Below are 57,671 nucleotides of genomic sequence, written 5' to 3' on the forward strand. Positions count from 1 at the left end.
CATAAAATAGAAGCTGTTTTTGATGAAATTCAGCAAAGTAATATGAGTAAGTTAGGTGCAGATGGAAAACCTATTTACCGAGAAGATGGCAAAGTTATGAAAGGTCCTAATTATTTTAAACCAAATTTCACTGCTATTCTTAAATAGTAATAAAAGGATTGTTTTTTATTGATGCAAGTCTTTAGTATAAATTAGTAGGGCGGTTTTCAATTCGAAAACCGCCCTACTAAAAGGTGTCAAAAACTAATTATATCTTAACAGTCCATCCAAAAGTATCTTCTTCCAGTTTATTTTGAATATTAGTCAATTTTTCTTTTAATTGATTAGCCACAGAATTTTCAATTTTTGGTAAATCGTAGTAAACATCTTGGTATGAAAACCCTGATATTGCACTTATTACTGCAGCAGTACCTGCACCAAATATTTCTTTTAAAGTTCCATTTTTAGCAGCTTCAACAAGTTCTGAAACCAAAACTGGACGAATCTCTATGTCTATATTTTCACTTTTTGCTAAGTCGATCAGTGTTTTTCTTGTCACACCATCTAAAATACGCTCACTTACAGGAGCAGTAAATAAAGTGTCATTTATTCTAAAGAAAACATTCATTGTACCCGCTTCTTCTAGCTTTGTATGCGTTGCATCATCGGTCCAAATCACTTGTTGGAAACCTGAATTATTAGCTAATTGCGTTGGGTAAAACTGCGCCGCATAATTTCCTGCCGCTTTTGCAGCACCAATTCCACCATTAGCAGCTCTACTATAATGCTCTGCGATAAGTACTTTTACTTCTCCAGCATAGTACGAAGTAACAGGAGATAAAATAATCATGAATTTATACTCGTCAGAAGGATTTGCAATTACTCCATGTCCTGTAGCGATCATAAACGGACGGATATACATTGCATTTCCTTTTCCTTTTTTGATCCATTCTTGGTCTAATTTCAATAATTGGTTCAAACCATTCATGAATATATCTTCAGGAACTTCAGGCATAGCCATTCTAACCGCTGATTTATTGAAACGGTTGTAATTTTCATCAGGTCTAAAAAGCCATACATCATCATTAGTATCTTTATAAGCTTTCATTCCTTCAAAAATAGCTTGTCCGTAATGAAAAACTCTACTAGAAGGATCGCATAAAAAAGGTGCGTAAGGTTTTATAACTGGGTTTTGCCATTCTCCATTTTTAAAATCGCATTCAAATAAATGATCCGTAAAAACCGAACCAAAGCTTAAGTTTGCAAAATCTACTTCATTTATTTTTGAAGCCGCAGATTTTATAATTTCAATTTTGTTAGTTTGAGTTGCACTCATAGTAATGTATTATTTTTTAATGTTTTAAAATTTTAAGCGTAAACTTAAGCGAATAGCATTTCCATACACTGGAGTATAATGTTTGCAAAATTAAATAAAAATCAGCAAAATCCTTATCGAAATAACATTAATTACAGGGTTTAGCTAACATTTATATAAGATTTAGAAAATGTAATAAAAAGTGGCTCTATTCTACTGAATTTATAATAAATAGTCATTTTAAAGCGGTAAAAGATGTAGTTTTGATTATTTTTGACAAGCTAAAAAAAATAAATTAGCATAACTTTAGAACATAATTTTGAAAAGAGAAATAATTCAAACACTTGATGGCTCGACAACCATCCAATTAACGGAATGGAATGAGTGCTATCATTCGAAACATGGCGCAATTCAAGAGGCACAACATGTCTTTATGAAAAATGGTCTTTCTTTATTTCAAAATCAAGAAATTGCCATTTTAGAAATAGGATTTGGGACAGGATTGAATGCGTTTATTACCTTGTTGGAATCTATAAAAATGAATCAAACTATTGACTATGTTGGAGTAGAGGCTTATCCAATATCTGCTGCAGAAGTTTTAAAAATGAACTATGTTGAGGAACTAGAGGCAAAATTAGAAAGTTCGACTTTTGAGAAGATTCATGAATGCTCGTGGGAAGAAAAAGTAATGCTAAATGATAGTTTTTCTATAACAAAGAGAAAGCAATTTTTTCAAGATATTGAGGATGAAAATAGATTTGATTTGATTTATTTTGATGCTTTTGGATACAGAGTCCAGCCTGAATTATGGAGTACAGAAGTTTTTAGAAAAATGTACAATGCGCTCAAAACAAATGGGATATTGGTTACTTACGCTGCAAGAGGTGTGGTCAAAAGAAGTATGATAGAAGTAGGATTTACTGTTGAAAAATTGGCCGGCCCTCCTGGAAAAAGAGAAATGTTTCGTGCTCGAAAACTGTAAATTATCCTACTGATCTATTTTTTTAAATCATTTAAAATCAGTAATTTATATTAAATTTAATAAAAAACTAAAAACTTCGTTAAAAGATTATAAAGTAGCTGGAAAAGAATGTATTTTTACAATGATTTAGAATTTGAATATAACCAAAATCTGCCTTAAATTATGTCAAAAATTATGTACGATTATACAAAATCAGTTTTAGAAAGAGTTAGTTTTGATGCGAAACTTTTTTGCAAAGAATTAGAAAAAGCTGTCAAGTTGTTGTTGCCTTACGAAATGGAACAGTTGCGTGAATGGTTAGAAAACTTTACAATAGGAAGACCAGAATTAAAGCAATGTTTACTGATAGTAAATTCATAATAAAAAAAGGAACCGCAAAAACGGTTCCTTTTTTTATTTCTTGTAAACTGAACTTATAATTTGGACATTTTGGAAAACAATTGCTCCTTTTATAACTCCAGCAATTGTACTTCGTAGCGCTTCTATAATCTGAATTTTTAATTCGTTCTTAGGAAAAATTAAACTTACTTCTCTAGCTGGCTTTGGTTCTTTAAAGTGACGCAGTTTTACTTTATCATTCTCTTTTAAATCGAGTGTATGTAAGTAGGGAAGTAATGTTGTTCCTAATCCTTCATCCGCTAATTTTATCAACGTTTCAAAGCTTCCACTTTCGAGCTGGAAATGACCTTTCTCACTTCTTGTCGCGTTTTTGCACAAATTTAAAATCCCATCACGGAAACAATGTCCATCTTGTAATAATAAGATTTCATCTAAATTTAAATCAGAAATTTCTATTTCTTCTTTTTGAAAATGATGATGACTTTCTGGAATGTATGCTACAAAGGGCTCAAAGTACAGAACAATTTCTTTTATTTTTTCTTCCATCAATGGAGTAGCAGCAATAGCTGCGTCCAGATGTCCGTTGTTTAATTTTGTTATGATTTCGTCTGTATTCAACTCTTCGATGATGAGCTTAACTTTTGGATATTTTTTAATAAAATTATTCAAAAACATTGGCAATAATGTCGGCATTATAGTAGGAATTATTCCTAATCTAAATTCGCCTCCTATAAAACCTTTTTGTTGCTCTACAATGTCTTGAATGCGGTCTGCTTCGTTGACAATGTTTTTAGCTTGGTTTACTATTTTATGACCAATATCAGTGAGTTGAATTGGCTTTTTTGTTCGGTCAAAAATTTGAATACTTAATTCTTCTTCAATTTTTTGAATTTGCATGCTCAAAGTAGGTTGAGTTACAAAACATTTTTCGGCAGCTAACGTAAAATTTTTGTGTTCGGCTACTGCAAGGACATATTTTAATTGAGTAATTGTCATGGTATAATTATATCTAATGCAAATTTAGTAAAACTATAACTTTTTATTATGGTGTTTTCAGTAATCTTTTGCTAAATTTATGGTAGAAATTATCAGGAAAAAACAATAAAAATGAAAACAAATATTTTAGGATTGCCGGTGAAAGAATCAGAAGTGATAGCAAATGAATTGAATGTTTTACTATCAAATTTTCAAGTTTATTATCAAAATTTAAGAGGGATACATTGGAACATACGTGGCAAACGTTTTTTTGATTTGCATGTAAAGTTCGAGGAATTATATACTGATGCTCAAATTAAAATTGATTTAATAGCTGAACGAGTATTAACAATAGGAGCGACACCACTTCATACTTTTGAAGATTATATCAAATACAATACGGTAACGGCGGGCAAAAACATATCAGTTGATGAAGAAGCAGTTCAATTAATTGTAAATTCATTATCTCATTTATTAAAAATTGAAAGAGGAATTCTAAATAAATCTGCTGAGATAAATGATGAAGGTACTAATTCGATGATGAGTGATTTTATCGCTGAACAAGAAAAAACAATTTGGATGATGCAGGCTTGGTTAGAAGAGAGTTTGTAGCTTATAAGTTTGAAAGAAAAAGCAAAATATTTATTACTGAATATTTTGCTTTTTTTTATGGATGTTAAATTTATTAAAAATTTCTAGTATTTTTATAAATTTTTATTGCTTTTACTTATTTTTGCCGCAATGAAATTATTAGCAAGCCTTTTATTATTCTTATTTATTGCCTTTTTATCCACACCTGCAATTGTAACTGTGATAGAAAAGTCTTGTGATACATCCATGTTTTTTAATATGACAGAAGAGGAAATCCATTCTCATAAAGAAATTAAAAACATTCTGTATACTAATAATTCTTCTTACATCGGTTTTAGCGATGAAAAAATAAACAGTTCTAGTTTAATACTTTCTGAAAACTTATCTAAACATGATAATGTTTCAGCATCTATTTTTTCCCCTCCGCCTAACATGGCTTAATATTTCAATAAAGATTAAATTACTGCGATCATTTGTGATATGCAGCATATTAACATGTAATTTTTTGTAATATTATGTCAAAAAAAGTCAATCTTTTGGCCAATCTTAAATCTGATTTTGCATCAGGATTGGTCGTTTTTTTAGTTGCTTTACCTCTCTGTTTAGGAATTGCAATGGCCTCAGGTGCGCCATTATTCTCCGGAATTATCGCGGGGATTGTAGGAGGTATCGTCGTAGGATATTTAAGTACGTCTAACATAAGTGTTTCTGGTCCTGCCGCGGGTCTGACCGCAATTGTGCTTACAGCAGTAACGGATTTAGGGGCTTTCGATGTTTTCTTAACCGCTGTTTTTATAGCAGGTTTAATACAATTACTATTGGGATTTGCGAAAGCGGGTAGCATTTCTAATTATTTTCCAACGAATGTTATTGAAGGAATGTTGGCTGGGATTGGAATTATTATTATTCTAAAGCAATTGCCGCATGCATTTGGTTACGACAATGATTTTGAAGGAGATCAGTCTTTTTTGGAATCAGATGGTGGAAATGCATTCTCTTCGCTATTTAGTATTTTTGATTTTCTTCAAATAGGCTCTATAGTTATCACAGTGGTTTCGATGGTAATTTTGATTTCTTGGGATAAAGTTCCCTTTTTGAAAAAATTAAAATTAGTGCCTGGAGCTTTAATTGCTGTAGCCTTAGGAGTAATCATGAATGAGATTTTTATTAGTTCAGGAAGTGCTTTAGCTGTTGGAAAAGAACACTTAGTTTCTTTACCTGTTCCTTCTTCTTTCGAAGAATTTAAAGCAATTATTATAACACCCAATTTATCTGGAGTTATGAATCCACAGGTTTGGATTGTCGCTTTTACAATAGCAATTGTAGCATCTATTGAGACTCTTTTAAGTATTGAAGCAGCTGATAGAATGGATGTTCAAAAGCGATTTACAGACACTAATAAAGAATTAAAAGCGCAAGGAATTGGTAATATGGTGAGTTCGCTTTTTGGGGGATTACCATTAACGTCAGTAATTGTGCGTTCCTCCGCAAATAGTGCTGCTGGAGCCAAATCTAAAATGTCTACCATTATTCACGGATTTTTATTATTGATTACTGTACTTGTAATTCCAATGATTATTAATAAAATTCCATTGGCTACTTTAGCAGCTGTTTTAATATTAGTTGGTTATAAACTAGCTAAACCAGCAACCTTCAAACATTTTTGGGAAAAAGGAAAATACCAATTTATTCCTTTTATTGCTACATTATTAGCTGTTGTGTTTTTGGATTTATTGAAAGGAGTTGCTTTAGGAATTATCATCAGTGTAATTTTTGTTTTAAAAGGAAACCTCAAGAGAGCATATAGTTTCAAAAAACAGGAATATGTTGATGGTGATATTATTCATATCGATTTAGCTCAAGAAGTATCTTTCTTGAATAAAGCGGCGATTAAGTTAACTTTAAATGAAATACCTGAAAACTCTAAGGTGATTATCAATGCTCAGGACACAGTGTATATTTCTCATGATATTCTAGATTTAATAAGGGAGTTTAAAGTAACTAGAGCTGTAAATGAGAATATTAAGGTGAAATTAAAAGGTTTTAAAAAAGCATACGAGCTAGAAAACACACCTGAATTAAAGAATCACGTTACGTTTGAAAGTTATTATGATGTTGCCAAAAGAGTAATGGTTAAAAAGGAAAAATTTAAAGAAGTTTATCAAAATTAATAATTAAACAAATAAGAAGGCGATGTAATTCAAGCTTTAAAAAAAATACATTATCAATTTCTTTGAAGTTGTGCGCCAAATTTAAATTAAAAAAGTAAATACAAAGATGAGTGATTTTTATAAGAAGATTTTAGACAATAATAAAAAATGGGTAGAGGATAGTTTGTCTAAAGATGCAAACTATTTTGAAGATTTAGCCAAAGGTCAAACACCGCCATTATTATGGATTGGGTGTTCTGATAGTCGTGTTCCTGCTAATGAAATTATTGGTGCTAAACCGGGCGAAGTTTTTGTTCATAGGAATATTGCCAATATGGTGGTTCATTCTGATATGAATATGCTTAGTGTGCTAGATTATGCAGTAAATGTATTGAAAGTAAAACACGTCATTGTTTGCGGACATTATGGATGTGGGGGCGTAAAAGCTGCAATGGGTAATGATTCAGTAGGTATTATTGATAATTGGCTTCGTCATATCAAAGATGAGTATCGTTTGCATGACAGATATTTAAATTCAATTGAAGACGAAACGGAACGTTTTAATGCTTTTGTTGAAGTCAATATTAAAGAACAAGTTTACAATTTAGCTAAGACTTCAATTGTACAAGGAGCTTGGAAAGTTGGACAGGATTTAACCTTGCATGGCTGGGTCTATGGATTGAATTCCGGTTTTGTAACTGATTTGAAAGTGAATATAAGTTCAAATAATGAATTAGATGAAGTATATCAGTTAAATTTATAAGTAAAAAATCGCCTAAGGGCGATTTTTTTTATTCATTTTCTTCCAGATTTTCGTTAAAAGCAGAAGGTAATAATTGAGGAATAAATTTGATTAGAATAGGTAATAATAAACTTCCTCCGGGTAATAAAAATATAGCTAATGAAGGAACTGTTTTGCAAATTTCTAGCAGTTGCTTTTTTACTTTTTTCTTTTCTTTTTCGTCAAGATCTCTACGAGTCGAATAGGTAAGTAGTATCATTAGCTCCTTGCTTTGCACGATTTCCTTTATTAATCGGTTTTTATTTCTACTTATTAAGGTAACTACACTTTGAGTAGTTTGGTCATAAAAATGCTTTACCGGATTAGAATAATTGAAATAAGGTATTTCTTTTTTATGTTTACTAATGAATAAATGAGTGCTTTGGATACTTTCATCAACGAAAGAATCTTGAATTGATAAAATTTCAGCGAGAGAATGTAAAAAATAGATTTCATCATTTTCTATTTTTTCATCACTCCATAAAGCCATTCCAGCAATATCTATTAAATAATATTTCTCTAAATCGTTAGTAAAGTAACTGAATTGTATGGTTTCTAGGCTTTGAACAGAAACTTTATTGAATTTACTATATCGAATAGAAGCTTCGAATAGTTTGATTAAAAGATCATCATATTGCGATTTTTTTGACTTTACTCTTAAAGCGATTGTCACAATATTGATAATGGTTTCTTCTATTTTCTGTAAGTATTTTTCTGGAATTTGCCCATGAATTAAATATTGACGAAAAGCAAGAACATCAATAAATAATAATGCATTAGTAACAAGGTGTGAAAAATTTTTGTTAATAATGCTATCATTGGTTTGAACACGTTCATCAATGATCTTTTCTAAAGTTAAAGAAGGAGAGTTTTTGGGAAGTATTTTTTTAAACAAATTGAATCCTTGCGGATGCATTTGATTGTAAAAAGCAACTGCTTGTTTAATGAAATTTTCAGCCCTTATATCATGATTGTCCAGACAAAAAGAAGCGTACAATGTGTTCAGAAGAGCCACTTTTGAAATTTCTTCTTTGAACCAACCTTTGGTTTCTATGGGTTTTGAGGTATCAAATGAAATAATATGACCGTAGATAAAACCTGTATTTCTTACTTTTTGATAAAAAACAGCTATATCTGTAGAAACAGCTTCTTTTGAAAATTTTTGTTCTGCAAAGAACTTATCTATCCAACCTGATGTCGAAGGGTTAATCATTACTTTAATTTGATGATGCAAAGCTATACTTTTTTATGATAGTTTTGACTTGTGATTTTTAGTTTAACACAGTAGTTACTATTAATTAATATAGTTTTTAAAACGCTTTTTCACCTTTATTTAGATAGTGTTAAATTGGGAAAGTTAGTAAGTAAATTCTAATTTATAGAAAAGCCCTAAATTGCAAAATGCGCTTCAGGGCTTAGATATATATATTAGGAGTTGAATAATTTTTCAGCTGCATCCCAATTGACAACATTCCAAAAAGAGGCTACATAATCCGCTCTTCTATTCTGGTTTTTGAGATAATAAGCATGTTCCCAAACATCTAATGCTAAAACCGGTTTCCCTTTTAATCCTTTGCCTCGTAATCGCATCAATGGATTATCTTGGTTTGCCGTTGAACCTATGACTAATTTACCATCTTGTACTACCAACCAAGCCCAACCTGAGCCAAATCGTTTCATTGAAGCATCGCTAAATTGTTTTTTGAATTCTTCAAAAGAACCGAAAGTATTTGTTATTGCATCAGCTAATTTACCTTTTGGATTTCCACCACCGTTAGGTTTCATTAATGTCCAAAACAAACTGTGATTGTAGTGTCCGCCACCATTATTTCTAATTGATTCTGGAAATTTAGACATTTTTGCGAAAATGTTTTCTAAGGTTTTAGAATCGGAAATTAAACTAGTATCTATCGTTTCAAGCGCTTTGTTTAAGTTAGTGACGTAGGCTTGATGGTGCTTTTTATGATGAATCTCCATAGTTTGCTTGTCAATATGCGGCTCTAATGCTTCATAAGAATACGGTAATTGAGGCAGACTATAAACGTCATCTACGCTCATAGTTTCCAAATCAATATTTGAGCTATAAACATTCAAAGCACTTTCATTTGCCAAGGCAGTGTTAAATAGGCTACTTCCAATAATTGTTCCTGTTGAAAGGATGGCTGTTTGCTTTAAAAAATTTCTTCGTGTATTATTTTCCATGAGTATGATTTTTTTTTTAATCTTAAATATTTTATATAAAAATAGGTATTATAAATCTTTCACAGGGTTAAAAAACACTTAAAATAAATTTATTTCTTATATTTTGATGGGCTTGTAGTGCTAATTAATAAAGGAATTATGTAAAATTCATTTCGAATAAGCGTGTAGTATTTTCGTAATTTTGAAAATGTAAAAAGTAATTGCATAAAAATGAAAAGGAGAAAAGTGATAGTATCTGGTTGGAAATTATTAAAACGAACCTTTAATGAGTTTAATGACGACAATGCCATAAAATTAAGTGCATCATTGTCCTATTATACCATATTTTCGCTACCGCCATTATTAATTATTATTTTGTCTATTTTTAGTTTTTTCTTTGGTCGGGATGCTGTTACGGGTCGGTTTTTTGGACAAATAAATGGAATGGTTGGCAACGCAGCAGCGATTCAAATTCAAGAAACTATCAAAAATATTGAGTTGTCAGACAGTAATACTTTTGCAGCCATATTTGGTGGAATAATGCTATTAATAGGTGCTTCGGGTGTTTTTGCGGAAATTCAAAGTTCCATTAATCAAATATGGGGACTTAAGGCTAAGCCCAATAAAGGTATTATGAAATTTGTAAAAAACAGATTGATGTCCTTTTCAATGATTGCTTCTGTTGGTTTTTTATTAATGGTTAGTTTAATGGTCAACACTGTTATGGATGTTATTAATGCTAGACTACTAATTTATTTTCCAGATACCGCCGTGTATTTCTTTTATATTTTTAATATTATAATTTTATTTGCGACGACAACAATGTTGTTTGCTATAATTTTTAAAACACTTCCTGACGGAGAAATTGGTTGGAAAGATGCACTGATAGGGTCTAGTTTTACTTCTTTTTTCTTTATGATTGGTAAATTTGCTATTGGTTTCTATTTAGGAAGCTCAACTGTTGCTACTGTTTATGGGGCAGCAGGATCAGTTATTATAATCTTAGTATGGGTTTATTATTCTGCTATAATATTATATTTTGGCGCTGAATTTACCAAAGTATATTCAAATGAAAAAGGAACTAAGATAATTCCAAATTCCTACGCAGTTGAAATAAAAGTTGAAGTAGTGGAAATCAAAGAGTAATATCATTTTTAGTTTGTTTTTAAAAATAAACTAATTTTAAAAAGATTATTGGCAGTGTTATTGCATTGCTGATGATATTAACATAAATAAATAAAATCTAATGAAAAAATTAATTTTAATGCTAGCAGTTTCTTGTTTAGCTTTCGTTTCTTGTAATTCAGTAAAAAACAATAAATCTCAAATGACATCACTTCAAGGTTCTTGGGAACTAAATTATATAACAGGTCCACGAATTGCTTTCCAAGGTTTATATCCAAATGAAAAACCAACTATTATTTTCGACTTGAAAGAAGATTTAGTTTCAGGTGGTACTGGCTGTAACCGTTATTCAGGGAAACCAAATGTTGATGGGAATAAGATTGATTTCAAAAATGATATGGCATTGACTAGAATGTATTGTCCTGGTGACGGAGAAAGTGTTTATCTAGCGACGCTTCAAAAAATTGATTCATATGCCGTTTCAAAAGATGGTAAGACTTTAAGCTTTATGATGGGTGACGTCGCTATGATGCGTTTTACTAAAAAATAAATTATTTAATGATGCCCTTTCTTGGGCATCATTTTTTTATAAAAGTATATATCAAGCAAAAAATAATAAGTATGAATGCTAAAAGAATTATTGGATTAATACTTTGCTTATTTGTGTTCACGGTTGGATTTAGCCAAGAAAAGCCAAAAAAACAATTAAGGGCAGAACGCAAAATTGAAAAAGCGAAACAAATTGCAATTTTAGTGGATTCTAAAGAGTTTGTTTTTGTTGGCAAAAGAGCTTTCCCGCAAGGATTAAGAACGGTAGATTTAACTACGAATACTAATTTTATCGAATTTAAACCTGATTTTATCAAAAGTGAAATGCCTTTTTTTGGAAGAGGTTATAGCGGTATTGGTTATGGAGGTGATTCCGGATTGAAATTCGAAGGGAAGCCACTCGAATTCTCAATAGTTAAGGCAAAGAAAACCTATGAATTAAATGCAAGGGTTAAAGGAGAAAGTGATGTCTTTAGAATCACGCTCTCTATTCTAGAAGAAGGAGGTGCAACACTTACTATTAATTCTAATAATCGAAGTCCAATTTCATATTATGGCGAAATATCCAAAATTGAAAAAAAAGTGGACAAGTAGTGTTCTAGAAATATAAATTTAAATCAAATGTAATTATGAAATATAGAATGGTTTTAATTTTTTGTTCCTCGTTATTTTTATTCAGCTGTAAAAATGGAACAGATAAAAAAGAGTTAGAAATTGTAAATTCTACCAGCAAGGATACTAATGTTGTTGATGCGCATAATTCTCAAAATTCTCTAGATTGGGAAGGAGTTTACAAAGGAATACTTCCTTGTGCTGATTGCGAAGGAATAGAAATAGAGATTATATTAAACAGTGATTTGACTTTTGTTAAAAAGACAAAATATTTAGGTAAAGAGAACTTTAACGGAATTGACGAAAAAGGTAGTTTTACCTGGAATAAAGAGGGTTCGACTATCATTTTGCAGCAAATTAATGAAGGTTCTAATCAATATAAAGTTGGTGAAAACACTTTGACGCACCTAGATATGGAAGGTAAAATTATAAAAGGAGATTTAGCTGAAAAGTATATTTTGAAAAAGTAACGAATAATTTTTTACAATAAAAAAAACCGTCATGTTATTTTATAACTTGACGGTTTTTTCACTCTTTTGAGTTAGTAGCGTTCTTTAACTTCTAGAAGCAATAGTGATTTTCAGCTACAATTTTTGCAGTTATTGTTTCTCTTAAAGCAACAATATTAGGCATGTTAGTATATTTTGTAAAGCGTCTTAATCCCATTAACATCATGCGTTGTTCATCACCTTCAGCAAATGAGATCACACTTTCTTTTCCTTTTTGAGTTACAATATCTACTGCTTTGTATAAGTACAGTTTAGCCATTGCAATTTGCTCTTGTACTTTGGCTTCTCCTTCTTTTTTGGCTAATTTTTCAGTTCTAAGAACGGTACTTTCTGCCATATAGATTTCGATTAAAATATCTGAAGCCGCCATTAATAATTGTTGGTGCGCTTCTAGATCTGGGCCGTATTTTTGTACCGCTCCACCAGCTACCATAAGGAATGCTTGTTTCAATTTACCAATCATTTCTTTTTCTTCAGCAAATAACGTGGAGTAGTCTGGAGTTTCAAATGATGGAATTCCCATTAATTCTTCTTGAACTTTTGAAGCAGGTCCTAACAAATCGATATGGCCTTTCATCGCTTTTTTGATTAACATACCTACTGAAAGCATTCTGTTAATCTCATTTGTACCTTCGTAAATACGAGCGATACGAGCATCTCTCCAAGCACTTTCCATTGGCGTATCTTCAGAGAATCCCATTCCACCAAAGATTTGAATTCCTTCGTCCGCACAGTTTTGAATATCTTCAGAAACGGCTACTTTTAGAATAGAGCACTCAATAGCAAATTCTTCGACACCTTTCAACTCTGCTTCTTGATGACTTGCTCCTTCTTGTTCACGAATAGAAATGCGATCTTCAATGTCTTTTGCTGCACGATACGTAGCACTTTCGCCAGCATACATGCTTGTTGCCATTTCTGCTAGTTTAGCACGGATTGCACCAAATTGAGCAATAGGAGTATTGAACTGTATTCTTTCATTTGCATAATTAACAGAAGCTGAAATCACTCTTCTTTGCGCGTCTAAACAAGCAGCAGCTAGTTTGATACGTCCTACGTTTAGAGCATTCATTGCTATCTTGAAACCATTTCCTCTTTCAGAAAGCATGTTTTCAACAGGGACTTTAGTCTCATTAAAGAAAACTTGACGAGTAGAAGATGCACGAATACCTAATTTGTGCTCTTCTTCACCCATTGAAATTCCATTCCCTTCTGTATTTTCTAATATAAAACCTGTGATGTTTTTATCGTCTCCAATACGTGCAAAAACGATAAATAGCGAACAGAATCCTGCATTCGAAATCCACATTTTTTGTCCTGTAATCGAATAGTATTTACCATCTTCAGATAAAACTGCTTTAGTTTTTCCTGAATTAGCATCAGATCCTGCACCTGGTTCTGTCAAGCAATAGGCACCAAACCATTCGCCTGAAGCTAATTTAGGTACATATTTTTGCTTTTGTTCCTCAGTTCCATATAAAGTAATTGGCATTGTGCCAATTCCAGTATGTGCTCCAAAAGCAGTCGAGAATGAACCAGTTGCCCCTGAAATGTAGTCACAAACTAAAACTGTGTTTACAAATCCCATTCCCATCCCGCCATAAGCTTCAGGAACAGCAACGCTTAGGAAGCCTAAGTCTCCTGCTTTTTTCATGCTGTCCTCAGTAAAAGCGTAATCTTTTTTCTCAAAACGGTCCTTGTTAGGCCATAGTTCTTTGTCTACAAACTCTTTTACAGAGTCGCGCATCATTGTTTGCTCTTCATTGAAATCTTCAGGAGTGAAGATGTCTTCGCATTTTGTTTCTTTTACTAGGAATTGTCCTCCTCTTGTTTTGTCGCTCATTTTTTTATTTTTTTAAGACTTTAGAAATAAAGTGTAGAATATAGATGTAGCCGAGTTCGTTTTGAAAAGACATTGTCATTCTTTGAACTTCTTCTATTTTCGTTTCTAATTGGTTAATTATTGTAACGGTTAGATTTTTAATTATTTATCTTACATCAACTCATAAATCCCCGCAGCACCTTGCCCAGTTCCTACACACATGGATACAATTCCGTATTTATTTCCTCTGCGTTTCATCTCGTCAAATAATTGAACGGAAAGTTTAGCTCCAGTACATCCTAACGGGTGGCCTAATGCTATAGCACCACCATTTACATTTACAATATCAGGATTTAATCCTAATTCGCGTGTAACTGCTATTGCTTGTGAAGCAAAAGCTTCGTTCAATTCGATTAAATCAATATCTTTCAATTGCATTCCAGCTTGTTTCAACGCTTTTGGAATTGCTTTTACAGGACCAATTCCCATAATTCTTGGTTCAACACCTGCTGCTGCAAAATTTACTAATCGAGCAATTGGTTCCAGATTTAATTCTTTTACCATTTCTTCGCTCATAACTAATACGAAAGCGGCACCATCACTCATTTGAGAAGAGTTACCAGCAGTTACACTTCCACCATCTGCAAAAACGGGTCTTAAACCAGCTAAAGCTTCTATAGAAGTTCCTGCTCTAGGACCTTCATCTTTATTTACAACATATGATTTAGTTTCCTTTTTACCATTTTCATTAATGAACGTTTGTTCAATGGTAATAGGTACAATTTGTTTATCAAATTTTCCATCTGCTTGCGCTTTCAAAGCTTTCATGTGCGAGTTGTAAGCAAACTCATCTTGATCTTCTCTTGAAACATTGAATTGTTGGGCAACTGCTTCCGCTGTTAGTCCCATTCCCCAATAATAATCCTCGTTTCCTGCTTTTGCAACAGCATAATCCGGAGTAGGTTTGTAACCTCCCATAGGAATAAAACTCATGCTTTCGGCACCTCCGGCAATGATGCAATTTGCCATTCCTGATTGAATTTTGGCTGTTGCCATTGCTATTGTTTCTATTCCGGAGGCACAATATCTATTCACAGTTACACCAGGAACATCTTCGACTTTTAATCCCATTAATGAGATTAATCGCGCTACGTTTAATCCTTGTTCTGCTTCTGGCATCGCGTTTCCTACCATCACGTCATCGATGCGAGTTTTATCGAAATCAGGGAGTTCATTCATCATGTACTCAATGGTTTCTGCCGCCAATTCATCAGGTCTTTTAAATCTAAAAACTCCTTTTGGTGCTTTACCAACGGCAGTTCTGTATGCTTTTACTATATAGGCTGTTTTCATATTTTTATCTTTTTAAGATTTTAGAAGAAAGAGGCAAGAGAATAGATAAGATCCAGTTTGGAAGTCTTATTTCTTTGTTCTTTATTCTATTTTCTAATTTCTCAACGGTTTCCCTTTGGTTAACATAAACTGTATTCTTTCTAATGTCTTTCTCTCTGTACAAAGTGACAAGAAAGCTTCACGTTCAAGATCTAATAAATATTGCTCAGTTACTAATGTTGGTTCCGATAAATCACCACCAGCCATAACATAGGCTAGTTTGTTGGCAATTTTTTTATCGTGTTCTGAGATGTATTTTCCAGCTTCCATTTGGTCAGTTCCTACTAAGAACATTCCTAATGCTTGCTTTCCTAATACTTTTACATCCTTTCTTCTAATTGGTTGTGTGTAACCCGCTTCTGCCATGATTAAAGCATGTTTTTTAGCTTCAGCAATCTGACGGTCTTTGTTCACTACAATAATGTCTTTTCCTTGTTGCAAAAGTCCGGTGTCAAAAGCTTCGTAACCTGAAGTAGATACTTTTGCCATAGCGATTGTCAAGAAATATTCTTGTAAAATATTCAGCTCAACATCGTTTTTATGGAATAAATCTGAGGCTCTTAATGCCAATTCTTTAGAACCACCTCCACCTGGAATTACACCAACTCCAAATTCTACTAATCCCATATAGGTTTCAGCCGCAGCAACAACTTTATCAGCATGCAAACTCATTTCGCAACCACCGCCAAAAGTCATTCCGTGTGGCGCCACAACAACTGGAATTCCAGAGTAACGCACGCGCATCATTGTGTCCTGGAACATTTTGATGGCCATGTTCAATTCGTCGTATTCTTGTTCTACCGCCATCATGAATATCATTCCGATATTGGCACCAACAGAGAAATTCGCTCCTTGATTTCCAATAACTAGTCCTTGATATTCTTTTTCAGATAGATCAATCGCTTTATTGATAGCTGCTAAAACATCGCCACCAATAGTATTCATTTTAGATTGGAATTCTAAATTCAAAATTCCGTCTCCTAAATCTTGTATAATTGCACCGCTATTACTCCAAACTTTTTTGCTTTCGCGAATGTTGTTCAGGATAATAAATGAATCTTGTCCAGGGACTTTTATCTGTGACTTTGTTGGAATATTATAAAAGAAAGTTGCTCCTTCTTTTATAGTGTAAAAACTATTACTTCCCGAACCAAGCATTTCATTCACCCATGCAGCAGGTTGTAAACCTTCGGCTTTCATGATTTCAATTCCTTTCTCCACACCAATAGCATCCCAAATTTCGAATGGACCATTTTCCCAACCAAAGCCAGCTTTCATGGCATCATCAATCTTATATAAGTCATCAGAAATTTCTGGAATTCTGTTTGAAACATAAGCGAACATTCCCGCAAAACTTTTTCTGTAGAATTCTCCTGCTTTGTCTTTTCCTTTAACTAAAACTTTGAAACGATCGATAGGTTTATCAATTGTTTTTGTAAGCTCTAATGTTGCAAACGAAGCTCTTTTATTAGCGCGATATTCCAAAGTATCTAAATCCAAAGTAAGAATTTCTTTTCCTTCTTTTTTATAAAAACCTTGGCCTGTTTTGCTTCCAAACCATTTTTTTTCCATCATTTTATTGACAAAATCTGGAAGTTTAAAAAGTTCATGTTGCTCATCATTCGGGCAGTTTTCATAGATTCCGTTAGCAACATGTACTAAAGTATCTAGACCAACTACGTCAACTGTGCGGAAAGTAGCCGATTTTGGACGACCAATAACTGGACCTGTCAATTTATCAACTTCTTCGATCGTTAATCCCATTTCTTTTACCAAATGAAACAAACTTTGAATACCGAAAATTCCGATTCTGTTTCCGATAAATGCAGGAGTATCTTTGGCTACGACCGAAGTTTTACCTAGAAATTTCTCTCCATATATAGAAAGGAAATCCAAAACGCCAGTTGCTGTTTTTGGACCAGGAATGATTTCGAATAATTTTAAGTAACGCGCCGGGTTAAAAAAGTGTGTTCCGCAGAAGTGTTGTTGGAAATCTTCGCTTCTTCCTTCGCTCATAAAATGAATTGGAATTCCAGAAGTATTTGATGTAACCAAAGTTCCCGGCTTGCGGAATTTCTCAATTTGTTCGAATACTAATTTCTTAATATCCAAGCGCTCTACAACAACTTCTATAATCCAATCTACATGGGCAATTTTAGCCATATCATCGGTTGTATTTCCAGTGGTTATTCTGGAAGCAAATTTCTGACTGTAAATAGGAGAGGGTTTCGATTTTAATGAATTGGCTAAATGCTCATTCACTATTCTGTTTCTAACAATTTTACTTTCTAGAGTAAGCCCTTTTTTAGTTTCGGCTTCAGTAAGTTCTCGAGGAATGATATCCAAAAGTAGAACTTCAACCCCAATGTTTGCAAAATGACAAGCAATCCCTGAGCCCATAATTCCGGATCCAATTACTGCGACTTTTTTAATGGTGCGTTTCATATATAAGTACTATTTGTTTTTTATTGTGATAGGTTTTGTTCTGTATTTTTTAGTTTGAGACTTTTTGATTTTCATCATCGTCAGTCAAATTAAAAATGTTTTTATCTTGTATTAAATCGTTAATTGTTTCAGCTACTTCTATAAAATGCTGCAATTTCTCAGCTGAAATATTATCTTTTACACTTTCGTTAAATCTTAAAACGGTGTTTTTTGATAATTCTCTTTTTTCTTTGCCAAATTCAGTTAGGTAAATCAAAACACCACGTCCATCCTCAGGATTTTTCTTTCGGATAATTAATCCTTTTTCTTCCATAGACTTTAAGGTTCTGGTCAAACTTGTCGCTTCCATTCCCATTTTTGGTCCTAAAGAAGTTGAAGGAGTCCCCTTATCCTTATCAATGCTTAATAGGGCAAATCCAGTTGCCATAGTCGCTCCGTATTTAGAAGCTTCTTCATTATACATTCTGGAAACGGCTTGCCACGTTGCTCGTAAAATATAATCTATCGTTTTGTCTTTCATATGTAACAGTATCGATTTCAAATATAATAAAAAAATACTATGCACGCATAATATATTCAATTATTTTTTTGTTATAAAGTAATAAATATAAAAAAACTCCTCTAAATTAGAGGAGTTTTGTACTGAAAAAGAGCGAATTAAGTTTTTTTGTAGAACTATTCGATATTTTTCTCGACTAATTCTCTGCGTTTAACCATATATTTTTTGAAATAATGATTTGTATTTATCCATAATAGGTTTTCTTCTTAATTTTAGTGTTGGAGTCATTTCTCCTCCTTCAATCGACCAAACATCTGGTGTAAGTTCAAAACGTTTAATTTGTTCCCAATGTCCAAATTTTTCGTTATAAAGATTGATTTCTTCTTGTATTCGTGCAATTACTTTTTCATTACAAATAATTTCTTCATTCGTTTTACCAATATTTATTTTATGAATGTTTGCCCATTCTTTGACAAAATCGAAACTAGGTTGTATGAATGCAGCTGGCATTTTCTGTCCGTCACCAATGACCATTATTTGATCAATGAAACGAGATTGTTTCATTGTGTTTTCAAGAATCTGAGGAGCAATATATTTTCCGCCAGATGTTTTGAACATTTCCTTCTTACGATCAGTGATTTTCAAGAACCCATCGCTATCTATTTCGCCAATATCACCCGTGTGAAAATAACCGTCGATTACTACTTCGCTGGTTAATTTTTCATCTTTGTAATATCCCATCATAACGTTAGGTCCTTTACAAAGTATTTCTCCGTCTTCAGCAATTTTTACTTGCACATTATCAATTACTTTCCCAACTGTTCCTACTCTGAACCCTTTATTTCGCATATCATTTACGGAAATTACAGGAGATGTTTCGGTTAAACCGTATCCTTCCATAACTGGAATCTCAGCTGCTGCAAAAATTCGAGCTAAACGAGGTTGCAAAGCGGCACTTCCAGAAACCATTAAGTCTAAGTTTCCACCTAGTCCTTCTTTCCATTTACTGAAAATTAGTTTGCGAGCAATTTTAAGTTGGAATTCATACCAACCGCCATTTGCACCATACGGTTGGTACTTCAGACCTAAATCAATAGCCCAAAAGAAAAGGCTCTTTTTTATTCCTGTTAATTCCGCTCCTTTTGCATATATTTTATCATATACTTTTTCCAATAATCTAGGAACCGCGGTCATGACATTCGGTTTTACTTCCTTAAGGTTATCACTGATTTTATCAATCGCTTCGCCAAAATATACAGATACACCATAATATTGGTATAAATATAAAATCATTCTTTCGAAAATATGACAAATAGGAAGGAAGCTTAGAGCTCGACTTGCTCCTGGGGCAAATGGGATTCTAGGAGCGCTGTTTATTACGTCAGAAACAATGTTGTCATGCGATAGCATTACGCCTTTAGGTTTGCCTGTTGTACCTGACGTGTATATAATTGTTGCAAGATCTTGTGCGCTAACACTATCTTTAACAGTTTCCACTTCTTGTTGATTACTTTGGTCTTCACCAAGAGTTAGTAGTTCATTCCAGTTTTTGCAACCTGCAATAGTGTTAAATGAATACACTTCTTTTAAATGAGGAACTTTATCCTTTATAAGCTTCACTTTTCTCAATACCTCTTCATCCGAAACGAAACAATACTGCGCCTCTGAATGATTTAAAATATATTCATAATCATCCTCAGAAATGGTTGGGTAAATAGGAACTGTTTGAGCAGCTATTTGCAAAACGCCAATATCCATAATATGCCATTCTGTTCTATTATTGGTGGAAATTATAGCAATTTTGTCATTTTTTTGAATCCCCATTCGCAGCAAAGCTCTAGAGATAGTATTGGCTTTAGCTATATATTCTGCTGTAGAAGTTTTCTCCCAAACACCGTTCTGTTTTGTTACCAAAGCATCTGAAATATTTGAATATTTCTCTTGCTGGTAGTACGGAAAATCAAAAAGTCTAGTTACTGAAATCATTATAAAAAGATTGAATTTTAATGCAAATTAATTAAAATTTAAGAATATTGATTACTTTTTTAAATTTATATACTAATTTAAAAAACTTCGGGAGCAAGTGTACGAAAACGTTTTCTTTAAAGGCCTTGTAAAGAATTGATTTTGAAATGTTTAATCTGCACTTCGGTTCTTAATTAATAATAGGTATAATTTTTATTTCATTACTTAAATACTTACATACTAGATTTTATCTATTTTAGTTCCCTTAAACGATACGGCGAATTAAAGACTTTTTTGACCTCATTTAGCTTACTTAATGTCATTATATTGGTTTTGATTTGTATTTAGTAGGCGTGCATAGTATATTTAGTTATATTTGTTTTAATTAAAATTTGAACAAATGATTAAGCCTACTTTAACAACTCTTTTGAAAATTAACAGACCGCTAATAATGGCGCCAATGTTTTTAGTATCGAATACTAAAATGGTAATTGAAGGTATGAAAGCCGGTGTTGCGGGCTGTATTCCAGCTTTAAATTATCGAACATTAGAGGAATTACGAGCATCAATTGTTGAACTTAAAGGTGCAAAAGTTCCTGGTGGTAGTTTTGGTTATAATTTAATTGTAAATAAATCTAATATCAAATACAAAGATCAATTGGCTGTTCTGTGTGAGGAAAAAGTCGATTTTATAATTACTTCTTTGGGTTCTCCGGAAGAAACGATTAGGATGGCGCATAAAGTAGGAATCAAAGTTTTTTGTGATGTGACTGATTTGTCCTTTGCTAAAAAAGTTGAAAGTTTAGGCGCTGATGCACTTATAGCTGTTAATAATTTAGCGGGAGGACATAGAGGTAATCTTGGACCAGAAGAGTTAATCAGGGAGTTAGATTCAAAAACTACATTACCTGTAATATCTGCAGGAGGTGTTAGTACGAAACAGGATTTAGATAAAATGCTAAGTTATGGCGCAGTAGGAGTTTCTGTGGGTAGTCCATTTATAGCTTCAGTTGAGTCTGGCGTTTCTGAGGAATATAAACGAGCTTGCGTTGATTATGGCGCAAAAGATATTGTGCTTACTGAGAAAATATCTGGAACACCTTGTACTGTAATAAATACTCCTTATGTTCAAAAAGTAGGAACACAACAATCGTGGATTGAAAGAACTTTAAGTAAAAATAAAACTTTAAAAAAATGGGTCAAAATGATTCGTTATGTACTAGGATCGAATGCTGTCACAAAAGCGGCTACTGAAGTAACTTACAAAACAGTTTGGGTGGCTGGGCCAACGATTGAGAATACTAAAGCAATACTTCCAGTTTCTGTAATAGTTGATTCACTTGTAGTGTAGTTTTTTAAAATATTTCTCTTTAATGTTATTTTGCTGATCTGATGTGTATTGTCCTTAAGTAACAATCACATTTCTCCCAAAATTTCTAAATTGAACCCGTTTTCTTGCTCAACAGAAATGGTAATTTATTCTGTTTTGCTAGTATTTTAAATTGTTTTAAAAGGACTTTTCTACTTTGTTTCTCTCTCTCTCTCTCTCTCTCTCTTTAAATTTTAAAATCCAAGATTGTTTCTAATTCTTCATAATTATAAAATACGGTAGCACCTTCGTCAAGCAAATCCTGTGCGTTATTTTCATTTGCTAAAGCAAAAACTTTAAAACCACCTGTTACAGCTGCAATTACGCCAGCTACGCTATCTTCAATTACAATGCATTCTTCTTTTTCAAATCCCATTTGTTTGCAAGCGTGAAGAAAGATCTCAGGATCAGGCTTCCAACTATTGATGTCATAGGAACTGAAAATTCTGTTTTCAAATTTCTCTAGCAAGCCCGTTATCGTTAAATTCAAAGTGATTTTTTCTACTGGTCCACTTGATGCTACGCAATAGGGTACTGTTAGTTTTTCTATAAATCCTTTAACACCTTTCACAGGTTTTAAATCTGTTTTAAAAGCTTCAAAAGTTTGTTTTCTAAAATCAGTTTCAAAACTATCTGGTAATTTTTTGTCGGTTAGTTCTTCTATCTTTTCAAAGATTTTCTGTAGACGGCTACCATTAAAGTTTTTGATTGATTCTTCGATTGTCATTTTAAGTCCAAAAGACGCCGACATGGAAAGCAATACCTGATTTGCGATGGTTTCACTATCTACTAATATTCCATCACAATCAAAAATTATACATTTTACAGTCTTCATTTTTATAACTACGTTTAATTTTTATTGAATTACATTATTTTTCTTATAAATGGTACGCTAAGGAATTCAAAGATAGTGAAAGAAAAAGTGTCAGAGATTCAAATAATTTAAAACCCAAGCCATAAAATTCTTATAATAACAACATGGGAATTATGTAACTTTCTTTGTATTTAATGAAAGGCGTTATTGTAAAATTTTTATAAATTTGAAAAATGTGTGATTTTTCGGAATTGAAAATTGCAGAAAAATAGTAATCCAATTGGTGTAGGATTTTTATTTAAAATATTTTAAATACATAACAATTTACCTCCCTTTTAAATGATATTGATTGTAGATGATATTCGAGCGAATATAATTGCTTTAAAGAAAACACTAGAGTTGCATAATATAGATGTAGACACTGCAGAATCTGGTGAGGAAGCACTCAAAAAGATCTTGAAAATTGATTATAGTCTAGTTATAATGGATGTTCAAATGCCTGGTCTGGATGGTTTTGAGGTGGTTAAAATTCTTTCAGGCAATAAAAAGACAAAAGATATTCCCGTTATTTTTTTATCAGCGATTAATATAGAAAAGAAATACATTTTTAAAGGATATGAAACTGGAGCTGTCGATTATATTACAAAGCCAGTAGATTCTGATTTACTAATTCTAAAAGTAAAAACGTTTATAAAAATTTACGATCAGCAAAACGAATTGAAGGTAACGAAGGACTTGCTTTCTAAAGAAATAGCAATTCGGACTGAAGCTCAAGATAATTTAGAACTTAAAATTGCGGAGCGAACTAAGGAATTAGTTTTGAAAAATGAAGAGTTAGAATTTAAAAATCATGAATTACAACAATTTTCATGGGTTGTCTCTCATGATTTAAATGAGCCTATTCGTAAAATTCAAATCTTTATTGGAATCTTAAAAGACTTATACTTAAAGGACAACCCAAAAGCTACCAGTTATATTGATAGGACTATGAAATCAGCGGAACGTATGCAAACTTTAATTAGTGATTTGCTTGCTTACTCTAGATTATCATCTAAAGTGGTTTTCGAAAAAACAGATTTGAATTTCGTTTTACAAGAAGTACTTTCTGATTTTGATTACCAAATTGAAAAGAAAAATGCAATTGTAACAATGACTGACTTACCTGCCATTGATAGTATCCCGAGTCAGCTGCGACAAGTTTTTCAAAACTTGATAGGAAACGCTCTTAAGTTTTCTTTGAGTGAAGGCGCTCCTCAAATTAAAATCACTTCCGAATTAATTAAAACGAAAGATTTTGACTCCGAGGCTATCGAGGATGGCAAATATTGCCGCATCATTATATCGGACAATGGAATTGGTTTTGACGAAATATACTTAGATCGAATATTTGTTATTTTTCAAAGTTTAAACGATCGTTCCGTATATGAAGGTACAGGAATAGGCTTGGCTATTTCGAAAAAAATAATGGAAAAACACAATGGATTGATTACAGCAAAAAGTAAATTAGGCAAAGGAGCCAGCTTTATTCTGATTTTGCCATTACAACAAGACATTCAAAATAATTAGACTATAATTTATGAAAAGTAATTTTAAAAGAAATTTATTAATAAGTTCTACTGTTTCATTAGTAGTACTAGTGATAAGTTCTACCGCTTCGTACATTAGTATAAAAAACTTACTAGAAAGTGTTACTTCTGTCAATGAAACCCAAGAAATTTTACATAATGTTAATGAAGGTGAAGCCATTCTTACAGATGCGCAAACCAGTATGCGTGGTTTTTTGCTTACAGGCAATGAGGAATTTGTTGTCATGTATAAAAAGGCTGCTCTTGAATCCAACAAGTACTTTAATAAGCTGGACGAATTAACAATTGACAATCCATCACAGTACAAATTAGTGCAAGATTTAAAAGTATTAAGAAATAATTATTTTGAATATTTAAAAAAACAGATAGCAAAAAAACGTATTGGAAAACAAAGCATAACATTTGACCTTGACGAGGGAAAAATGAAGATGGATGAATTGAGAAATTTGTTCAAGCGCATAGAAAATGCAGAGCAATTGCAGTTAAGAAATAAGAATGAAAATTCAGAAGACTATGGTAGTTTTAGTTTAATTTTAATTGTTGTAGCTTTCATAATTGCAGCTGTTATCTCCATTACCTTCTTAATTAGAATTCTAAAAGATTTTACAGAACGTGCTAGATTACAAGAAAAATTACAAGAAAAAGATAAGGAAACGGCAGCCAGAATTGAGGCTATTAGTACCATTGCCGTTAACATTGCGCAGGGAAATTACGATATACGCGTAAGCGACAGTAAGGAAGATGCGTTAGGAAGTGTAGGAGAATCGCTGAATAATATGAGTGCTTCGTTACAAAATTCTTTTTCTCTGTTATCTGATAAAGAGTGGTTGCAATCTGGCATCGCTCATTTGAATAACATCATGTTAGGCGATAAAACTATGCTGGTTTTATCTACTGATATTATTGAGTATTTATGTGTTTACACAAACAGTAGCGCCGGAGCTTTTTACATACTTGAGGGCGATGTGCTTATTGCTAAATCAGGTTACAGCTATATTCCAAATAAAAATCGAGAACGAATTCAAAGTGGTGATGGACTAATAGGACAATCTATAATTTCTAAGAAATTATTAGAACTTAAGGCTGTTCCATCTGAATATATTCAAGTAAACTATGCTTTAGGTGAAATAAAACCGAGCCATATTGTTGCATTTCCTTTAATGGACAGTACTGTTGAAGGAGCAGTGGAGTTGGTTAGTATACACGGTTTTTCTGAACTTCATTTAGAATTTTTAAGGATTGTAAGCAATAATATTGGAATCGCTATTAAATCAACTAAAAACCGAAAACGGGTACTCGAATTATTAGAAGAAACTGAAGCGCAATCGGAAGAATTACGCATTCAACATAGTGAACTCGAAGCTATGAATACGGAGTTAGAAACGCAAACTGAAAAATTACAAGCTTCAGAAGAAGAGCTGCGAGTACAACAAGAGGAGCTGGAGCAAACGAATGAAGAACTTTCTGAACGCAGTATTTTATTAGAAGAAAAAAATACGGAGATTCTGAAAAAATCAGACGCATTAGAATTATCGACTCGTTATAAATCAGAATTCTTGGCTAATATGTCACATGAGCTGAGAACGCCTTTAAACTCTATTTTACTATTAAGCCGTTTGCTATCGGAGAATAATAATGAGAGTTTGAATGGTGAAGAAATTGAGTTTGCCCAGGTAATTCACAGTTCAGGAAATAGTTTGCTAGGATTGATTGATGAGATTTTAGATTTATCTAAAATTGAAGCTGGTAAAATGGAACTGGAATATATCGATGTGACTACTAAAGAGATTACGGATGGTTTATCTAGTTTATTTAAACATGTGGCTAAGGAAAAAAATATAGGTTTTGAAATTATTGCAAACCAAGCACCTGTTATTCTTAAAACAGATAAGATGCGATTAGAACAGATTCTTAAAAATCTTATTTCTAATGCGATTAAATTCACCAACAAAGGATCTGTTAGTTTAGAGATTAAGATAAATACTGATGATGATAAAATAATATGTTTTATCGTAAAAGATACTGGAATTGGAATTCCGTTAGACAAGCAGCCACTTGTTTTTGAAGCTTTTCAACAAGCAGATGGTTCGACCAAACGAAAATACGGAGGGACTGGTTTAGGGCTTTCTATTAGTAGAGAATTAGCAAAATTGCTCGACGGTGAAATATTACTAAATAGTATAGAAGGAGAAGGAAGTACATTTACACTTTGCTTGCCAAAAGTGGTCAATAAAAGTAAAAAAGTTGTTGTATCTTCTAGATCTGACATGGAAGTTTTAGATACAATTACAGTAGCTGAGAAAGAAACGAAGAGAAAATACATTTCAACTGTAATTCCTGACGAAATTGAAGATGACAGAAATAGTATTGTGCCTGGTGATAAAGTTATTTTGATAGTAGAGGATGATATGAATTTTGCCAAATCGCTTTTAGCATTCAGTAGGCAAAATGGGTATAAAACCGTTGTGGCGGTTCGCGGAGATTACGCATTGAAATTTGCTATTTTGTATAGACCAGTTGGGATTTTGTTGGATATTGAATTGCCAATAAAAAGCGGATGGGAAGTTTTAGAAGAAATAAAAAATTATCCACAAACGAAGCATATTCCTGTTCATATTATGTCATCGCATAAACTAAAGCAAGAAAGTTTATTAAAAGGAGCAGTTGATTTTCTTGATAAACCTGTTGCTTTTGATCGAATTCCAGAAGTTTTTACTCGAATAGAACACATCATTAGCAAGGAATCGCAAAAAGTTTTAATTATAGAAGACAATCCCCAACATGCTAAAGCGTTGGCTTTCTTCTTAGAAAATCACAATATCAATTCGGAGATAAAAAGTGAAGTGTCCGAGGGTTTAGATGCACTGAATAAAAAGGATGTCGATTGTGTAATTCTCGACATGGGAATTCCTGATAGACAAGCTTATGATATTTTAGAGGGAGTTAAGAAAAGTCCTGGATTAGAGAATCTTCCTGTCATTGTATTTACAGGTAAAAGTTTGTCACTAAAAGAAGAGGTTAAAATTAAAAAATATGCCGATTCTATCATAGTAAAGACGGCTCATTCCTATCAGAGGATGCTAGATGAGGTTTCTCTGTTTTTGCATTTAATGGAGGAGAATAAAGGAGGTGATGATAAAAAAGAAAATTATAGAAAGTTGAATCAACTGAACAATATTCTGCTGAACAAAAAGGTTCTTATTGTTGATGATGATGTTCGCAATATCTATTCGTTGACCAAGGCTTTAGAAGCTTTTAAAATGAATGTAATTACTGCATTTGATGGAAATGAAGCTATCAAAATGTTAGGTGTAAATCCAGATACAGATATTGTCCTATTAGATATGATGATGCCGAATATGGATGGTTATGAAACAGCTGAAAAAATTAGAGATAATCCTAAATTTATAGCGTTACCTTTGATTGCAGTAACGGCTAAAGCGATGACTGGTGATAGAGAAAAATGCATAAAAGCTGGTGCTTCTGATTATATTACGAAGCCTGTAGATATTGACCAGCTACTTTCATTATTGAGAGTCTGGTTATATGATAAACTTTAATATAAATTTGATTTGAATATATGAATAAGAAAAGACTCTTAATTATTGATGACGATCCCAGGAATATTTTTGCATTAGTTCATACTTTACGTGCAAGGTGTTATGATTGTCTCTCTTGTTTAAGCGCTGAAGAAGCCATAGTGCTACTAAAGACTGAGGAAGTTATCGATGCTGTTTTAATTGATATGATGATGCCAGATATGGATGGCTACGATGCTATTCGTATTATTAAAAAAATTCCTTCTCGCGAAACCACCCCAATTATTGCAGTAACGGCTCAAGCGATGACGGGAGATAAAGAAAAATGTTTTCAGGCAGGTGCCGATGATTATATCTCAAAACCAGTCAACGTAGATAAGTTGCTTTTAGCATTATCTAAAATTTAGAGTTATTATGATAGAGGACATTGAATTAGAAACGTTTATTAACGATGTTTACGAATATTATGGATTTGATTTAGGAGGTTATTCTAGAGCGTCCTTAAAGCGTCGCGTTAGTAGAATAATGAATCTAGATGGATTCTCTAGTTTTTATGATTTTTTATCGAAAGTAAAATACGATGCTGATTATTACAAGAGAGCGATTGACGAATTAACGGTGAATGTAACGGAGATGTTCCGGGATCCCTCTTTTTACAAAGTCTTGCGAAATGAAATCTTGCCTTTACTGGCTACTAAACCTTTTATCCGGATTTGGCATGCTGGATGTTCGAGTGGCGAAGAAGTGTACTCGATGGCTATTTTATTGCAAGAAGCTGGACTATTACATAAATCAATTCTATATGCAACGGACATTAACACAAAGGTTTTAGAATCCGCTAAAAAAGGAATTTTTCCACTTCGAATGATGAAAGACTATTCTGAGAATTATCAGGATTCTGGCGGTCAGGAAGATTTCTCTAATTATTATATTGCAAATTATGGAAATGTCAAGTTCAGTGAAGACTTAATAAAAAAAATGGTTTTCTCTCAGCACAACCTTGTTTCAGATACTTCCTTTAATGAATTTGACATGATTTTTTGTCGCAATGTTTTAATCTATTTTGATAATGAATTGCAAACTAGAGTCATCAATTTATTTGATGAAAGTCTAGCAGTTCTTGGTTTTTTAGCATTAGGAACCAAAGAAACTATAAAATACTCCATTGCTGAAGGAAAATACAAACAAGTAAAAAAAGAAAAATTATGGAGGAAAATAAAGTAGTATCAAATTGCAAAGTGCTCATAATTGGAGGTTCCGCTGGAAGCTTGCATGCACTTATGGATATACTACCTAATTTACCAGTAATAGATTCTTTTGCCATTGTTATCGTCCTTCATAGAAAAAATTCTGATGATATGACTTTAGAAGAATTACTTAAAATAAAATCAAAAACACCGCTAAAAATAATAGAAGATAAAATCCCTTTAGATTCGGGATTCTTGTATGTGGTACCTTCGAATTATCATTTGCTATTTGAGCAAAATGGTACTTTGGCATTAGACAGTTCTGAAAAAGTCAATTATAGCAGACCCAGTATTGATGTTTCTTTTGAAGCTGCTGCAGAAATTTTTGGTAGTAACGTGATAGGGATTTTACTTTCCGGTTCTAATACTGACGGAACTGCGGGATTACTAGCAATTCAGAAAGCAGGAGGAACTGTTGTGGTTCAAAATCCAACTTCAGCCGACATGCCTTTTATGCCGAATAATGCAATCAAAAACATGACGCCTGATTATATTTTAACTCCTGAGGAAATTTTGAAGTTCATTCTTTTGATAAATGAGTGATAGACGATCGGTAAATCAATCATAATGATGTCTAGCTTTTAAGATTTGGATTTCATCGTCAAGAAATTTGTAAATTAATCGATATTCGTCGTCAATTCTTTGCGACCAAAACCAAGTACTGTCTTTATCATTATTTTTGTTTCTAGTTTTTGCTATTGTATTTTTTAACTTCATTTTTCAGCTTGTACAACTACAAGTTAATTGTCATAAATTTAATATTCCTTTAAAGACAAAAGTTTATATGTTTTTAAAGTTACTCTTATCATTAATTGTTGCGATTTTGTTTTTGCTGACGAATTCTTTTAGGACCATACCAAAGCCAGAAACCTGTTCCCGTTAGCGCTAGTAGCGCAAGTCCCATAATTGTTGTGTACGACAATTTAAATTGATCATTTTTAGTATTAAATAAAACATCTAATATAGTTCCGTCATGAATGTTTTCTATAATGTCTGATTTTCTTCTATTTATTTGCAGTACATTTCCAGTAGTACCATCTAATTGAATCTCCCAATAATCATCGTTAAACACAAACTTTACAATCCCTTTTGACGGTCTGGCGTCTATTCGCTCTATATCGCTTGAAAGCGTTTTAGAAATAGAATCGTGCAAAGTAGTCACTGCTATTGTTTGAAGGCTGTCTAAAGGAAGCCATGTTTTCAAATCAGTTGAAACACCTTTAGATGTTGGAGGAAGAATAATTCCAAAGGAATTCTTTTTCCATCCTAGAAGTAGACCCGTTATTGAAATAATTAGGAAGAATGCAAATAAAAAAATGGCTATTTGGCGATGGAGCTTTCTTAAAATGCGGAGTAAATTTGCAGATTTGTAATAGGGCTGCTCTTTTTTTGTCATGTTGTTAATTACTTTATTGTATCAAAAATTTTTAAAATAGTGAATATTACTAATGCTGAAGTTTTTTGTAGTGTGACTTTGAAATCTGCTAATATAATAGATAATTTTGAAAAACTTTTGAATTTACTATTTTGATGATTGCAGTTTTCATATTTTTTCTACTTAAATGTTACTACAAAGTAACTACATAAAAAAAAATAATCTCAAAGTTTAAGTGATGAAATTTAAATGTGTACACTATCGAAAATAAGGTTATTATATTTCAAAAAAAAGAGGATACTAAATCCTCTACATATTCCTCAATTAATTTTACGATAATTCCATAGTTCCTGCCAGTGACCGGTTCCGTTCAACACGTGCTTCATTGTTGGTGCTTCGCACCCAACGAATCCCTAGCTGTTAGCTGCTGGCTTTTTAGTTTTCTGAATATGGAATAAAACTATCTCTTTCATTAAATTCATTTACGAACAAGTTAGAAATTTCCATGTCTATTTCATTAATGTCAATATTATCTAGCAATACAGATGTTTGATGAATAACTTCTGGTAGATTATCGTTAATGCGATAATTGTAAAAAATCAATTTCCCAATTTCGAGATTCTTCTCTTCTCTTATAATCTGGAATCCAGTTCCAAGCCTGTCAAAATAAATTATTTTTAAATTAGTTTTTAAAATTCCATAATCATATCGGAAACTTATTGTTTTGGTATTCACAATCAGAGTTTCTTTTCCAAATAGATTCCAAAGTAAATATCGAATGGGGAAAACTACAATTAACACAAAAATCAAAATCATTGGAAACAGCATTTCTATTATATCATTTTTTGTAATTGTCGAAACTACAAAAATGAAAACGGTCATTAAAATCAGAATCATAATTGATAAAACAACTTTCCCGAACGTGTTTGCTTTTACATTAAATGTAGCGTAAAAGTTTATTCCATCGTTATGTTTGTTTACAGTGTTTCTCATTTTAGATATGCGTTCTCGGAAGCTTGCAACTAACTTGTAAATATGTCTCAAGACATCAGACTTATCAGTAAGCTAATATATAAATAATTATCAAAAAAGCTTACAAAAAAAATAAACTGTATCTCTTCGCTAAGCGTAAATCCGCGGGAAGGATAGCAGCGAAATTGAAAATCATCGACTACAAATGCGAATAGCTTTCAATGAGATAAATCCTTTCTCGTTTTTGAACTAGAAAGATCGTAGCGAATAGCCTGAACCTTGTGCTCACGCCCAAAACAAATTTGAAAACAAACTCCACAAAAAAAAAGCGCTCTCTTTCGAGAACGCTTTCCATATCTAAATAAAAAATATTAGTGTTTTTCAATCCATTTTCTTGCATTGACAAATGCTTCATGCCAAGGCGAAACTTCATCATTTCTGTCTTTTGGATAATGCGCCCAGTTCCATTGGTATGTAGAACGCTCTATATGCGGCATGGTAACCAAATGGCGTCCTGTAACATCACAAAGCATCGCTACATCATAATGCGAACCGTTTGGATTAGCAGGATAGCCTTCGTAAGCGTATTTCCCTACAATGTTGTAACGTTCTTCGCCTAATGGCAATTCAAATTTTCCTTCTCCGTGCGATACCCAAACTCCTAATGTTGCTCCAGCTAAGCTAGACAACATCACTGATTTATTTTCTTGTACCGTAACTGACGTAAAAATGCTTTCGTGTTTGTTACTGTCGTTGTACGACATTTTTGGCATTTTTTCGTGCTCCGAATGGATTAATTCTAATTCAACGAACAACTGACAACCGTTGCAAATTCCCACCGATAAAGTGTCTTCGCGTTTGAAGAAGTTATCTAAAGCAGTTTTTGCTTTTTCGTTGTATAAAAATGCTCCAGCCCAACCTTTAGCAGAACCTAAAACATCTGAATTAGAGAAACCTCCAACGGCTCCGATGAATTGAATATCCTCTAGATTTTCACGTCCCGAAATTAAATCGGTCATGTGAATGTCTTTGACATCAAAACCAGCTAAATACATTGCATTTGCCATTTCACGCTCGGAATTACTTCCTTTTTCACGGATAATAGCCGCTTTAGGACGTGGTTTAGAGCTGTCTATTTCTGGACTTTTCCCTGTAAAATGAGTTGGGAAAGCATACTGTAACGGTTGGTTTTTGTAGTTATCGAAACGCTCTTGAGCCATTCCGTTTTTAGATTGTTTTTGGTCTAATAAAAAGGAAGTTTTAAACCAAATGTCTCTGTATTTTACGATGTCTAATTTGCATGGGCCAAAGTCTAAAGTAGCTTCAGTAGTAGTATTTCCTAATTTGTAAAACGAAACTCCGTTAGCGTTTAATTTAGCTTCAATTGTCGCATTATCTTTCGCTTGGAAAACAATTCCGATATTCTCAGCAAATAAATATTTGATGATGTCTTTTTCTTCAAAAACAGAGAAATCTATTTTAGCTCCTAAATTCACATCAGCAAAACACATTTCTAATAGTGTAGTAATCAAACCACCACTTCCTATGTCGTGTCCTGCAAGAATTTGATTTTCTAAAATTAATTCTTGAATTGTATTAAATGCTTTTTTGAAGAACTTCGCCTCTTTAATTGTTGGCGCTTCATTTCCTATCGCATTCAACGTTTGTGCAAATGATGAACCTCCTAATTTGAATTCGTCTTGCGACAAATTGATATAATAAATAGAACCACCGTCTTTTTGAAGGACCGGTTCTACTACTTTTCTAATATCAGTACAGTTTCCACCTGCCGAAATAATCACCGTTCCCGGAGCAATTACTTCGTCATTTGGATATTTTTGTTTCATCGAAAGTGAATCTTTTCCTGTTGGAATATTGATTCCCAATTCAATTGCAAAATTCGAACAAGCTTCTACAGCAGCGTACAAACGAGCGTCTTCACCTTCGTTTTTACAAGCCCACATCCAGTTTGCTGAAAGTGAAATCCCTTGCAATCCGTCTTTTATTGGAGCCCAAATAATATTCGATAATGATTCGGCAATTGCAGTTCTTGTTCCTGCAACAGGATCAATCAAAGAAGCAATAGGAGAGTGCCCAATTGAGGTAGCAACACCTTCAATTCCTTTGTAATCTAATGCCATTACACCAACGTTGTTCAATGGCAATTGCAATGGTCCAGCAGTTTGTTGTTTAGCTACTTTTCCACCTACACAACGGTCGACTTTATTGGTCAACCAGTCTTTACAAGCTACTGCTTCTAATTGCAATACTTGCTCTAAGTAAGTCGAAATGTTTCTTACTGAGTACTCTAGCGGAGCGTAATTGTAAGCAATCGTTTTATCGTTCATTATCGTTTTTGGTGAACTTCCAAAGAAATCTTCCAAAGCATAATCCATCGGTTTAGCACCTGTAGATTTAGACTCAAAAGTAAAACGGTGATCACCCGTTACATCACCTACTTGATACATAGGAGAACGCTCTCTATCAGCCACTCTTTGTAATAAATCAATATCTTTTTGACCAATCACTAATCCCATTCTTTCTTGAGATTCGTTACCGATGATTTCTTTTGCGGAAAGGGTAGGATCACCCACAGGCAATTTATCTAGATTGATCAATCCACCCGTTTCTTCTACCAATTCCGAAAGACAGTTTAAGTGTCCACCAGCTCCGTGATCGTGAATAGAAACAATTGGGTTATGGTCGCTTTCTACTAAACCACGAATGGCGTTAGCAGCACGTTTTTGCATTTCTGGGTTCGAACGCTGTATGGCATTCAACTCAATTCCTGAACCAAAAGCACCAGTATCTGCAGAGGAAACTGCAGCACCACCCATTCCGATTCTGTAATTTTCTCCACCTAGAATAACAATTTTATCACCTTCTTGTGGTTTTTTCTTAATGGCTTGGTCTAATTTTCCGTAACCAATTCCACCAGCTTGCATGATTACTTTATCGTAACCAATTTTGCGATTGTTTTCTTCGTGTTCGAAAGTTAAAACAGAACCTGTAATTAGCGGTTGTCCGAATTTGTTTCCAAAATCAGAAGCTCCATTTGAGGCTTTGATTAAAATATCCATTGGAGTTTGGTACAACCATTTTCTAGCTGCTACAGCATCTTCCCAAGGACGATTTTCGTCTAAACGAGAATACGAAGTCATGTAAACTGCTGTTCCTGCTAAAGGCAATGAACCTTGTCCTCCTGCTAAACGGTCACGAATTTCTCCTCCTGAACCTGTTGCAGCTCCGTTGAAAGGCTCTACGGTTGTTGGGAAATTGTGTGTTTCTGCTTTTAAGGATATAACCGAATCGAATTCTTTTATTTCGTAAAAATCAGCTTTGTCAGCGGTTTTAGGTGCAAATTGTTGCACTCTTGGGCCTTTTACAAAAGCCACATTATCTTTATACGCCGAGACGATATCGTTCGGGTTTTCTTGAGATGTTTTTTTGATTAATTTGAAAAGAGACGTTTCTTTTTCCTCGCCATCAATTACAAATGTTCCGTTGAAAATTTTGTGACGGCAATGCTCTGAATTTGCTTGTGAGAAAGCAAATATTTCAGAATCGGTTAATTTTCTACCTAATTTGGTTGATAAATTATCCAAGTATTCTACTTCTTCAAGGCTTAAGGCCAAACCTTCTTTCTTGTTGTAGGCATCAATATCTTCGATGTCTAAAATAGGTTCTGGTTGCACATTGATTGTAAAAATATCTTGATGTAACTCTGTATATTTTTGTGAGAGCATTGGGTCGAAATCAGTGAAATCTTCCGTTGCTTTATGAAATTCCTCAATTCGAATGATCCCTGAAATACCCATATTTTGAGTGATTTCAACGGCATTTGTACTCCACGGTGTCACCATAGTGGCACGTGGTCCAACAAAAAAATCCGTTAATACGGATTTTTCTATTTTATTTGAGTCGGCAAAAAGCCAGTTTAATTTTGAAATGTCTTGAGCCGAAATTTCGTTTTGCGTTTGTACTGCAAAAACAGTTTTGCTTTGGTTTTCAAAGAAATGGATCATTGTTGTGTAGTTTGTTGTATTTACGGTGCAAATTTAGTTTAAAAAAGTAGTACGAGCAAGGATTAAAATTTCAAAAATAAAATTTTAAATCCCAAAGAAGAACTTCGTAATTATGCACGAAAATCTTGCTTTAATTCTCTGTTTTCTTAACTCTATTTTGGAAATTCCATACTCTGATACGCTCCTAAATCAGGAGGCGAAGTTCTTGTTTTCCCTAAAACGTCCAACGGAATTAAATAGGCCGAATTCCCTTTTGCGAAAGCGGCAGAAGTGGCGTCAATATTCAACTTGTTTTGTGCTATTTTAAAGAATTTTGGGTCTTTGTTTAAAATAATTTCGTTGTAATGTGCTGGATCCGTTGTGAACTGATAATCTGGATTAGTTGCGAATTTGTTGGACGTATTGTCAAATTTAATCAAGCAATTATTGAATTGGTATTTAAAAGCTGCTCCTGTTTTTTTATTCAACGTCATTTCATTCGAATAGGATCCATAAATAATACAATTGTTAAAAGTAGCGGCCGCTAGATCTTTTACTTCTGGAATCGCACCCGCAACATAATTGCTTATAGCAACGGCAACTTGCTGTGAACTGTTCCAGTTATTATTGAAAGTAGAATGTGTAAACGTATAATTGCCACCATAAGTGCACGCTAAACTTGCTTGTCCGGCGTTATTTATAACTACATTTTCTCCATTAATTTTAGCGGTCTGCGCCAAAATACCGTAGTTAGTCGAGTTGTAAATTTGGGTGTTTTTTATAGAAACTGTAGTGCCATCATTATTTTGGATTAGTAATCCAATGGTTGCATTTTTGATCGTCAAGTGATTGAATGAGTTATTTGTGCTGCCATCAGTTATCCAAATAGTTCCCCATTGTCCAGGAACATTTTCAAAATCAGGTTCTAAGCGATCGCCTTCAAAAATGACTTCATTCTCCATTTTATCCGTTGTTGAAACGGTTCCATTTACTTTTATAGATGCTTTATTGGTAATAATAAGCCCTGAATTAGCGTGAAAATGAACTTTGGTTCCTGCTTCAAAAGTGGCAGTTTTATTAGCAGGAACAGCGGCATACCCATAAATAACATACGGTTTCTTTTTAGTAAATTGCAACTCGTTTCCATTTATAGGATCATTTTCGTCCAAATAAAAACCTTCAATTTTCTCGTTTCCAATAGGCAATGTTTCGGTAGTTCCATCTGCAAAACGTTTTGGATATAGAAAAACGGCATCTTGAATAAGAGTAACCAATTCTACATTTTGAAGATTTTGTCCACTGTCAAACTGAATTTGGTCTGTATATAAAAAATCACTTGGATTCGCATCGGCAATATTTACAGTAGTTTCAATAAAAATATACAAACTGTCTTTCGCCAATAAATCTACGTTATTAAATATTTTTCCTTTGTTTCCTTGCATTCCATCAACCGTCATTCTGTATTTAGAATTTAGGCCTTTTGCTAATTTTATAGTGGGAATGGTAATGTCATTTTTACTTCTGTTGTACACTTTCAATCGGTACGTGCTCGAACCGATATTGGTAAAAACAGTATCAAGGTAAATTGTATCTTTTGAGAACTCGAGTTTGCCAGTACTTGCTTCGGTTTCAAAATCAGAGCGACACGAACTAATAGACAAAATTAATCCCATTAAAAACAATACTATTTGTGGACGCATCTGCTTTGTTTTTTTTGTAAAAATAGGAAAAATCTATTTTGAAATTAGATTTACAAATGTAATTACCGTCTTCTCCGGTATCTTTTCTTTAATTTTACGGATTAAAATACAGAAACATGACATTTGATAAAGAAAAGATACTTCACTACTGCAATAAAATTTCCGAAAACACTTTAATGCGCACTTTGAATATCACCTACACTGACGCTGGTGAGGATTTTTTAGTAGCTACAATGCCTGTTACTCCAGCGGTTCATCAACCTGTTGGATTATTGCACGGCGGAGCATCAGTTGCATTAGCAGAAAGTGTTGGAAGCGCTGCTTCGATGCTATTTGTAAATCCAGAAGTGAGCGAAGTGCGTGGAATAGAAATATCAGCCAATCATTTGAAAGCAAAGCGCAACGGACTGGTTACAGCAACGGCTAAGATTGTTCATAAAGGTCGCAGTATTCACTTGTGGGAAATTAGAATTGTTGATGAAAATAATAATTTAATTTCGCTTTGTAAGTTGACAAATATGATTTTGCCAAAAAGAAAAAGTACTGACAAATAATGGAATCAATTGACAGCAAAATCCATAATCAGCTAAAAAAGAACCTCCCTTTTGTTGTTTATTCAAAACCAAATTCGGAGGAAATAACTGGTTTTTTTCAGCATAATGACACGCTATTTGAAGTGAATGACTTTACGGAAAAAGGCTTTGTTGTAGCAACTTTTGATGGTGTAAAAACCTATTTAATTCCTGAAAGTGAATCGGAGTTAGTGCATTTTTATTTGAATAGCAACGAAATAGCATTTTCTGAAAAGGAATTGTCAAAAGCTGATAAAAGTGCTCAAAATGATTTCGAATCTCTGGTGTCTAAAGGAATTACAGCCATAAAGAACGAGAAGTTTCAGAAAGTTGTTTTGTCCCGAACTGAAGTAGTTGCTATAGATGATTTTGATATGGTGGAAACCTTTCAAAAGTTAGTGTTGCTTTATCCTTCGGCTTTCGTGTATTGTTTTTATCATCCTAAAATTGGAAACTGGATTGGTGCCACTCCTGAACAGTTATTAAAAGTTGCCGAAAATAATTTTGAAACAATATCGTTAGCTGGAACACAAAAAGATACTGGTTCCTCTGAAATCGTTTGGGGAGAAAAGGAAAAGGAAGAGCAACAATTTGTAACCGATTATTTGGTACAACGGCTTCAAAATATTGCTTCGGCTGTACAATTCACAAAACCGTACAGTATAAAAGCAGGAAGTATTTGGCATATAAAAACAGATGTTTCCGGTGTTTTGAATTCTGATTTGAGTTTGAAAAAAGTGATTCAGTTACTACATCCAACACCTGCTGTTTGCGGTTTACCAAAAGAAATAGCCAAAGACTTTATTTTGGAAAACGAACCTTATGACAGGAGTTTTTACACGGGTTTTCTGGGAGAATTAAATTGCAGTTTTGCACGAGAAACAATAAGTTCTGATTTATTTGTAAATTTGCGTTGCATGCAAATTAAGGATTCACAAGCTCATTTATATATGGGTTGTGGTATTACAAAAGATAGTAATCCTGAAAAAGAGTGGGAGGAAAGTGTCAATAAATCGATGACAATGAAGAGGGTTTTGTAATTAAAGTTTGATAAAAAACTTTTATAATTCAATACCCAAAAAAAATAAGACGCTTAGCGAAAAATAAAAATAAAAATATGAAATTAGATATACTAGCTTTTGGAGCGCATCCTGATGATGTTGAATTAGGTTGTGCGGGAACTATTTTAAAAGAAATCTCTTTAGGGAAAAAAGTTGGAATCGTTGATCTGACTCGTGGCGAATTAGGAACTCGTGGTTCTGCTGAAATTAGAGATCAGGAAGCCAATGCTGCAGCAAAAATTTTAGGAGTTGTTGCTAGAGAAAATTTAGAAATGCGTGATGGTTTTTTTGTAAATGATGAAAAACACCAGTTAGAAATTATAAAAATGATTCGTAAATACCAACCCGAAATCGTTTTGTGTAACGCAATAGATGATCGTCATATTGATCACGGAAAGGGAAGTAAACTAGTTTCTGATGCTTGTTTTTTATCCGGTTTAATGAAAATTGAAACTGAATTAGATGGTGAGAAACAAAACGCGTGGCGTCCAAAATTAGTCTATCATTATATTCAATGGAAAAATATCGAACCTGATTTTGTAGTTGATATTACTGGTTTCACAGATAAAAAAATAGAATCTATTTTGGCTTACAGTTCGCAGTTTTATGATCCAAAGTCTAAAGAGCCAGAATCCCCAATTAGCAGTAAAAACTTCCTAGAAAGCTTAAATTACCGCTCGAGAGATTTAGGAAGAATCGCTGGCTTAGAACACGCGGAAGGTTTTACAGTGGAAAGACATGTGGCAGTTAATAGCCTAGCAGATTTGAAGTAAGAGAACTATAATTTTCAGCTATTAACTTTTGACTTTTAATTAGCTACAGTCGTTTTTTATTTTGACATCTTTGTGACATACTTTAAAAAAGAACCATTTTCTTCTCTTTTTTAGCCCTGTAAAATCAGTTAGCTGAATTGCTAATTACGAGTAAAGACTCTCTAGAAAGCTGAAATTACAGCTTTAGAGATTTAGGAATACTGTTAGTTGCAAAATCTATTAAAGATTTTATAAAGGAAAGATATTTGGTAGTCAATAGCTTAGGATATTTAGCGGAAAATAGATGTAATTTTTTGAAAAAAACATTTGCAAAAGTAAACTTATGTTGTATCTTTGCCACCGCTAAGCAACATGGTGGTTGTAGCTCAGTTGGTTAGAGCATCGGTTTGTGGTACCGAGGGTCGCGGGTTCGAGCCCCGTCTCCCACCCAAAAGGCAAAAGCCTCTCAGAAATGAGAGGCTTTTTTTGTGGTAAAATTTCGCAAAAAAAACCTTGAATTTCTTCAAGGCTCTTATTATATCGAGTTTTTTGCACAAGGGATAGCAGTGAAAATCCTGCGCATTTTTAGCGCAGATTGTAGCGAATAGCCCGACCACGCTGCAACGCTAGTGGAAGTGTGGATGTGCCCAAATATTATTTTTTATCTACAACAGGTCTATTATCTCTGTTAGCAAGTTCCCAAGCGGTTACAAATGCGAATTGAGTTCTTTTAGTTAAAGCATCATATTCAATTTTGTCCGGAGTGTCCGTGTGTTTGTGGTAATCAGCATGCACTCCGTTGAAGAAGAATACTGATGGAATGCCGTTTTTAGCAAAATTATAATGGTCTGAACGTTCATAAAAATGGTTTGGATCTTTTGGATCATTGAATTTATAGTCTAAGTTTATTTTAGTGTATTTAGCGTTTGCTTCTGCACAAATTTTATCTAAATCAGATGATAAACGGTCTGCGCCAATAACATATACGTAATTATTGCTGTCAGCGTGAGCCACATCACGACGGCCTATCATATCAATATTGATGTTAGCAATCGTATTCGCCAAAGGGAATAATGGATTTTCAGAGTAGTATCTTGAACCATGTAAGCCATGTTCTTCGCCAGTTACGTGAAGAAATAGTATAGAGCGTTTTGGTCCATGTCCTGCTTTTTTTGCTTTTTGAAAGGCTTGCGCAATTTCTAATAAAGCTACTGTTCCTGAACCATCATCATCAGCACCGTTGTAAATGTTTCCGTTTTTCATACCTACGTGATCGTAATGTGCTGAAATTACTAAGACTTCATTTGGTTTTTCTGAACCTTCAATATAAGCCCATATATTTTCTGAATCGGGTAAGTTTTCGTTGCGTTTTGCATTCAGGAAAGCCGCTGGAACTTTTTGGTAAAAATCTGAAGCAGCAGCAGGGAAGGAGATGCCATCTTTTTTATATTGATTGATAAGATAAACGCCCGCTTTTTTCTGTCCAGCAGAACCCGTTTCGCGTCCTTCCATTTCATCTGAAGCTACGATGTAAAGGTGTGTTTTTAGTTCGTCAGCCGTAATGGTATTCATGTATTTTGTAGGGTCAACTTGACTGACGCTTATTTTTTGAGAGGTACAACTTATTGTTAAAATTGCGAACAGGCTTAATAAAGGGATTTTTTTCATTTTAGTTAATGTAAATTGATAAATGTGTAAATGGCAAAGATTGATAATATAATTAGAATTAGAACGAAGTTAATGAAAAATAATAAACTACTTTTTAAAAATGATATCCAACGCGTTTCTCCATAAAAGCGATGATGTGCTGGATAGAAATAATATAGCATCCATCCAATTCCTATAAAGTTAATGATGACCTGAAAAAAAGATAAGAGAGATGATTCTATAAGAGAATTAATCGCAGTATTTATGAGGAATAGGATCAATAAAAGCAATAATAAAAAGGAGAAGTAATGGAGTGTGAATATTCCATGATCAAAGTAATACCAACGTTTCTTGCTATGAAATAACCATAGTAAGAATGCGAAGATTGGCATAAGTACAAATAAAACTTTGGGTAAGTTATGGGTGTAGGAATTTATGAATTTTTCAATAATTTCTTTATTGGTATTATGTTCTTTAGTCAACTGGATTCGTTTGTTTATCCAATAATTTAAATCGGACAGTTTTTCTGACTTCGGTGCATTCTTTTGGATAGAGTCTAATTGTTCTACAGATTCGTATCCAAAATTAAAATTTTTTTCTAGATCAACAGTATCAATTTGCTGGCTCGGGTTGCTGTCTTTTTTATGGCTATGACTTTGAAAATTTTTGTTTTTTGTGCTAATTTTTGTTTCCTTTTTGGAAGCGTAATTTAAGGGCTCGTTTTGACTCGAAAAAAGTGCAATTATTAAAAAGGTGATAAAGCTAATGAAGATGTAAAGACGAACGGGAGCTAAATAGGTCAGTCGTTTCCCAGAAAGGTATTCTTTTGTTAATGCAGCTGGTTTGAATATAAGATTTTTTATAGTTGGCCAAAAAGCATTTTCATAATGCGTTAAGTCCTCAAAAAAATGGATAAATAGGTGATGAAAAGTTTTCCTAGTATCTGTATTTTCTTGCCCGCAATTAGGGCAAAATCTATTTTCTACTACATACCTGCAATTGAGGCATGTTTTGTCATTCCTGATTTTACTTTTTGACATAAAAAAAACAGTATAAATTCTATGAATCTCCTAATTTCAATATATAAATCTAAGAAAAAAAACGAACTTATACTGTTTCTGAAAATTATAATAAATAAATTATTTCAAAACATCTTTCAGGAAAGTTTTCATACGTTCCCAAGATCTTGTAGCTGCTTTTTCGTTGTAAGCTGCTCCAGAGGATTTATCGTTACCAACTTCTGGCTCCGTAAAAGCATGAACGGCATCAGCGTAATATATCATTTCCCAATCTGTTTTAGTATCGCGCATTTCTTGTTGAAAAGTATTTATTTCGGCAGCAGATACATAAGGATCGTCTGCACCGTGTAAAACTAAAACCCTAGTTGTTATTGGATTATTCACTCTCGCAGCATCGCGACCTAAACCACCGTGAAAAGAAACAACTCCTCTCGTTTTCATGCCAGCTCTAGCTGCTTCAAGCGCTCCTGTTCCTCCAAAACAATATCCTATGACAACAATGTTATCAGAATTTGCACCAGCTTTTACTAATTGGTCTAAAGCTAGTTGGATTCGTCTTTGATAATCAGCGGTATTAGTTTTGTAAAAACCAGCCATTTTTCCCGCTTCTTGGGTATTTGTTGGGTAGTTTCCTTCCCCATAAATGTCAGCTATAAATGCATAATAACCCATTTTTGAAAGTTTTTCTGCTGATCTTTTTGAATGTGCGTCAATTCCTTTCCAGGCAGGAAGTATTAAGATTCCAGGTTTAGTTTTGCTTCCTTTTACGGGAGCAATTGACAATCCATTAAGTTTTTGATTTCCATCAGTGTACTTTACCGTTTTCAATTGCGCAAATGATACGCTTGAAAAGAATAATAGACCTAATAAGGTAAATAGTGCTTTTTTCATAATTTTTGAGTTTTTTTTATTACTACTAAATTCTACAATTATTCTGTGTGGAAATTAAGTCGATAATTTTTTTATTTTATGACTGCATTTTTAAATCTTATAGTGCTTAAATTTCATTGACCAGGATGATAGGTTCGCTGTGCATTTTTTTGAACATCTTCCTTATAAAATAGGACATCTTTGAATTTTCCCTCACGATACATTTCTGCTTGATCATAAAAATGTTTTGATTTTGGATCTCCGCTATTGCCTCCTGCTAATAAAGATTTTGCTTTAACTTTTGGTCCAAATTCTACCGCACATACAAAACTATTTCCGTTGAAACCGTAACGCTTTTTAGTGTCTTTTTGATAATTGCTTTTGTAAGCTGGCAAACTCCCCCATAGCGCTGGACCATATCCAATAGGTAGACTTTCTTTGGCATCATCATAAACTAAGTCAATAGCTCCGCAACTTCTTTGAAAACGATTGAGCTCTCCCCAAGGAATTTGCCAAGTTCCAAACTTGGTTTTCAATTCATTTACAACCATTTGTAATTGAGGAATTAATTGTTCTGGAAGAGCACTTTTTACAAAATTTTTAGTATTTTCTACTTGGTCCATTTCACCTTCATCAACATATACTTTTTGAATAATTGGATCTAATTTGTAAGCCCATTCGATGGCTAATGTTGTAGCAACAGAATTTTCTTTGGTGTAGTAATCCCATTTTTTTAATAGGTTAATAGGCTCAATTAATTCAGCATAAACTGCATTATCCTTATTTATATTTTTTTCGAAAGAAGCTACTAAGGCTGGAATCAAAAATTCAAAAGCTGTAAGTTTTGTGTCATAACCATCAGCAATTACTTTGTCTGAAGTATAGTCTTTGCCTTTACTTAATAGGCGTACCGCATTTAATCCTCTAAAACTTTCTCCATCAGGCGCCATATATGGTAAGTAATTTTCTCTTTTTGGACTATTTCCGCCCGCAACAGAATAAGGTGTTGAGTTGCAATTTTGTAACCAGCCATTTATAGGGTTATAAGAATGTACCGTCTCTGAAACGCTGTGTAATCCTTTCCATTGTGTTGCTGAGGTGGTACCATCCATCAGTTTTGACCAATTTAGTTTTTTATCTCTTACAGGAATAAAATTTCCATGCCAGTACGCAATATTGCCTTCTTTGTCAGCATAAACGGTATTATTTGAAGTATTGGCTTTTAAGTCCATTGCTTTTTTATAATCCTCAAATCCTTTTGCTTTGGTGCGAACCCAACTCTGTTCCAAACTTTTCATCGAACGATTATTGGATTTTAAGCTAATCCATTTTCCATCTCTTTTGGCCATTATCGGACCGTGGTTGGTGAAATACGTTTTGAATGTTTTAGGAATTAGTTTTCCGTTTTCCAGATATTTGATTGTAATTTTTTTTTCAATTACAGGTAACAATTTCTTGTCATATTCGTAAAATAATTTGTTGTTTTTAGTGATAATTTTTTCGGAATACATATCCGCTACATCTACATTTGATGAGGTATGCATCCAGCCACAGCTTTCATTAAATCCTTGGTAAATAAAAAATTGTCCCCAAGTTACGGCTCCATAAGCGTTCAATCCTTCTTCGCTGCTCATTTGTATTTCTGGGCGGAAATAAAAAGTAGTATGTGGATTGATATATAAAATAGCATTTCCAGAAACTGTTTTTGAAGGTGCAATTGCAAATCCATTAGAGCCCGTTTGAACATCTTTCTCCCTTTCGATATAAGCAACTTTATCATTATTTCCAGAATAGAAAGCTTTTAATTCACCCGTCGAAAGGTCAGCAGTGCTAATGGCTCCAATACTTCCATCAGTCCACAGTAAAGGAAACCAAGGCTCAAAATGAGTCAGTAAAGCAGGTTTTACTTCTGGGTGCTTGTAGAGATAAAAGTTTATTCCATCCGCATAACTGTTTAATAGTTTTTTTAACCAAGGTGCTGCTTTTTTATAATCCGCTTTTGCTTCTTCAGTATCAATTAAAAGTTTTATTTCTAAATCATTATACAAAACTGATTGTCCTTTAAGTTCTGAAAGGCGTCCAAGTTTTTCGATATAATTCATTTCTACTCGTTTGAAATCATCTTCACATTGGGCATATAGCATCCCAAAAACAGCATCGGCATCGGTCTTACCGTACACGTGAGCAATTCCCCAATTGTCTCTGATAATGCTTACTTGCTTAGCTAGTTTTTCGAGCCTTTCAATTTCTTTTATAGTTATCTTTTGGGAAAACATTGGTAAGTTAAAACAAAAAACTAAAAGGAGTAACGGTAAATAATTCTTGATGTAGTTCATTTTATTTTATTTTAAATTTTTGACCTTCAGTATAAATAGCCATTTCTAGGCTTTTGATACTTACTAAATTTTCTTTTTGGGATTTTGTTATTCCCTTTGGTTTCTTAACCACAACTACCTCGCTTTCGCCAGCAATTTCGATTTCCTTATTTCGAACAATTAAAGCGGTACTTTCATCAATACCAATACCAATGTGATCTGGAAATTCAACTAATGCAGACAGTAACCGATTGTACCGACTTCTTTTCATGAAATGTTGGTCGATAATTACATTTTTAATAAGACCTAAACCTACTGTGGTTTCAAGATTATTGTATCTAATATTATCGAAGGTTTCTGAGTATTTAGTTTGTAGTTTTTGATTTCCCGTAATCATGTGTTCGCACATTACTGCAGCTCCAGCGCTGGTTCCCGCAATTGTACTTCCGTTTTCGTAAGCTTTGTGAATGGCAGTGTAAACAGGAGTGTTTTTGACGACATTCATAAACCGAGTTTGATCACCACCGCTAATGAATATAAGTTTAGCGTTTTGCAAAGAATCATTCAGCACTTTATTATTCACCATCGTTTTATCATAGTTCATCATGATAATTGGATTTGGAGTCAGATTTTGTAATTGAGATTTAAAGTAGGTAAAAGATTCCACAGGTTCGCCACTGGACATGGGTAAAACAACTATGTAATCATTTTTCTTTAGTTCGGATAAATTAAGTAATTGTGTCATTAATTCATCAGAGCGATCTCCGCCTCCAATAATGAATAATTTGCCTTTTGGACTTTGTGCTTGCATTGTACTCAAACATAAAAACGCAAATAGTGTTAGACATGATTTAATATAACAGTTGGATCTTAGTATTTTTTTCATTGGTTGTTGAGTGAGTTTATGGTTTGATGGAGAGTTAAATAGCGTTTTTAGAGCGATACATTTCTTTTGAAGGCGCAACCTAATTCAATGATAGAATCCGTTTTTGCGATTCCTGGAATATTATCAATTTTTTCATAGAGAATGCTTCGCATGTGTTCATGATCTTTAGCAATTATCTTTATGTAAAGAGTATAGGATCCAGTGATATAATAGCATTCTGTTATTTCTGGAATTTTTTTCAACTCTTCTATAATTCTAGTTGAGTCTTGATCTTTATTTAAAGTCAATCCTGTGAATGAACCCCAATCATAACCTACTTTTTTTTCATTAATTACTGGTTTTATTCCCGTAAGAATTCCTTGTTCGGTTAATCTATTGATACGCTGATGTACCATTGTATTTGATATTTTTAGATGGGTAGCAATAGCTGAATAGGCCATTCTTCCATCTTTCTCTAATTCTTTGATGATTTTGATATCGAATTCGTCTAATATTTCCATTTTTTTAAAATTATAAATAAAGCTTTTGCGTTGCTCTAAATGTACTTATTTTTATTTGTTCGTAAAAGCATCTTTAAATAGAAACTATTATTTAATAATGACTTAATTTGGGTCTAAAATAGTTAAATATTTTTTAAAAACACCTGTTTTTAAGTCAAATAATATATTTCAATTGGCTATTAGAAAAAAAATAGTAATTTTGTCCTTTATCACTTAAAATCATAACATCATGGCACATACAGAACAAAACCTTTCTCCAAAATCGGAAGCGTTGATAGCAAAAGAGAATCAATACGGAGCTCACAATTACCATCCTTTACCAGTAGTTTTAGAAAGAGGAGAAGGAGTATTTGTTTGGGATGTTGATGGAAAAAAATATTTCGATTTTTTATCAGCTTATTCAGCCGTAAATCAAGGACATTGTCACCCAAAAATTGTTGGAGCTATGGTAAAACAAGCGCAAACATTAACGTTGACTTCTCGTGCTTTTCATAATGATCAGTTAGGTCCTTATGAAGAATATGTGACTAAGTATTTTGGTTTTGATAAAGTACTTCCTATGAATACGGGAGCTGAAGCAGTGGAGACGGCATTAAAATTATGTAGAAAATGGGCTTACGAAGTAAAAGGAATTCCTGAAAATGAAGCACAAATTATTGTTTGTGAAAACAATTTTCACGGAAGAACAACTACAATTATTTCGTTTTCAAATGATGAAACAGCTCGTAAAAACTTCGGTCCTTACACCGCTGGATTTATCAAAATACCGTATGATGATGCAGAGGCTTTAGAAAAAGTATTAAAATCAACAAAAAATATCGCCGGTTTTCTAGTAGAACCCATTCAGGGTGAAGCTGGTGTTTATGTGCCTAGCGAAGGATATTTAGCTAAAGCAAAAGCCCTTTGTGAAGAACATGATGTTTTATTTATTGCTGATGAGGTTCAGACAGGAATTGCTCGTACAGGGCGATTATTGGCAACGTGCGGTAATTGTGATTGTAAGAATGGTTGTGAAGATAAACCAGAAGTAAAGCCAGATATTCTTATTTTAGGAAAAGCAATTTCTGGTGGTGTTTATCCAGTTTCGGCAGTTTTAGCAAATGATGCTATTATGAATGTTATCAAGCCAGGACAACACGGATCAACTTTTGGTGGAAATCCTATTGCTGCGGCTGTTGCTATTGCTGCGCTTGAAGTCGTAAAAGATGAAAATTTAGCACAAAATGCAGCTTATTTAGGTGAAGTTTTAAGAAATGGTTTGAACGAAATAGCTTCTAGAAATCCACTAATTACTTGGGTAAGAGGTAAAGGATTATTAAATGCTATTGTCGTGGATTGCGATGAAGAATCTGATTTAGCTTGGAATCTTTGTATGAAATTTAGCGAATATGGTTTATTGGCTAAGCCAACGCACGGTAATAAAATTAGATTTGCTCCGCCATTAGTAATCACAGAGTCTCAAATTCAGGAGTGTTTAGGAATTATAGAAAGAGCTTTTAACGATTTTAAATAATTTTAGCTACATGGATAAAATTATAAAATTAATAAAGAACAGATCGGATATTGGTGCGGGGACGCGAGGTTCTGATTTAGGAATTGATGCTATCGAAATTGCCGCTATTAACCAAAACAGCAATTATTTTAATCAATTTGAATTTGAAGATGTAAAAACACATAATCAATCCATTTATGATAAAAATAAAAGCTCGTTTGCCAAAAGAATAGAGCACGTTGTAGAGCAATGTACGCGTGTTTGTACTTCCGTAAAGCATAATTTAGAAGAGAATTATTTTCCAATTGTTTTATCAGGAGATCATTCTTCGGCTTTAGGAACTTTAAGCGGAATTAAAGCGGCTTATCCTGAGCAAAGTATTGGTGTTTTTTGGATTGATGCGCATGCGGACTTGCATTCACCTTATACTTCTCCCTCAGGGAATATACATGGAATGCCTTTAGCAGCAGCTCTTGCTAATGATAATTTAAGTTCTCGCAATACTAATGATGTAAGTTCTGAAACGAAACAGCATTGGGAAAACATGAAAAATATAGGTTGCAAAGGACCTAAAATAGCAGCTGAAAATTTAATTTACTTTGGTGTTCGTGATACGGAAGAAGAGGAGGATAGGCAAATAGAAAAATTACAAATAAAGAATTATAAAGTCGAAGAAGTACGGTACAGAGGATTGCAAAAATGTGTTGCTGAAGCGTTGGGTAAATTAGCGAACTGTGAAGTTTTGTATATTTCTTTTGATGTCGACTCTATGGATTGTGATATGATTTCGTATGGTACAGGAACGCCGGTGCCAAAAGGTTTTGATCAATATGAAATCATAGCAATTATCAATCAGATTATTCAAACAAAAAAAGTGGTTTGTATCGAATTTGTCGAAATAAATCCGTTGTTAGATACTAAAGGAAATAAAATGGCAGAAACCGCTTTTGAGGTTTTAGAAGCAATTACATTAGAACTCGTATTAGATATCTAATAATTTTTACTTTAAATATTTTTACATAAAAATACCCCTTACTACTACACTTTTAATTTTATTAAAAACGGTAGTTTTAAGGGGTACTTTATTTAACAGTTCTGTATACTACAGAATAGTTTTATCTAAATTAGATTAATTATATCCCGGATTTTGAACTAGGTTTTTATTTACATCCATTTCTCTTAAAGGAATAGGTAAAACTAGATTATCAGCATTGAAAGGGAGCGACCCGATATTTTGTTGCAATCTTTTTGCATCAAATAACGCAAATCCTTCGAAAGCCAATTCTCTTTTTCTCTCCATTAAAATAGTAGCTAAATCAACACTATTTAATGCTGCAGCACCAGAACGATTTCTTAATGCATTAATGTCATCTAAAGGAGAACGACCTACAGTTGTTCCTGATCTAAAATTTGCTTCAGCACGAATCAAAATCATTTCAGCTAAACGTAAAAACGGGATATTACCATACTGGTTTTTCCATTTTGTAGTACAAATGTTATCAGCCTCATAGAAGAAATTATTGCGCTCATCATTAGTATCGTCATAAATGTCAAAATGTTGATCTTCAATACTGATATCTGGATTTCCAGATCGTCCGCCAAAATCTTCACCTGCCCAAAAAACATTATTGTCATTAGAACTTACATCTTGACTGCTAACTTGCCAAGCGAATAAATCTTCGGTTGAATTTTCTGAATTGTTAAAAGCTTTTGCAAATGTTCCTGTTAAAGCCGCGCCACTAGTAGTTATTGCCATATTAGCCATAGCTCTAGCATTGATATAATCGCCTTTTTGCAAATAAACGCGTGCCAAAAGTGCTGCTGCGCTATACTTTGTAGCATATACACCATTTGATTCAGGTAACAAAGTATAAGCATCCTTCAAATCAATAATAACTTGATTGTAGACTTCTTCTAAAGTATTTCGAGAAGGGAAAGTGATTTTTGCAGGATTTAAAACAGGTTCTAAAATGATGGGAACACCAAGTTGGCTGTTGACCGCTCCTGCAACGTATGCTTTAGAAAACAAACGCCCTAAGTCAAAATAAACTAATCCTCTCAAAAATTGTGCTTCTCCTTTTGCTTTATTTTTATCATCAGTATCTGTAAAAACTGCTAAATTATCAAGTACAATATTAGTCTGATTACTAATTTTATAAGCTCTTAGCCAAATACTTTGAACGTAACTATTGTCGGTAAGTATTGCTTTCTCATCGTATTGATTTGGTTGAACGTATGTTCCATCCCAATAAAGATCACCATCGTTAGCTATTAATTCAGAAGCTAAAGCGATTCCTCCACCATATAATGCACTTGATCTCGCATCTCCATAAGCGTTATTCAAAATCTTCTGCAGATTTGAAGGCGAACTAATTGCAATCTCAGTGGTAATATCTTGTTCAGGATTGATCGTCAGATTATCATCGCAACCTATAAAAGAGATAGCAATAGCGGTAGTTATAATTATTCTGTAGTTATATTTTTTCATGTCTGATAGTATTAAAGGTCAATATTTAATCCAACAATTATTGTTTTTGCAGGAGGCGCTGAATAAAATGCAATTCCTTTTTCTATATTGGAATCCCCATTATTATCATAAGATGATTCTGGATCATATCCGTTGTAGTTTGTAAATGTTAGTAAATTAACGCCTGTTAAATACACACGAAGTCTGTCTACAGAAACTTTTTGAGTTAGTGTTTTTGGTAAAGTATAGCCTAAGGATAAGTTTCTCAAACGAACAAAATCAGTTTTGTCTAAATAACGCGTCGAAGCTTGGTCACCATTACTACGACCCCATCTTGCTTGTGGCACATTAGTAATGTCGCCTGGATTTTGCCATCTGTCCATCTGATCTTTGGTTTGGTTGTCTCTATATCTAGCGTTGCTTGATTGAAATTTACCACCCTCATTATAGATAGAAGCGCCCCATTCTCCTTGGAAAGTCATAGAAAAATCAAAATTTTTGAATGTTACAGTATTTGTAAGTCCTGCCATTAAAGTAGGATAAGGATTTCCAGCTATGATTCTTTGTGCTTCACTATACGTTTTTGTAGTTGTTTTATCTAAAGAGCCATCAGGTAATAAAGTGTTTTTGTAAAACAAAGCATTTCCATTTGCTGGGTCAACACCGGCATATTCTGCTATGTAGAAAGAAGAAATAGTTTCTCCAACTCTAACAATATTTTGACCCGCAACAATATCGCCACCAGGTAAAGCAGTCACTTTATTATCTAAAGTCGCAAGATTGAATGAGCTTTTCCAGCTTAAACTAGAATTTTTAATATTAGTTGTGTTTAATACAAATTCAAAGCCCTTATTAGTCAATGATCCTACATTGCGAGTCAAAGAACTCCATCCAGAAGTACCTGGTAAAGGCTCATTTAATAATAAGTCATTTGTTTTCTTAACATAATAATCTATTTCTCCCGTTACTCTGTTGTTTAAGAAACCGAAGTCGATACCCACATCTGTTTGATTCGTTTTTTCCCATTTCAAATCTTGGTTAACTAATTGCGAAGGATTGATAGCAGATTGTTTGTTGTAAGATGAACCATTGAAAAGTCCCAAACTTGCAAAATTTCCAATACCTGCATTACCAGTAACTCCAATACTTCCTCTTAATTTTAATAAATTAATAAAATTACTATCTTTCAAAAAGTCTTCTTGTGAAATAATCCATCCTACAGAAGCAGCTGGGAATGTACCATATCTATTAGAAGCGCCAAACCTTGATGAACCATCATAACGTAAACTTCCTTTTATAAGATACTTGTCCATAATAGAAAAGGTAGCTCTACCAAAATAAGAAAGGAAATTGTATTTAGTTCTACTAGAAGAACCTGATGTTATTTCAGAAGCACTTTCAACAGTTTGTAAATCATCAGAGGGGAAACCTGTTCCAGCAACATATTGTCTTTTGCGAGCACTTTCTTCAAAACTCATTCCTAAAACTAAATCTAATTTATAATCTTCTTTGAAAGTTTTGTTGTAGTTGAAATAATTATTTATACTGTACTTGTCCGACTGAATTGCATTAGCGTCTGCATAACCATTTGTTGATGCGGATTCGGTTAAACTACCTGCAAAATACTCTTCTGTTTGATTATTGTTATCATATCCTATTTCTGTTCTAAAACTCAATTCCGGTACAAATTTGTATTCGAAATAAGTGTTCATTAAAGTTCTAAAAATGTTTGCATCCCAATTTCCATTAAATTGCTGCATTAAAAAGTTATAATACAAGGTTGTGTCATTATTTGGAGTGATTCCGTCGTCAAGGTAAGCTGGTGCTAATGGTGTTTGTGCAACGCCTTGCAATGGAGTAGCAAATGAATTATCAGATCCTATTCTTTTGATGTTTGTTTTACTCAAACTTGTATTAAGACCAACTCGTAATTTGTCAGAAACTTTGTGGTCTAAATTCCCTCTGTAAGAGTAACGATCCATTTTATTTCCGCGAACAATTCCTTCGGTATTATTATACCCGCCTGAAAGAAAGAATACTGTTTTGCTATCACCACCCGATATTGAAAAGGAATGTTCTTGAGTAGATCCTTTTACTAAGGCTAAATTTTGCCAGTCAGTATCAACTTCTCCAGTTCTCCAATCTTTTCCATTCGCATAACCGTCAAAAACTCCTCCTGGTTCTGTCAGCCATAAATCATCAGCTCCGTATCTATAAGCAGAGGCTTCTGTATATAGTTCAGCATATTCTGCTGCATTTAGCCAACTCATTTTGTTGGTAGCTTCGCTCCATCCTGCTGAGGTGTTTAACGAGATTTTTGTTTTACCTGCTTTTCCTTGTTTGGTAGTAATTAAAACAACTCCATTAGTTCCTCTAGCGCCGTAAATAGCTGCGGAAGAGGCATCTTTTAATATTTCTACCGATTCAATGTCATTAGGGTTTAATGAAATCAATGGATTAATTGGGGCTGCTGAACCACTTTCATTATCATTTATTAATGGCATTCCATCAAGTACATATAATGGTTCTTGAGAAGAGGAAATACTAGAAACACCTCTAACTCTCAATTTTACGCCACCTTCTACTTTTCCATTAATCTGAGTAATTTGTACTCCTGCTAATTTACCAACCATCGCATTTTGAAAGTTGGCCACAGGTACGTTTTCCATATCTTTTGCTGTTACACGAGCAATATTATCTGTTAATTTCTTCTTGCTTTGGGTACCAAAACCAACTACAAAAACGGTTTCAAGATCATTTGAAGATTCACCTAGCTTGATCACCATCGAAGATGCTGCTGCGATTTCTACAGTTTTCATGCCTATAAAGCTGACCGTTAAAATTTGCCCCTTTTTAGTAGTGATTGAAAAATTACCGTCAAAATCAGTTTGAGTACTGTTTGTCGTTCCCTTAGCGGTAATATTTGCACCAGGAATTGGAAGTCCGCCCATGTCAGTAACTTTACCGGACATTTTACTTTCTTGAGCAAATGTTAATTGCGCGAACAGTACAATTAAGAGACTCAAAAAATAGTTGAAATTAATTCTCATTTTTGGGTTATTTAAGATTAGTTAGTCCAAATATCTAAATAAAATGTTAAATAAATTCGCTTTCGAATAAAAATTGTTAAAAAAATACAATTCAACCTGTTTTTTTATTTAATGTTTAAAATTAGCTTCAAAAAATGATCTTGACTATTACTATTATTGATTTCTGACAAATTGAAGGTTTGTTAATTAGTCACCGGACTAATAGAAGTGCTTGGAATTGGATAGCTAATTGTCTATTTTAATTAAAAAAAAATAACTTGCTTTTGTCTTTTTCGAAATAGAAGAGCAGGAAATATAATAAGTGTTTTGAAAAATCGAGTTTTTACTTTGGAAAAGTTTGATCCATAAATTAAAAATAAGAATGGTTTTGACAAAGTCTAATTAATGTCTAACAGGATAAAGTTTCTTTTTCAGCCAAAAAGATACGTTTACTAAAATTATCAGCGCTGGAACCTCTACTAATGGACCTATAACACCTGCAAAAGCTTGTCCGCTATTGATTCCAAAAACACCTATTGAAACGGCAATTGCTAACTCAAAATTATTTCCAGCCGCAGTAAATGAGAGCGCAACAGCATCTCTATAATTTGCTCCAATCCTTTTTGAAACTAAAAACATCAAGAAAAACATAATTGTAAAGAAAATTACTAAAGGAATTGCAATCCGTACTACATCCATTGGCAAATCAACAATCATTTCCCCCTTTAAACTAAACATCACTACGATTGTAAAAAGTAGTGCTATCAATGTTATAGGCGATACGAAAGGAATAAATTTTTGGTTAAACCATTTATCTCCTAGAAATCTCTTAATAAAATACCGACTTAGTACTGCTAGTACAAATGGAATTCCTAGATATAGTCCTACGGTAGTAGCGATTTGTGCAATAGTAATATTGAGCTCCAAACCTTTTATTCCAAATAAAGGCAGCATGATTTCCAAATAAAAATAAGCATATAAGCTAAAAAAGAAGACTTGCAATAAACTATTAATTCCAATCAAGCCCGCCGTTAATTCTCTGTTACCTTCCGCAAGTTCATTCCATACAATTACCATAGCAATACATGGCGCAATCCCAATTATGATTAAACCAGTCATATATTCTGGATAATCTTTTAAGAAATATGTAGCTAATAAAAACATTAAGAATGGACCTACTATCCATGTGATCAAAAAGGAGAGCGTAAGTAATTTTGGCTTTTCGGAAATAGAAGTGATTTTTGAAAAATCAATTTTAGTTAATGGTGGATACATCATCAATATTAATCCTATTGCTAGAGGAATGTTAGTGGTGCCACTCGAAAAGGAATTAATAAAAGTGCTGCTGGATGGTATAAAGTAGCCAATAGAAACACCAAGAATCATGGCGAGAAATATCCAAATCGTTAAGTAGTTGTCTAGAAAGTTTAATCTTTTTTTTAGTGATGGCATTTTATAATTTAATTTGAGAGAATAAATAAAATATTTCAGTGGCAATTTGTAAACTACGATCTTGATATTTTTCTGTCTGTTGCCATGTACTGTCAAAAGCTTTCGGGTCTTCAAAAGGAATTGCAATTCTTTTTTCAGCGCCACTTATAAAAGGGCAATCACCATCGGCTTGTGCACAAGTTAGAATTGCGGCAAAACTATTTTTTGGATTAAAATCGTCATTATAGCTTTTTGAAAACCCAATGATTGGATGCTCGTTTTCTGTGTATTTTATGGAGTATATTGGGTTATCTCCGTCTGCAATAGTTGCGATTTTGAACCCTGATTGCTCTAATGTTTTTAGAACAGTTGGATATAAAGCAGTTGCTTCGGTACCGCCAGAGTAACAAAATACATTTTTGATATTGTAATGGGTAGCTGCCGTTTGTGCCCAAACTTGTGCTAAATGACTTCGTCTTGAGTTGTGAGTACAAATGAAATTTAGCAGTACTGTTTGTTTAGTATTAACTTTATTTTGAATAAAGTCAATTAGGGACTGCAAAGTGGTTTTGCGTTCCGCTGCTATTTTAGCAAAATCAAAAGCAAGAATGGCGCTTTCGATCTTTGAAAACAGTTTGATTTTGTTTGTTGTCATTTAATTGGTGTAAATAATAGTTTAACAACAACTTCCTCCAGGAGTACAAGTAGTAGCATTGTTTTTCATTTCTGAGAATTTTACTTTTGGTTTGGATGCTGGAATGCCACATTGGTCTTCAGCCAAGCAAGCAGTTTGTTTATTAATTAACATTAAGTCTTGTCCGTTGAAACCCAAACTATATTTTCCAATGGTTTCTGTTTGGTATTCTACTTCAATTTCGTAATCTTCAATCCCTAAAATCTTTTCGGAAAGCGCAATAATTGATAGCAGTTTGTTTGGTTTCAAACGATGATCGAAGTCGTTAGCATCCCACAATTGAAAGTTAACAACAGTTTCCTTTCTAACTTTTCCCCCGCAATCAATGAAGTTCTTAGTAACTAAGCCCACTTCAGTTACATGAAAGTGTTCCGGAACGTAACTTCCATTAGGCAGTACAAAGGCAACATTTTCTAATGTGCTTAATTCTCTCTTGATTTCTGATAGTTTCATTTTTTATATAATTTAAAAGTTAACAACATTGCTTATTCTGTTTTTCTAAATAAGCACTTATGGTTTCTAAAAAACCTTTAATTTTGCCAAATCCTTCCTCATTTAAACAGTAACAAATAGAATTTCCTTCAATTGTTCCTTTAATCAGACCTGCATTTTTAAGTTCTTTTAAGTGCTGAGAAATCGTTGGCTGAGCTAATGGAAGCTCGTCAACAATAGCTGCACATACGCAACTATCTACTTTTAGCAGATGCTGGATTATTGCAATACGCGCTGGATGACCTATTGCCTTAGCTAATACAGCTAATTCATTTTGGCTGTCTGTAAAATGTTGTGATTTGGTAATTCCCATTTTGTTATATATTGATATTGCAATATTACGATATATTATAATAAAATAATTATCTCTAATTAATTTTTTATTAAACGTCAATTTCTTCCTTAGGAATTGCGTGGAATCCTGCTTGTCGAACTTTCTTTTGTATGTCAGTTATGGCTATAAGGTTAATCGTGTAAACAGTAAATTCTCTTGGGAAAATGGCGTGGTTAAGGACTACGTCTTTAATGCCATTTAGCTCCTGAATAGCGGTTTTTATTGCTAATAAATCTTTCTCATTAACTGCATTTGTACCAAATATTCTACCATCATTTCCTGGAATTACATTGTCATCTATAAGGCTCATTGTTTTTTATTTTTATGTTGTCAAATTAGTTATTTGTTAATTAGTTTTTTTGAGATGCTTGCCTTCGCAGTTTTAATTTTAATCAGATAAATCTAAGAAGTCAAGTTTGACAGATTTATTTGTTCTAAGTTATCTGTTTTTTTAAACCAAGCGGCTATTGATATCTACTATGTGTACTTTTTTTAAATTATCCTTTTGAACTGAAAGATTGAAGACATCTTCGGCAGGTCTGGGATACGTTTTCATATTTTTACGAACGAGATCTTTAGTCGAAAATGTGGTTTTAAAGTTTTATCTTCCATACAAACTCCATTTTCCGTTGCTACTTAATGCACGTCAATGTAATAGGTGATCGTCTGCAGAAACAACTATTAAAGGTAGTGAAACAAATTCTTATAACGTTGCGTTTTTTGAAATATTTAGCGCTTTAGCACTTTAAATGCTGGGGTCTTTGTCAGCAAAGTATTCTGCTGCGACAATCCGATTTCGTAAAATTTGCGGTGATTTATAAAACATCTGTCGCGCTTACAAAGCCATTTGGTTCAAATTGTTTTTTGCGAATATGCAAAATATGAATTCCTGTAGATACTGAATGTAGCGGAATAGCAAATGTCTTCTCAAAATTTCAACTTTCTGTTATTTCTAATACTATCGCTTTACAAACTTGAGGATAAGGGTATAGAAAATATCTTAAACCTGTATGGTAGGCTTGTATTTTTTATTTAGGAATTTGTAATTATTTTCGTTGCTGTACTGCGGTATATCTGCTAAGAGTTCGTGATTTTAAATAGCTTTTTTTTATTAAATAGTTAACTGTAAATTACTAAGTTTATATTTTTCGGAAGCTAAATAATACTGGGAATTAGTTATTTATTCGTTAATAATGTAGTTGTTTTATGTTTTTAAATGTTTAATTATTAAATTAGTGTATTGTAAATCAATTAAATAAGCAATAAAATGGATGATGATAAAAAAAAATTAGA

53 protein-coding genes and 1 tRNA gene (2 of these 54 only partly in view) are annotated in these 57,671 nt (G+C 33.4%); 24 read left to right on the forward strand and 30 right to left on the reverse strand.

The features are described from left to right. On the forward strand, positions 1-147 hold the 3' portion of the coding sequence (locus tag LNP27_RS08125; protein WP_229941152.1) for a pyrophosphohydrolase domain-containing protein. 237 nt of this gene lie to the left of the window's left edge; the window shows 147 of its 384 coding nt (coding positions 238-384); its start codon lies off the left edge, out of view; its stop codon occupies positions 145-147. A 100-nt stretch (positions 148-247) separates the two neighbouring features. Here LNP27_RS08125 and LNP27_RS08130 read toward each other — a convergent pair whose 3' ends face one another. Then, a complete protein-coding gene (locus tag LNP27_RS08130) occupies positions 248-1,315 on the reverse strand; it encodes a branched-chain amino acid aminotransferase (RefSeq protein ID WP_229941153.1) in 1,068 nt (355 codons plus the stop codon). A 298-nt stretch (positions 1,316-1,613) separates the two neighbouring features. On the opposite strand from LNP27_RS08130, the gene mnmC2 reads away from it, so the two are divergent. Continuing rightward, the gene (gene mnmC2 / locus LNP27_RS08135; RefSeq protein ID WP_229941154.1) at positions 1,614-2,276 is read left to right on the forward strand and encodes a tRNA (5-methylaminomethyl-2-thiouridine)(34)-methyltransferase MnmC2; all 663 of its coding nucleotides are present in this window, start codon (positions 1,614-1,616) and stop codon (positions 2,274-2,276) included. A gap of 162 nt (positions 2,277-2,438) precedes the next feature. Next, the gene (locus LNP27_RS08140) at positions 2,439-2,636 is read left to right on the forward strand and encodes a hypothetical protein (protein WP_229941155.1); all 198 of its coding nucleotides are present in this window, start codon (positions 2,439-2,441) and stop codon (positions 2,634-2,636) included. 33 nt (positions 2,637-2,669) lie between these two features. On the opposite strand, the gene LNP27_RS08145 is transcribed toward LNP27_RS08140, so the two are convergent. Then, the gene (locus LNP27_RS08145) at positions 2,670-3,611 is read right to left on the reverse strand and encodes a LysR substrate-binding domain-containing protein (RefSeq protein ID WP_229941156.1); all 942 of its coding nucleotides are present in this window, start codon (positions 3,609-3,611) and stop codon (positions 2,670-2,672) included. A gap of 111 nt (positions 3,612-3,722) precedes the next feature. Between LNP27_RS08145 and LNP27_RS08150 the strand changes: the two genes are divergently transcribed. Beyond that, on the forward strand, positions 3,723-4,202 hold the full coding sequence (locus tag LNP27_RS08150) for a Dps family protein (RefSeq protein ID WP_229941157.1): 480 nt from the start codon (positions 3,723-3,725) through the stop codon (positions 4,200-4,202). Between the two features lie 92 nt (positions 4,203-4,294). Here the strand turns inward: LNP27_RS08150 and LNP27_RS15240 are convergent, their stop codons facing one another. Further along, on the reverse strand, positions 4,295-4,429 hold the full coding sequence (locus LNP27_RS15240; protein WP_255673687.1) for a hypothetical protein: 135 nt from the start codon (positions 4,427-4,429) through the stop codon (positions 4,295-4,297). Here LNP27_RS15240 and LNP27_RS08155 point away from each other — a divergent pair. From LNP27_RS08155 to can, 3 genes are all read left to right on the forward strand, one after another. Beyond that, on the forward strand, positions 4,428-4,622 hold the full coding sequence (locus LNP27_RS08155; protein ID WP_428979019.1) for a hypothetical protein: 195 nt from the start codon (positions 4,428-4,430) through the stop codon (positions 4,620-4,622). The two genes, LNP27_RS15240 and LNP27_RS08155, sit on opposite strands and share 2 nt — an antisense overlap. A 74-nt stretch (positions 4,623-4,696) precedes the next feature. Next, complete coding sequence (locus tag LNP27_RS08160) at positions 4,697-6,352, forward strand: SulP family inorganic anion transporter (RefSeq protein ID WP_229941159.1); 1,656 nt, start codon at positions 4,697-4,699, stop codon at positions 6,350-6,352. 106 nt (positions 6,353-6,458) lie between these two features. Beyond that, positions 6,459-7,094: a carbonate dehydratase gene (can, locus tag LNP27_RS08165; RefSeq protein ID WP_229941160.1), complete on the forward strand. Its 636-nt coding sequence runs from the start codon at positions 6,459-6,461 to the stop codon at positions 7,092-7,094. Between the two features lie 28 nt (positions 7,095-7,122). On the opposite strand, the gene LNP27_RS08170 is transcribed toward can, so the two are convergent. Further along, complete coding sequence (locus tag LNP27_RS08170) at positions 7,123-8,325, reverse strand: LETM1-related biofilm-associated protein (RefSeq protein WP_229941161.1); 1,203 nt, start codon at positions 8,323-8,325, stop codon at positions 7,123-7,125. Positions 8,326-8,540: 215 nt separating this feature from the next. Then, positions 8,541-9,170, reverse strand: coding sequence for a superoxide dismutase (locus LNP27_RS08175; RefSeq protein WP_229944052.1), 630 nt, complete (start codon positions 9,168-9,170; stop codon positions 8,541-8,543). A 354-nt stretch (positions 9,171-9,524) separates the two neighbouring features. Here LNP27_RS08175 and LNP27_RS08180 point away from each other — a divergent pair, with 354 nt between their 5' ends. The 4 genes from LNP27_RS08180 (at position 9,525) to LNP27_RS08195 (ending at position 12,049) form a co-directional block, all read left to right on the forward strand. Next, complete coding sequence (locus LNP27_RS08180) at positions 9,525-10,439, forward strand: YihY/virulence factor BrkB family protein (protein WP_229941162.1); 915 nt, start codon at positions 9,525-9,527, stop codon at positions 10,437-10,439. A 100-nt stretch (positions 10,440-10,539) separates the two neighbouring features. Then, positions 10,540-10,968 (forward strand): META domain-containing protein, encoded by a 429-nt coding sequence (locus LNP27_RS08185; protein WP_229941163.1) that lies wholly within the window; start codon positions 10,540-10,542, stop codon positions 10,966-10,968. A 71-nt stretch (positions 10,969-11,039) separates the two neighbouring features. Continuing rightward, entirely contained in the window at positions 11,040-11,561 is a 522-nt protein-coding gene (locus tag LNP27_RS08190) for a DUF4251 domain-containing protein (protein WP_229941164.1), read from the forward strand. A gap of 35 nt (positions 11,562-11,596) precedes the next feature. After that, on the forward strand, positions 11,597-12,049 hold the full coding sequence (locus LNP27_RS08195; RefSeq protein WP_229941165.1) for a copper resistance protein NlpE: 453 nt from the start codon (positions 11,597-11,599) through the stop codon (positions 12,047-12,049). 91 nt (positions 12,050-12,140) lie between these two features. Here the strand turns inward: LNP27_RS08195 and LNP27_RS08200 are convergent, their stop codons facing one another. The 5 genes from LNP27_RS08200 to LNP27_RS08220 form a co-directional block, all read right to left on the reverse strand. Beyond that, entirely contained in the window at positions 12,141-13,931 is a 1,791-nt protein-coding gene (locus LNP27_RS08200) for an acyl-CoA dehydrogenase family protein (protein WP_229941166.1), read from the reverse strand. A 150-nt stretch (positions 13,932-14,081) separates the two neighbouring features. Further along, complete coding sequence (locus tag LNP27_RS08205) at positions 14,082-15,263, reverse strand: acetyl-CoA C-acyltransferase (protein WP_229941167.1); 1,182 nt, start codon at positions 15,261-15,263, stop codon at positions 14,082-14,084. 93 nt (positions 15,264-15,356) lie between these two features. Beyond that, the gene (locus tag LNP27_RS08210; RefSeq protein WP_229941168.1) at positions 15,357-17,747 is read right to left on the reverse strand and encodes a 3-hydroxyacyl-CoA dehydrogenase/enoyl-CoA hydratase family protein; all 2,391 of its coding nucleotides are present in this window, start codon (positions 17,745-17,747) and stop codon (positions 15,357-15,359) included. A 49-nt stretch (positions 17,748-17,796) separates the two neighbouring features. Then, positions 17,797-18,267, reverse strand: a complete 471-nt coding sequence (locus tag LNP27_RS08215) for a MarR family winged helix-turn-helix transcriptional regulator (protein ID WP_229941169.1) — start codon at positions 18,265-18,267, stop codon at positions 17,797-17,799. Positions 18,268-18,456: 189 nt separating this feature from the next. Continuing rightward, the gene (locus tag LNP27_RS08220; RefSeq protein ID WP_229941170.1) at positions 18,457-20,232 is read right to left on the reverse strand and encodes an AMP-dependent synthetase/ligase; all 1,776 of its coding nucleotides are present in this window, start codon (positions 20,230-20,232) and stop codon (positions 18,457-18,459) included. 379 nt (positions 20,233-20,611) lie between these two features. Here LNP27_RS08220 and LNP27_RS08225 point away from each other — a divergent pair, with 379 nt between their 5' ends. Beyond that, positions 20,612-21,562: an NAD(P)H-dependent flavin oxidoreductase gene (locus LNP27_RS08225; RefSeq protein WP_229941171.1), complete on the forward strand. Its 951-nt coding sequence runs from the start codon at positions 20,612-20,614 to the stop codon at positions 21,560-21,562. 205 nt (positions 21,563-21,767) lie between these two features. On the opposite strand, the gene LNP27_RS08230 is transcribed toward LNP27_RS08225, so the two are convergent. Then, positions 21,768-22,415 carry an HAD family hydrolase gene (locus LNP27_RS08230; RefSeq protein ID WP_229941172.1) on the reverse strand — a complete coding sequence of 216 codons (648 nt, stop codon included), beginning with the start codon at positions 22,413-22,415 and terminating at the stop codon, positions 21,768-21,770. A gap of 318 nt (positions 22,416-22,733) precedes the next feature. Here LNP27_RS08230 and LNP27_RS08235 point away from each other — a divergent pair, with 318 nt between their 5' ends. Genes LNP27_RS08235 through LNP27_RS08255 form a run of 5 tightly spaced genes read left to right on the forward strand, consistent with a single transcriptional unit; the run spans position 22,734 to position 29,309 of the window. Beyond that, positions 22,734-23,960, forward strand: a complete 1,227-nt coding sequence (locus tag LNP27_RS08235; RefSeq protein ID WP_229941173.1) for a hybrid sensor histidine kinase/response regulator — start codon at positions 22,734-22,736, stop codon at positions 23,958-23,960. Positions 23,961-23,970: 10 nt separating this feature from the next. Then, positions 23,971-27,540 (forward strand): response regulator, encoded by a 3,570-nt coding sequence (locus LNP27_RS08240; protein ID WP_229941174.1) that lies wholly within the window; start codon positions 23,971-23,973, stop codon positions 27,538-27,540. Between the two features lie 20 nt (positions 27,541-27,560). After that, the gene (locus LNP27_RS08245) at positions 27,561-27,926 is read left to right on the forward strand and encodes a response regulator (protein ID WP_229941175.1); all 366 of its coding nucleotides are present in this window, start codon (positions 27,561-27,563) and stop codon (positions 27,924-27,926) included. Between the two features lie 7 nt (positions 27,927-27,933). Then, the gene (locus LNP27_RS08250; protein ID WP_229941176.1) at positions 27,934-28,743 is read left to right on the forward strand and encodes a CheR family methyltransferase; all 810 of its coding nucleotides are present in this window, start codon (positions 27,934-27,936) and stop codon (positions 28,741-28,743) included. After that, the gene (locus tag LNP27_RS08255) at positions 28,725-29,309 is read left to right on the forward strand and encodes a chemotaxis protein CheB (RefSeq protein WP_229941177.1); all 585 of its coding nucleotides are present in this window, start codon (positions 28,725-28,727) and stop codon (positions 29,307-29,309) included. The genes LNP27_RS08250 and LNP27_RS08255 overlap by 19 nt, the downstream gene beginning before the upstream one ends. A gap of 15 nt (positions 29,310-29,324) precedes the next feature. On the opposite strand, the gene LNP27_RS08260 is transcribed toward LNP27_RS08255, so the two are convergent. The 5 genes from LNP27_RS08260 to LNP27_RS08280 all read right to left on the reverse strand — a co-directional run bounded on the left by LNP27_RS08260 (position 29,325) and on the right by LNP27_RS08280 (position 36,817). Further along, a complete protein-coding gene (locus LNP27_RS08260; protein WP_229941178.1) occupies positions 29,325-29,483 on the reverse strand; it encodes a type II toxin-antitoxin system YoeB family toxin in 159 nt (52 codons plus the stop codon). Between the two features lie 91 nt (positions 29,484-29,574). Then, positions 29,575-30,162 carry a PepSY-associated TM helix domain-containing protein gene (locus tag LNP27_RS08265; RefSeq protein ID WP_229941179.1) on the reverse strand — a complete coding sequence of 196 codons (588 nt, stop codon included), beginning with the start codon at positions 30,160-30,162 and terminating at the stop codon, positions 29,575-29,577. Between the two features lie 414 nt (positions 30,163-30,576). Then, complete coding sequence (locus LNP27_RS08270; protein ID WP_229941180.1) at positions 30,577-31,134, reverse strand: hypothetical protein; 558 nt, start codon at positions 31,132-31,134, stop codon at positions 30,577-30,579. A gap of 350 nt (positions 31,135-31,484) precedes the next feature. Further along, positions 31,485-35,138, reverse strand: coding sequence for a phosphoribosylformylglycinamidine synthase (gene purL, locus LNP27_RS08275; protein ID WP_229941181.1), 3,654 nt, complete (start codon positions 35,136-35,138; stop codon positions 31,485-31,487). A 152-nt stretch (positions 35,139-35,290) separates the two neighbouring features. Then, positions 35,291-36,817, reverse strand: a complete 1,527-nt coding sequence (locus LNP27_RS08280) for a hypothetical protein (protein ID WP_229941182.1) — start codon at positions 36,815-36,817, stop codon at positions 35,291-35,293. Between the two features lie 116 nt (positions 36,818-36,933). Here LNP27_RS08280 and LNP27_RS08285 point away from each other — a divergent pair, with 116 nt between their 5' ends. The 4 genes from LNP27_RS08285 to LNP27_RS08300 all read left to right on the forward strand — a co-directional run bounded on the left by LNP27_RS08285 (position 36,934) and on the right by LNP27_RS08300 (position 39,652). Then, a complete protein-coding gene (locus LNP27_RS08285; RefSeq protein ID WP_229941183.1) occupies positions 36,934-37,371 on the forward strand; it encodes a PaaI family thioesterase in 438 nt (145 codons plus the stop codon). After that, positions 37,371-38,429 carry an isochorismate synthase gene (locus LNP27_RS08290; RefSeq protein ID WP_229941184.1) on the forward strand — a complete coding sequence of 353 codons (1,059 nt, stop codon included), beginning with the start codon at positions 37,371-37,373 and terminating at the stop codon, positions 38,427-38,429. The genes LNP27_RS08285 and LNP27_RS08290 overlap by 1 nt, the downstream gene beginning before the upstream one ends. Before the next feature lie 77 nt (positions 38,430-38,506). After that, positions 38,507-39,223 (forward strand): bacillithiol biosynthesis deacetylase BshB1, encoded by a 717-nt coding sequence (bshB1, locus tag LNP27_RS08295; protein WP_229941185.1) that lies wholly within the window; start codon positions 38,507-38,509, stop codon positions 39,221-39,223. A gap of 353 nt (positions 39,224-39,576) precedes the next feature. Then, positions 39,577-39,652 (forward strand) — tRNA-His (locus LNP27_RS08300). Positions 39,653-39,856: 204 nt separating this feature from the next. Here LNP27_RS08300 and LNP27_RS08305 read toward each other — a convergent pair. From LNP27_RS08305 to LNP27_RS08330, 6 genes are all read right to left on the reverse strand, one after another. Continuing rightward, entirely contained in the window at positions 39,857-40,870 is a 1,014-nt protein-coding gene (locus tag LNP27_RS08305) for a M28 family metallopeptidase (RefSeq protein ID WP_229941186.1), read from the reverse strand. Between the two features lie 5 nt (positions 40,871-40,875). Continuing rightward, complete coding sequence (locus LNP27_RS08310) at positions 40,876-41,889, reverse strand: DUF3667 domain-containing protein (RefSeq protein WP_229941187.1); 1,014 nt, start codon at positions 41,887-41,889, stop codon at positions 40,876-40,878. A gap of 99 nt (positions 41,890-41,988) precedes the next feature. Further along, positions 41,989-42,759, reverse strand: a complete 771-nt coding sequence (locus LNP27_RS08315) for a dienelactone hydrolase family protein (RefSeq protein WP_229941188.1) — start codon at positions 42,757-42,759, stop codon at positions 41,989-41,991. A 113-nt stretch (positions 42,760-42,872) separates the two neighbouring features. Next, a complete protein-coding gene (locus LNP27_RS08320; protein ID WP_229941189.1) occupies positions 42,873-45,074 on the reverse strand; it encodes a penicillin acylase family protein in 2,202 nt (733 codons plus the stop codon). Position 45,075: 1 nt separating this feature from the next. Further along, complete coding sequence (locus LNP27_RS08325; RefSeq protein WP_229941190.1) at positions 45,076-45,939, reverse strand: cyanophycinase; 864 nt, start codon at positions 45,937-45,939, stop codon at positions 45,076-45,078. A gap of 47 nt (positions 45,940-45,986) precedes the next feature. Beyond that, a complete protein-coding gene (locus LNP27_RS08330; RefSeq protein ID WP_229941191.1) occupies positions 45,987-46,439 on the reverse strand; it encodes an Lrp/AsnC family transcriptional regulator in 453 nt (150 codons plus the stop codon). A 229-nt stretch (positions 46,440-46,668) separates the two neighbouring features. Here LNP27_RS08330 and rocD point away from each other — a divergent pair, with 229 nt between their 5' ends. Together rocD and LNP27_RS08340 are read left to right on the forward strand one after the other, a co-directional pair. Further along, the gene (rocD, locus tag LNP27_RS08335) at positions 46,669-47,952 is read left to right on the forward strand and encodes an ornithine--oxo-acid transaminase (protein ID WP_229941192.1); all 1,284 of its coding nucleotides are present in this window, start codon (positions 46,669-46,671) and stop codon (positions 47,950-47,952) included. A 10-nt stretch (positions 47,953-47,962) separates the two neighbouring features. Further along, positions 47,963-48,925 carry an arginase gene (locus LNP27_RS08340; protein WP_229941193.1) on the forward strand — a complete coding sequence of 321 codons (963 nt, stop codon included), beginning with the start codon at positions 47,963-47,965 and terminating at the stop codon, positions 48,923-48,925. A 135-nt stretch (positions 48,926-49,060) separates the two neighbouring features. Here the strand turns inward: LNP27_RS08340 and LNP27_RS08345 are convergent, their stop codons facing one another. From LNP27_RS08345 to LNP27_RS15365, 8 genes are all read right to left on the reverse strand, one after another. Beyond that, complete coding sequence (locus LNP27_RS08345) at positions 49,061-50,419, reverse strand: RagB/SusD family nutrient uptake outer membrane protein (protein WP_229941194.1); 1,359 nt, start codon at positions 50,417-50,419, stop codon at positions 49,061-49,063. A gap of 11 nt (positions 50,420-50,430) precedes the next feature. Continuing rightward, a complete protein-coding gene (locus LNP27_RS08350; protein WP_229941195.1) occupies positions 50,431-53,448 on the reverse strand; it encodes a SusC/RagA family TonB-linked outer membrane protein in 3,018 nt (1,005 codons plus the stop codon). 381 nt (positions 53,449-53,829) lie between these two features. Next, the gene (gene arsB, locus LNP27_RS08355; RefSeq protein ID WP_229941196.1) at positions 53,830-54,879 is read right to left on the reverse strand and encodes an ACR3 family arsenite efflux transporter; all 1,050 of its coding nucleotides are present in this window, start codon (positions 54,877-54,879) and stop codon (positions 53,830-53,832) included. Position 54,880: 1 nt separating this feature from the next. Next, on the reverse strand, positions 54,881-55,513 hold the full coding sequence (locus LNP27_RS08360; RefSeq protein WP_229941197.1) for a low molecular weight phosphatase family protein: 633 nt from the start codon (positions 55,511-55,513) through the stop codon (positions 54,881-54,883). Between the two features lie 21 nt (positions 55,514-55,534). Then, on the reverse strand, positions 55,535-56,005 hold the full coding sequence (locus LNP27_RS08365) for a DUF6428 family protein (protein WP_229941198.1): 471 nt from the start codon (positions 56,003-56,005) through the stop codon (positions 55,535-55,537). A 19-nt stretch (positions 56,006-56,024) separates the two neighbouring features. Then, the gene (locus tag LNP27_RS08370; RefSeq protein WP_229941199.1) at positions 56,025-56,357 is read right to left on the reverse strand and encodes an ArsR/SmtB family transcription factor; all 333 of its coding nucleotides are present in this window, start codon (positions 56,355-56,357) and stop codon (positions 56,025-56,027) included. A gap of 70 nt (positions 56,358-56,427) precedes the next feature. After that, positions 56,428-56,688 carry a heavy-metal-associated domain-containing protein gene (locus LNP27_RS08375; RefSeq protein ID WP_229941200.1) on the reverse strand — a complete coding sequence of 87 codons (261 nt, stop codon included), beginning with the start codon at positions 56,686-56,688 and terminating at the stop codon, positions 56,428-56,430. Between the two features lie 141 nt (positions 56,689-56,829). Continuing rightward, on the reverse strand, positions 56,830-56,934 hold the full coding sequence (locus LNP27_RS15365) for a T9SS type A sorting domain-containing protein (protein WP_487318928.1): 105 nt from the start codon (positions 56,932-56,934) through the stop codon (positions 56,830-56,832). 711 nt (positions 56,935-57,645) lie between these two features. Between LNP27_RS15365 and LNP27_RS08380 the strand changes: the two genes are divergently transcribed. Beyond that, a protein-coding gene (locus LNP27_RS08380) for a hypothetical protein (protein ID WP_229941201.1) crosses the window boundary here: on the forward strand, positions 57,646-57,671 show its 5' portion. It continues 340 nt past the right edge of the window; 26 of the gene's 366 nt are visible here — the first part of the coding sequence; the start codon lies at positions 57,646-57,648; its stop codon lies off the right edge, out of view.

This window comes from Flavobacterium galactosidilyticum, assembly GCF_020911945.1.
Classification (GTDB): domain Bacteria; phylum Bacteroidota; class Bacteroidia; order Flavobacteriales; family Flavobacteriaceae; genus Flavobacterium; species Flavobacterium galactosidilyticum.

Bases quoted from the DNA above. Each gene is read 5' to 3' on its own strand.
- LNP27_RS08235 (WP_229941173.1), top strand. From the start codon at position 22,734: ATGATATTGATTGTAGATGATATTCGAGCGAATATAATTGCTTTAAAG.
- LNP27_RS08160 (WP_229941159.1), top strand. From the start codon at position 4,697: ATGTCAAAAAAAGTCAATCTTTTGGCCAATCTTAAATCTGATTTTGCA.
- LNP27_RS08325 (WP_229941190.1), bottom strand. From the start codon at position 45,939: ATGAAAAAAATACTAAGATCCAACTGTTATATTAAATCATGTCTAACA.
- LNP27_RS08280 (WP_229941182.1), bottom strand. From the start codon at position 36,817: ATGCGTCCACAAATAGTATTGTTTTTAATGGGATTAATTTTGTCTATT.
- LNP27_RS08225 (WP_229941171.1), top strand. From the start codon at position 20,612: ATGATTAAGCCTACTTTAACAACTCTTTTGAAAATTAACAGACCGCTA.
- LNP27_RS08310 (WP_229941187.1), bottom strand. From the start codon at position 41,889: ATGTCAAAAAGTAAAATCAGGAATGACAAAACATGCCTCAATTGCAGG.
- LNP27_RS08185 (WP_229941163.1), top strand. From the start codon at position 10,540: ATGAAAAAATTAATTTTAATGCTAGCAGTTTCTTGTTTAGCTTTCGTT.
- LNP27_RS08220 (WP_229941170.1), bottom strand. From the start codon at position 20,232: ATGATTTCAGTAACTAGACTTTTTGATTTTCCGTACTACCAGCAAGAG.
- LNP27_RS08230 (WP_229941172.1), bottom strand. From the start codon at position 22,415: ATGAAGACTGTAAAATGTATAATTTTTGATTGTGATGGAATATTAGTA.
- LNP27_RS08260 (WP_229941178.1), bottom strand. From the start codon at position 29,483: ATGAAGTTAAAAAATACAATAGCAAAAACTAGAAACAAAAATAATGAT.
- LNP27_RS15365 (WP_487318928.1), bottom strand. From the start codon at position 56,934: ATGAAAACGTATCCCAGACCTGCCGAAGATGTCTTCAATCTTTCAGTT.
- arsB (WP_229941196.1), bottom strand. From the start codon at position 54,879: ATGCCATCACTAAAAAAAAGATTAAACTTTCTAGACAACTACTTAACG.
- bshB1 (WP_229941185.1), top strand. From the start codon at position 38,507: ATGAAATTAGATATACTAGCTTTTGGAGCGCATCCTGATGATGTTGAA.
- LNP27_RS08240 (WP_229941174.1), top strand. From the start codon at position 23,971: ATGAAAAGTAATTTTAAAAGAAATTTATTAATAAGTTCTACTGTTTCA.
- LNP27_RS08340 (WP_229941193.1), top strand. From the start codon at position 47,963: ATGGATAAAATTATAAAATTAATAAAGAACAGATCGGATATTGGTGCG.
- LNP27_RS08375 (WP_229941200.1), bottom strand. From the start codon at position 56,688: ATGAGCCTTATAGATGACAATGTAATTCCAGGAAATGATGGTAGAATA.
- LNP27_RS08370 (WP_229941199.1), bottom strand. From the start codon at position 56,357: ATGGGAATTACCAAATCACAACATTTTACAGACAGCCAAAATGAATTA.
- LNP27_RS08285 (WP_229941183.1), top strand. From the start codon at position 36,934: ATGACATTTGATAAAGAAAAGATACTTCACTACTGCAATAAAATTTCC.
- rocD (WP_229941192.1), top strand. From the start codon at position 46,669: ATGGCACATACAGAACAAAACCTTTCTCCAAAATCGGAAGCGTTGATA.
- LNP27_RS08195 (WP_229941165.1), top strand. From the start codon at position 11,597: ATGAAATATAGAATGGTTTTAATTTTTTGTTCCTCGTTATTTTTATTC.
- LNP27_RS08190 (WP_229941164.1), top strand. From the start codon at position 11,040: ATGAATGCTAAAAGAATTATTGGATTAATACTTTGCTTATTTGTGTTC.
- LNP27_RS08200 (WP_229941166.1), bottom strand. From the start codon at position 13,931: ATGAGCGACAAAACAAGAGGAGGACAATTCCTAGTAAAAGAAACAAAA.
- can (WP_229941160.1), top strand. From the start codon at position 6,459: ATGAGTGATTTTTATAAGAAGATTTTAGACAATAATAAAAAATGGGTA.
- LNP27_RS08180 (WP_229941162.1), top strand. From the start codon at position 9,525: ATGAAAAGGAGAAAAGTGATAGTATCTGGTTGGAAATTATTAAAACGA.
- LNP27_RS08250 (WP_229941176.1), top strand. From the start codon at position 27,934: ATGATAGAGGACATTGAATTAGAAACGTTTATTAACGATGTTTACGAA.
- LNP27_RS08350 (WP_229941195.1), bottom strand. From the start codon at position 53,448: ATGAGAATTAATTTCAACTATTTTTTGAGTCTCTTAATTGTACTGTTC.
- LNP27_RS08150 (WP_229941157.1), top strand. From the start codon at position 3,723: ATGAAAACAAATATTTTAGGATTGCCGGTGAAAGAATCAGAAGTGATA.
- LNP27_RS08345 (WP_229941194.1), bottom strand. From the start codon at position 50,419: ATGAAAAAATATAACTACAGAATAATTATAACTACCGCTATTGCTATC.
- LNP27_RS08290 (WP_229941184.1), top strand. From the start codon at position 37,371: ATGGAATCAATTGACAGCAAAATCCATAATCAGCTAAAAAAGAACCTC.
- LNP27_RS08270 (WP_229941180.1), bottom strand. From the start codon at position 31,134: ATGAGAAACACTGTAAACAAACATAACGATGGAATAAACTTTTACGCT.
- LNP27_RS08245 (WP_229941175.1), top strand. From the start codon at position 27,561: ATGAATAAGAAAAGACTCTTAATTATTGATGACGATCCCAGGAATATT.
- LNP27_RS08205 (WP_229941167.1), bottom strand. From the start codon at position 15,263: ATGAAAACAGCCTATATAGTAAAAGCATACAGAACTGCCGTTGGTAAA.
- LNP27_RS08330 (WP_229941191.1), bottom strand. From the start codon at position 46,439: ATGGAAATATTAGACGAATTCGATATCAAAATCATCAAAGAATTAGAG.
- LNP27_RS08130 (WP_229941153.1), bottom strand. From the start codon at position 1,315: ATGAGTGCAACTCAAACTAACAAAATTGAAATTATAAAATCTGCGGCT.
- purL (WP_229941181.1), bottom strand. From the start codon at position 35,138: ATGATCCATTTCTTTGAAAACCAAAGCAAAACTGTTTTTGCAGTACAA.
- LNP27_RS08175 (WP_229944052.1), bottom strand. From the start codon at position 9,170: ATGAGCGTAGATGACGTTTATAGTCTGCCTCAATTACCGTATTCTTAT.
- LNP27_RS08365 (WP_229941198.1), bottom strand. From the start codon at position 56,005: ATGAAACTATCAGAAATCAAGAGAGAATTAAGCACATTAGAAAATGTT.
- LNP27_RS08305 (WP_229941186.1), bottom strand. From the start codon at position 40,870: ATGAAAAAAATCCCTTTATTAAGCCTGTTCGCAATTTTAACAATAAGT.
- LNP27_RS15240 (WP_255673687.1), bottom strand. From the start codon at position 4,429: ATGGATGTATCACAAGACTTTTCTATCACAGTTACAATTGCAGGTGTG.
- LNP27_RS08265 (WP_229941179.1), bottom strand. From the start codon at position 30,162: ATGACAAAAAAAGAGCAGCCCTATTACAAATCTGCAAATTTACTCCGC.
- LNP27_RS08320 (WP_229941189.1), bottom strand. From the start codon at position 45,074: ATGAACTACATCAAGAATTATTTACCGTTACTCCTTTTAGTTTTTTGT.
- LNP27_RS08215 (WP_229941169.1), bottom strand. From the start codon at position 18,267: ATGAAAGACAAAACGATAGATTATATTTTACGAGCAACGTGGCAAGCC.
- LNP27_RS08145 (WP_229941156.1), bottom strand. From the start codon at position 3,611: ATGACAATTACTCAATTAAAATATGTCCTTGCAGTAGCCGAACACAAA.
- LNP27_RS08255 (WP_229941177.1), top strand. From the start codon at position 28,725: ATGGAGGAAAATAAAGTAGTATCAAATTGCAAAGTGCTCATAATTGGA.
- LNP27_RS08155 (WP_428979019.1), top strand. From the start codon at position 4,428: ATGTTTTTTAATATGACAGAAGAGGAAATCCATTCTCATAAAGAAATT.
- LNP27_RS08360 (WP_229941197.1), bottom strand. From the start codon at position 55,513: ATGACAACAAACAAAATCAAACTGTTTTCAAAGATCGAAAGCGCCATT.
- LNP27_RS08170 (WP_229941161.1), bottom strand. From the start codon at position 8,325: ATGATTAACCCTTCGACATCAGGTTGGATAGATAAGTTCTTTGCAGAA.
- LNP27_RS08140 (WP_229941155.1), top strand. From the start codon at position 2,439: ATGTCAAAAATTATGTACGATTATACAAAATCAGTTTTAGAAAGAGTT.
- LNP27_RS08210 (WP_229941168.1), bottom strand. From the start codon at position 17,747: ATGAAACGCACCATTAAAAAAGTCGCAGTAATTGGATCCGGAATTATG.
- LNP27_RS08315 (WP_229941188.1), bottom strand. From the start codon at position 42,759: ATGAAAAAAGCACTATTTACCTTATTAGGTCTATTATTCTTTTCAAGC.